This window comes from Lacinutrix himadriensis (assembly GCF_001418105.1).
Lineage (GTDB): Bacteria > Bacteroidota > Bacteroidia > Flavobacteriales > Flavobacteriaceae > Oceanihabitans > Oceanihabitans himadriense.
The window spans coordinates 749,727-807,397 of sequence record NZ_LIQI01000022.1 but is presented as its reverse complement, the minus strand read 5'-3'; the positions used below and the strand labels follow the sequence as shown (position 1 = coordinate 807,397).

Sequence of the window (57,671 nt, the reverse complement as noted above, 5' to 3'; positions counted from 1 at the left end):
TTTCAGAACCTATTTTATCTTTAACAGATACTGCTATTGTTGGTAATATACATATAAACGCTACCGAGTCTTTAGCTGCTGTTGGTATTGTTGGTGCTTTTATATCTATGCTTATTTGGGTTTTAGGACAAACAAGAAGTGCTATATCTTCCATCGTCTCACAATATGTTGGTGCAGATAATGTAGATGCGGTTAAAAACCTGCCTGCACAAGCGATCTTTATTATTACTTCCCTAAGTATTTTAATAATTATTAGCACCTATCCTTTTGCGCAAAGTATTTTTAAACTGTATAATGCTTCTGGATTAATTCTAGACTATAGCGTAGATTACTATAAAATTCGCGTTTTCGGATTCCCTTTTACGTTATTTACCATTGCGGTTTTCGGAACCTTTAGAGGTTTACAGAACACCTATCACCCAATGCTAATTGCTATTATTGGTGCCTCTGCAAACATTATTTTAGATTTCATTTTGGTGTACGGAATCGAAGGATATATTCCTGCTATGCACATTAAAGGTGCTGCCTATGCAAGTGTTATCGCGCAGTTTTTAATGGCTATTTTTTCTGCATATTATCTACTAACAAAAACCAATATTCCGCTGCGTTTTAGTTTTCCTTTTAATCCGGAAATTAAACGTTTTATTATAATGATTCTTAATTTGTTTGTCCGCACACTAGCCTTAAATGTCACCTTATATTTTGCAAGTGCTTTTTCTACAAGCTATGGAAAAAACTACATTGCAGCATACACTATTGCTATAAACCTATGGTTTCTTGGCGCATTTATAATTGATGGCTATGCTAGTGCTGGAAATATTTTATCGGGAAAATTAATAGGAGGAAAAGAATATAAAAACTTAATACTATTAAGTAATAAATTAATTAAATACGGCATTGTTCTAGGAATCACTATTGCAATATTAGGCGCGATTTTATATTATCCTTTAGGAACCATCTTCACTAAAGAGCCTCAAGTTTTAGAAGAATTTTACAACATATTCTGGATCGTATTACTCATGCAACCGCTTTGTGCTTTAGCTTTTATTTTTGATGGCATCTTTAAAGGTTTAGGCAAAATGAAAATCCTTAGAAACGTACTACTCTTTTCTACTTTTGTCGTTTTTGTTCCAATCCTGTTTTGGTTAGATGCTTTAGACTACAAATTATACGGTATTTTTATTGCTTTCACCCTTTGGATTATCGCTAGAGGATTACCATTAATAATAAAATTTAGAAAAGAATTTTTACCACTTTCACAAAAGGTGTAACTTTACCCAAAGTTAATACAATATAAAATGAAATTTTTAGCTGTTTTACAAGAAGTGGACATCAATGAAAAAATAAATAGTGCTCCAGATGCTAATTACGGCATTGGTGTATTTATTGGTTCTATGCTGCCTTTTGTTGTATTAGTAGCACTTGCTTATTTTATATATCGATACAATAAAAACAAAAAAGAATAATTCAACAATAAAATGGAAATATTAAATTTTTTAAGCGGAAACGGTTTTTTTTTAGTGCTAGGAATAGCCTTAGTTATCATCTATTTTTATAACAGAAATAAACGCAGATAATTATCTTGTTTTTAACCAACCTGTAATACTCAATCGCTCGGTATGTACAGGTTTTACTTCGTGTTCTATAATCTGACTTTCAAAGATCACCACACGTCCTGGAAACGGATAAATAACCTTTTCGGTTTCTACGCCGTTCTCATCTAAATACAATACCAATTCGCCACCATTTTCTGGCAACCAACCGTCTTCATTCAAATAACAAACAAAAGATAATTTTCGTCTATCATCGTTTTGAAAGGTGTCTATATGACGTTTATAAAACGTGTTTTTAGGATACAATGCGTAGTGAAACTCTTTATATAAAATCCCTAGAAAGCAAGTCTTGTTTAGGTAAGTAACTAAGCTGTTTATTTTATTAAAAAATAACTGCTCGTAAGTATCTGCTTTACTTTCGTCCATCCACAAAATAATATCTCCACGAATGGCTTTTTCAATGGTTTCGTTAATACGATTACCAATAGCAGCCTTTTTAAAAGCATCTAATTCGTGCTTTTCAATTAAAGATTTTCTTAAAACTAGAACTTCTTCCGCAGAAAAAAAATCTTCAACAATACTATATTTTTTCGCTAACAGATCATCAATAACTCTCTCGTATAAAGGGTTTTCTGTAAATGCAAGTCCTTCAAAAATTTGTTTCATAACTTTACTTGCATCAAGCTTAGTCTTAACAAAAGTGAGCAAATGTAATCTAAAAAGCATTTCCTTTTACAAAATGAATATCTTTGCAGTGAAATAAACAATACAATGAGTAATATTAGAATTACAAAACAGTTCTCTTTTGAGACTGGTCACGCACTTTACGGTTATGATGGTAAGTGTAAAAACGTTCATGGTCACAGTTACAGATTATTTGTAACCGTTATTGGAAAACCAATTACAGATGCAACCAACGTAAAGTTTGGGATGGTTATAGATTTTAGCGATCTAAAAAAAATAGTAAAAGAAGATATAGTTGAAATTTTTGATCACGCCACCGTTTTTAATAAAAACACACCACACCTGGAGCTTGCTAAAGAATTATCCGACAGAGATCACAATGTACTTTTGGTAGATTATCAACCAACCAGTGAAATGATGGTTATTGACTTTGCTTCCAAAATATCAAAACGTTTACCAGACAATATAAAGCTACATTCTCTTAAGTTACAAGAAACAACAAGCTCTTATGCCGAGTGGTATGCTAGTGATAACAAATAGTTTTTAAGAATAATTATGGAGTTACCCTTTTTCGTAAAAACGACAAAGGGTCAGGCTTTCGCAAGTCGCTCTTTGCAAGGAGCTCCAACAATTGCTCAATCCTTAACGCGGCATCCAGCTAACTAACAAACATTTTTTATATTTACAACATGCAAATTCCAGAAGGAAAAAAAATATATTTCGCCAGTGATAATCATTTAGGAGCTCCTACAAAAGAAGCTTCTCTTCCTCGTGAAAAAAAGTTTGTCGCTTGGTTAGATCACGTAAAAAAAGATGCTGCAGCCATTTTTCTTTTAGGCGATTTATTCGATTTCTGGGTAGAATATAAAAACGTGGTACCTAAAGGATTTACAAGAACCTTGGGGAAACTTGCCGAAATATCCGATTCCGGAATTCCGATTTACTACTTTGTTGGTAATCATGATTTATGGATGGATGGCTATTTTGAAGAGGAATTAAACATTCCTGTGTACCACAAACCAAAAGAATTTACCTTTAATAATAAAACGTTTTTTATTGGTCATGGTGACGGCTTAGGTCCAAAAGACAAAGGCTACAAACGCATGAAAAAAGTGTTTACCAACCCAATATGCCAATGGTTGTTTAAACGTGTTTTACATCCAGATTTCGCTATGCGCATCGGACAATACATGTCGGTAAAAAACAAACTTATTTCTGGTGATGATGATGCCAAGTTTTTAGGTAATGATGAAGAATGGTTGGTACAATATTGCAAACGTAAACTAGAAGACAAACACAGAGATTTTTTTGTGTTCGGACATAGACATCTTCCGTTAGACATAGACCTAGAAAACAACGCGAAATACGTGAATCTTGGCGATTGGATTCAGTATTACACCTATGGTGTTTTTGATGGAGAAAACATGATTTTAAAAACCTATAATCCGTAAACCATGCTGATAACTGCTATTATATTTATTCTTCTGGGTGCTTTAATAAAATATGGAAAATTCTATTTCCTAATTGCTGGTTACAATACCATGAGCAAGGAGGAAAAAGAAAACTACAATATCGAAGGTATTGCAAGCCTTTTTAGAAATGTGATGTTTGGTATGGCAGCGCTAATGATAATTGGTTATTTCGCTTCCAAATGGCTAGCAGATACTAACGTAGCGAATATCTTTTTTTATATTTCTATCGCTATCGGAATTCCGTATTTACTGATACAATCCAACTCAAAAAAATATAAAAAATAAGTAGTTAATCCTGTAGATTGGATTCTCTTTTTAGGCGTATTGCATTCCGCAGACTAAACTCTCTCTCGCTCAAGTTTCACCTTTACCGAGGCATAAGTAGAAACCATATAAGGCACAGAAAAAGTAATAAAAAACTTTAAAAGATTTAATTGCTTAAAATCTAATGCGATTAGCTTTTCGCCTTGATTTATCAAATTCAAAACACAACCAACAACTAGAGCTACTTTGATGGAGGAGATAACAATTTCTCTTTCGGAAGCAATTTTCACCGCTTTATTTACTTTACGTATCATACTGCAAAGATATATACTTTATATAAAAAAGCAACCCCGTTTTATATGCCATGAATAGCTCTAAAATTATTCTGCATTTTCATGTTCTTCAATATCCTTGGTTAGATCTAATTTTCTAAACGTTGGCGAAACAATTGCGGTAGTAATTACCGTGATTAAGGTCATGGTTCCTCCAAAAACAACCGCTGTTGCTGTTCCCATAAGTTTCGCAGTTACACCACTTTCAAAAGCACCAAGTTCGTTAGAAGAACCAACAAACATAGAGTTGACGGAAGACACGCGACCTCGCATATTATCTGGCGTTTTAATTTGTAAAATCGTCTGACGTATCACCATAGAAACACCATCGGTGACACCGCTAAAAAATAAAGCTGCAACCGACAACCAAAACGAAGTAGATAGCCCAAAAACAACAATACATATTCCGAAACCAAAAATGGCTACCAACAACTTCATTCCTGCATTTTTACTAATTGGAATATACGCGGTAATTAACATGGTTATAAAAGCACCAACAGATGGCGCTGCAACCAAAATACCAAAACCTTGCGGTCCCACTTTTAAAATATCTTGTGCAAAAATAGCCAACAAAGCAACTGCTCCACCAAAGAGCACCGAAACCATATCTAAAGTTAAAGCACCTAGAATCGCTTTTGTTTTAAAAACAAAATGCACACCTTCTTTTAAACTTTGCATCATAGGCTCGCCAATTTTATCGTTAAGAATGGGTTTCCTTTTTATTTGAAACAAGAATAATAAAGAAACTAAAACGAGCGCGAAAACAATACATAAAGAATAATGTACACCAAGCCAGCCAATGGAGAATCCGGCAAAAGCAACGCCTAAAACACGAGACATTTGCCAAGTAGAGCTATTCCATGTTGCGGCATTCGCATATATTTTTTTAGGTACGATTAAAGCAACTAATGAAAATATGGTTGGCCCGAAAAACGAACGTAAAAATCCGCCAAAAAACACCAATCCGTAAATCGTATAGAGCATACTTTTTTTAGACCAAGAGCTAATAACTTCTGGAGAGGTCAACCAGAAAAGACAAAAACTAATTAACGAAAAAGCAGCAATACAAATCGCTAGCAGGTTTCGTTTTTCTTTTTGGTCTACAATATGACCTGCAAATAACGCCATGGCTAATGCTGGAATAATTTCCATCAGGCCAATAATACCAAGAGACAAAGGGTCTTTTGTTAATGCATACACTTGCCATTCTATCACAATAAATTGCATAGACCAACCAAAAATCAAGGCAAACCGAACTAGTAAAAAAATATTAAACTCTTTAATTCGTAATGCTGCATAAGGATCTTTTTTCGCCATATTAATTTCCTGCGAAGGCAGGAATCTTTTAGTTTGATACCTACAAGGTTTTAAAACCTCGCAGGATAAAAATCTAACATTAAAACCAGAAAGGTCTATGTTAGTTTTCGGTACAAATGTAAAATAACCTAGTTTCTTATTTTAGTTTTTAAGATGTTATTGCTTAATGCCTCTCAACTTCAACTAAAAAACAGGAATATTTTAATTTAAAACCTTGTAGGATAAAGATAACATTTAACCATGTGAAAAGTTTATTTTAAATTTTGGCACAAATGTAAAATAAGTACCAAGGTAATTACATCTTTTTTTGCTATAAATTATGCTTTGATATCTCTCAGTTTTAATTGGAGAGACACATTTCCTTGCCAATGGTTTTCGTCTACAGAATAGACTGCTTTAAATGGTTGTTTATCTTCAATCAAGTGCAGCTTGTTTCCTAAACCAAAGCCAATACAAACCATTTTATTCGCTTTTGGTTGTGTTACGGTAATTCGTAAATGCTTATCGTCTTCGCCAACACATTTTCCGTAACCGGTATCTCTTAAATCTTCAGTTACAAAAATAGGCGTCATATTTCCTGGTCCGAAAGGTCCAAACTGGCGCATAATGCGCATTAATTTATCATTTACCTGATGCAAATCGATCTGTCTGTCGATTTTAATTTCAGGCGTTAATAAGGATTTGTCAATAGTTTTAGAAACCACATCTTCAAAAGCTTGTTTAAAAGCTTCGTAGTTTTCTTCTTTCAGCGTTAAACCTGCAGCATACTTATGTCCTCCAAATTGTTCAATGTGTTCTGCGCAAGCTTCCAAGGCATTGTACACATCAAAACCAGAAACCGAACGTGCCGAAGCCGCTAATTTATCGCCACTTTTGGTAAACACTAAAGTCGGTCTGTAATAGGTTTCAATTAATCGAGAAGCCACAATACCAATAACGCCTTTGTGCCAAGTTTCATGGTAAACAACAGAAGTAAAACCTTCCTGTTCTTTTTGTTCTTCAATTTGCTCCAGAGCTTCTTCTGTAATTCGTCGATCTGCATCTTTTCTATCGGTGTTAAATTCTTCTATTTCGGCAGCATATTTTTCCGCTAATGGAAAATCCATTTCGGTTAATAAGGTTACCGCATAATTACCATGCTTCATTCTTCCAGCGGCATTTATTCTTGGCGCAACGGTAAAAACCACATCGGTAATCGTGAGATTCGTTTTTTTAACTTGGTTGATAATGGCTTGAATTCCGGGTCTCGGATTGGCATTAATAACTTGCATTCCAAAATACGCAAGCACTCTATTTTCTCCGGTAATAGGAACAATATCTGCACCAATTGCGGTGGCTACCAAATCTAGATATTCGGTGAGATCTTCTACGGTTTTATTTTCTTTACTAGCTAAAGCCTGAATGAGTTTAAAGCCTACACCACAACCACAAAGTTCTTTATACGGATACTTACAATCGTCTCTTTTAGGATCTAAAACAGCAATAGCATCTGGTAAGTTTTCTCCAGGTCTATGGTGATCACAAATAATAAAATCGACACCTTTTTCTTTAGCATAAGCGACTTTATCAATGGCTTTTACACCGCAATCTAAAGCGATAATTAAGGAGAAATCGTTGTCGTTTGCAAAATCAATTCCTTGATACGAAACACCATAACCTTCTTCATAACGATCTGGAATATAGGTTGCAACGTTTGCAGTTCTAGTTTTTAAATAGGAAGACATTAATGCTACGGAAGACGTACCGTCCACATCATAATCACCAAAAACCAATATGTTTTCACCCTTTGCAAAAGCAGCTTCAATTCTTGCCACTGCCTTGTCCATATCTTGCATTAAGAACGGATCATGCAAATCACTTAAACTTGGTCTGAAAAAGGTTTTGGCTTCCTCATAGGTTTCAATGCCGCGTTGCAAAAGTAAGGTTGCAACAATTTCATCTACTTGTAGTGATTTTTGTAAAGCTTCTAGTTTTTTAGCTTCCGGTTTTGGTTTAAGTGTCCAACGCATATACTAATATAGAAAATTTTCGCTACTTATTGTGATAATGAATAGATGTTTTTACTTCTGCAAACTGACGAAACATTTCCATAACACCACAGTACTTATCTACAGACAAGTCCACTGCCTTTTTAATTTTAGATTCGTTTAAATCTTTCCCAGTAAAATGATATTCTACGGTTACGGTATGGTAGTATTTTGGATGTTCGTCTGTAAGTTCCCCTTCAACGGTCATATAAAAATCTTCAACAGGTGCTTTCATTTTATCTAAAACGGAAACCACATCTAAACCAGAACAACCCGCTAAAGAAGATAACATCATTGCTTTAGGAGCCATTCCAGAATTTGTACCTCCAAAATCTTCGGAAGCATCCATCATTATAGAATCCCATCTCGGATTATCAGATTCGAAAACCATATTCCCTTTCCATTTGGTTGTAATTTTATCAGACATATTATAAGATTTTTTGTTTCTTGTGTAAGATTATTTAAATAAATAAGACACAATGCACATCTATCTATTTATGCTAACAAAGTTAGATGGTAAAAGAAGATGTTTATTGTTCATTCAAAAATACTACTAAATAAAATATTATGCCATTAGTTACACCATTATCTGCAGACCACGATTTAGAAACCAAAAAGCTTGCAGAATTCTTTAATGAAACCCTTGGGTTTTGCCCAAACTCGGTACTTACCATGCAACGTCGTCCTGCGATTAGCAAGGCTTTTATAAATTTAAATAAAGCCGTTATGGCTAACGAAGGTCGCGTAACCTCAGCCTTAAAACGTATGATTGCTTGGGTTTCTAGTAATGCTACAGGTTGTAGATATTGCCAAGCACATGCTATTCGCGCTGCAGAACGTTATGGAGCAGAACAAGAACAACTAGATAATATTTGGGAGTACAGAACACATCCTGCTTTTTCAGAAGCAGAACGTGCGGCTTTAGATTTTAGCTTAGCTGCTAGTCAAGTGCCAAACGCTGTAGACGCAACGATACAAAAACGTTTACACGAACACTGGGACGAAGGTGAAATTGTTGAAATGCTTGGAGTAGTTTCCTTATTTGGTTATTTAAACCGTTGGAACGATTCTATGGGAACCACTTTAGAAGGTGATGCTATTGAAAGTGGAAACCAATTTTTAGGAAAACACGGATTTGAAGTTGGAAAACACGTTTAGATAGTATGCAGTAGGCAGTAACCGTTTTCCGTTTGCTTACTCTTAGTCTTCATAATAATAATAATAATAACATATAAACCTTGCTAGAAATAGTGAGGTTTTTTTGTGATATAAAAATATTTATTATTGGTTAAGACATGAGAAAAATGAATAAATAAATTTAGCCAAAATAATTTTTACACAATCATAATGCACTGATTACAAGATATTTGTGCTACGGTATTTCATGTCTTAATATTTTTCAGAAAGTCCTTATATTTTTGAAACAGAAAAACATACTAAAATAATTTACAGCAGAAGCTCTCGTGTCACACCTAGTTTAAAATGACTGGATTATTTTAGCTTAAGAATTCAATAATTATGGAATTATCAGTTAATCAAATAGTAGTTATCTTTCTAATTATCATATTAATTGCTGCTATATTTTTTATAAATAAAAATATAAATCAAAAACACGAACTTAAAGTATTGAAAAGGTTGAAAAAACGTAGTCCAAAAAAAATTAAAGCTCAAGCAAAATACATGAAAAATTCAATACATAAGAGGAGTGAAACTTCAAGTGTAATTGATTATTTTAAAATGCTCTTTACTCTTTTTTGAAGTTCCGGAACAACATTCACCTCAAACCAAGGGTTTTTACCTTTCCAGAATCTATTATTTGGCGAAGGATGCGGAATAGGGAAATACTTCGGTAAGTATTCTTTATAATTTGCAACCGTTTCGGTTAATGTTCTTTTAGCGTCTTCTTGCAAATAATATTTTTGAGCGTACAGCCCAATTAAAATAACCAGTTCTATGTTTGGCATTTCCTTTAAAAGCACTTCATGCCATTGTGGTGCACATTCTTTTCTTGGTGGTAAATCCCCTGTTTTTCCTTTTCCGGGATAGCAAAAACCCATTGGCATTAATGCAAATTTGGTTTCATCATAAAAATCTTCATCGGTAACGCCTAACCATTTACGGAGTTGTCTTCCGCTAGGATCATTCCACGGAATTCCCGTTTTATGCACACTCGTTCCTGGTGCTTGTCCGATAATTATTATTTTGGCTTTCGGATTTGCTGTTATTACTGGTCGTGGACCAAGTGGTAAATGCGCTTCGCAAATAGCACATTGTCTTATCTTGTACAGTAAATCTTCCATTGAATAAGAAATAACCCTTTTACTTTTTTGTTAAAGGAAAACCCTCAAAAACCAATCCTTCAAAACCGGTTTTCATAAAGTTTCTAATATTTTTATGTCCGTCACCTTCCGGATCTTTTAAAACTTCATCAAAATAAAATGCGCCAAAACAAGTCAAGGTTTCTGCTTTAGATAAACCTTCCACTTTTGCAAAAGCAAACAATTTACAGGAACCTGAATTTTGTCCTTCGGCATTTTCTAAAGGGCCATTTGTAAAAGCTTTTGGCGTGAATTCATAATTCGCATAAATAACATCCATGGTTTCAGAAAACGCAATAGTTTTTGGAGCTATTTTTAATTTATTTTTGAATGTTTTTATATCCATTTTAATATTTTCTGTTGCTATTCTGAAAAATAAAACTACTTTCTTATTTCTTAGAATTTCCAGCAACCACAACAACAATTTCTCCTTTTGGTGGTTTATTGGTATAATGTGCTAACACTTCTTTTGCGGTACCACGAATGGTTTCTTCGTATAGTTTTGTTAATTCTCTAGAAACCGAAACCTGTCGTTCTTCTCCAAAATACTCACAAAAATGCGCTAGTGTTTTTATTAGTTTGTGCGGACTTTCGTAAAAAATCATGGTTCTCGTTTCTTCGGCTAGAAGTAATAATCTGGTCTGACGTCCTTTTTTAACAGGAAGAAAACCTTCAAAAACAAACTTATCGTTTGGCAAACCACTATTTACTAATGCTGGTACAAACGCGGTTGCTCCAGGTAAACAATCTACCTCAATGCCATTTTCTACACAGGCTCTGGTTAACAAAAATCCCGGATCTGAAATCGCCGGCGTTCCCGCATCACTAATCAAAGCAATAGTTACACCTGATTTTAATTTTTGAATTAATGCTTCGACCGTTTTATGCTCATTATGCATGTGGTGGCTTTGCATATGCGTACCAATTTCAAAGTGTTTTAAAAGTTTTCCTGAAGTTCTAGTGTCTTCGGCTAAAATAAGATCTACATCCTTTAAAATTTCGACAGCTCTAAAGGTGATATCCTTAAGGTTTCCTATTGGTGTTGGGACAATATATAATTTACTCATTACTCAAACTTGCTTTCAATAAGTTCTAAAAGGCGCACTTCTACGTCTTCTTTACCAATCCAATTATTATAATCGGGTTTCACCATATTCTGAATAAAATTTTGCGCTTCTTCAAAAGATTGTGAGGTGTTTATTTGTGAAATCACACGTTCGTAATCTTCGTTTTTACCATCAAAAAGATGTTTTATAAAAGCTATTTTATCATTTAATCCAATGTGTAAAGCTCCTGTTTTTAATTTTTCGTATAGTGACTTTTTTTCGTTGGTTTTATTTACTTTTTCAAAAACAGGCATTTCTGTAAAGTCGGCTGTAATTTCTTCAAAGTCATTTTTATGAAACTGTGTTTTTGGTATTACGGTTTCTAAAAAGTCATCTACTTGATGTGTTTCCCCTGGCATTTGCGCTACCATGTCCTTAATTTTTTCAATGGCAGGTTCCATGATGGCTTCGTTTTCATTTTCATCCATGTTAATATAGGTTCTATCTTCCACCTCTATATTATCACTCACTTTATTATTAAAAGCAGTGTCTAGCATGCCAAAAAAAGAAGAATCATTGCCTATGGTTGGTATACTATCTTCAAAATTTTCTTGTGCAAATTTTAAAACCGTAAGTTTTTCATAAAGCGCAGCAACCTCTTCATGCATTTTATTAACATCTTCTTTCCCTTTTAGCTTTAAAATTCTATGAGCAATGCTCATTAATTCAGATTCCAACTTCTTCTTCATGACATATTAATTTTTATTTTTCGAATATAATGCAATTTAGCCTTTTGATTTTTAATAAATTTGCGTCACCTTTATGCAAAACGAAAAAAGGTTTTGTTTTAGTGTTAAAATTACAAAATGTTTCTTGAAAATACAGTAAATCAAAAAGAACAATTTGGTTGGATTGAAGTAATCTGCGGATCAATGTTCTCTGGGAAAACCGAAGAATTAATTCGAAGGCTTAAGCGTGCGCAATTTGCAAAGCAAAAAGTAGAGATTTTTAAACCTGCCATAGATGTGCGTTACGATGAAGAAATGGTTGTTTCTCATGATGCTAACGAAATTCGCTCGACGCCAGTGCCTGCTGCTGCTAATATTCCAATTTTAGCAGACGGCTGCGATGTGGTTGGTATTGATGAAGCACAATTTTTTGATGACGAAATTGTACGTGTTTGTAATGACTTAGCAAACAAAGGCATTCGTGTTATTGTTGCTGGTTTAGATATGGATTTTAAAGGAAACCCTTTTGGCCCTATGCCAAATCTAATGGCTACTGCAGAATACGTTACTAAAGTACATGCGGTTTGTACAAGAACTGGGAATTTAGCACAATACAGTTTTAGAAAATCACTGAATGACAATCTGGTATTACTTGGTGAAACCGACGAATATGAGCCTTTAAGTCGTGCTGCATACTACAAAGCTACCATGCGCGAAAAAATAAAGTCTATGAAAGTTGAAGACGTCGAAGAACTTTCTACCAAAGAAAATAAACCCAATGTCTAAGGTTCAAGAAACAACCCTTGAAATAGATTTAAAAGCGCTTTCGCATAACCACAAATACCTTAAATCTAAGCTACAACCTAAAACCAAATTTTTAGCAGTTGTTAAAGCTTTTGCTTATGGTAGCGATGCGGAAGAAATAGCAAAACATCTTCAAGATTTAGATGTCGATTATTTTGCTGTGGCTTATATTAATGAAGGTGTTGCGCTTCGTGATGCAGGAATTACTAAACCAATTTTAGTATTGCACCCTCTAGCTGTAAATTTTCAAACCCTTATAGAACGTTGTTTAGAACCAAGTATTTATAGTCTTAAAATTTTAAAAGAATTTATAGCTGTTGCTGCCAAAGAAAAACAACAAAATTATCCGATTCATATAAAGTTTAACACCGGATTGAATCGCTTGGGCTTTAATGCCGAAGAAATAGATACAATACTTCCGTTATTAAAAAATAATGCTTCGGTAAAAGTAACCTCTATATTTTCGCATTTAGCAGCTAGCGAAGATTTAAATGAAAAGGAATTTACTTTAAATCAGATAGCGAAGTTTAAAGATATTGCGGAAACATTCCTTAAAAAAACAGGGTTCCAACCAATACTTCATATGTGTAATACTTCAGGAATATTAAATTATCCCGAAGCACATTTTGATATGGTTAGAAGCGGAATTGGATTATATGGTTTTGGTAATTCGGAAAAAGAAAACCAAAATTTTACACCTATTTCTACTCTTAAATCTGTTATCTCCCAAATTCACACGATACAAAAAGGAGAATCTTTAGGTTATAACAGAGCATATACGGCAACGAATACTACAAAAACGGCAACCATACCCATTGGTCATGCAGATGGTATTGGTAGACAGTATGGAAATGGCATTGGTTTTGTGACTATAAACGAGCAAAAAGCACCTATTGTTGGTAATGTTTGTATGGACATGATTATGGTAGATGTAACCAACATAGACTGTAATGAAGGAGATGAAATTATTGTTTTTGGAAAGCACCCAACTGCCGAAACTTTAGCAAATAAAACAAACTCTATTTCTTATGAGTTGCTAACTTCTATATCTCAACGTGTAAAAAGAGCATTTCATCGTTAAAAACTCCTACTAGTGAATTAATTTCTTATATTTTGTTAAAATTTTAACTAATTTTGCATTAAATTAATTAACTAATAAAAAACATATATCATGTTAAAAGAATTTAAGAATTTTATTATGACTGGTAACGTGATTGATTTCGCTGTTGCTGTAATTATGGCCGGAGCTCTTGGAGCTGTTATAAACGGTTTCGTATCTAAAATCGCTATGCCTCTTATTGGTTTAGTAACTGGTGGAAAAAGTTTCTCAGACAACTTTTGGACTCCTGGAGACGAAGTATACAAAACTGTTGCTGCTGCTAAAGAAGCAGGAGTTGCTGCTGTAGAATACGGAGCGTGGGTAGACACTATTATTAGTTTACTTGTTGTTGGTTTTGTAATGTTCTTACTTGTAAAAGCATACAATAAAACAAAAACTCCTCCAGCACCTGCTGCACCTGCAGGACCATCTCAAGAAGATTTACTTGCAGAAATTAGAGATTTATTAAAAAAGTAATCTTCTTTAAGAAAAACTCTATAATTATATAATCATCATATAATTACTAAAAAAGCCTCATTTAATTTAAAATGAGGCTTTTTTTATACGCCATTTTTAACAAAAAAAACGTTGTATATTAAACGTTTGCATTAATAAATGCTATAGTTTTGTAGTCTAAATTTTATAAAATGAAAGTAGCTGTAGTTGGTGCAACTGGAATGGTTGGGGAAGTAATGAGACAAGTTCTTGTAGAGCGTAATTTTCCTGTAACAGAATTTATTCCTGTTGCTTCAGAAAGATCTGTTGGAAAAGATATTGCATATAATAACAAAAACTACAAAGTAGTTGGTTTACAAACCGCTGTAGATATGAAACCAGATATCGCTATTTTTTCTGCTGGAGGAGGTACTTCATTAGACTGGGCTCCAAAATTTGCAGCAGTAGGAACGGTAGTTATAGATAATTCTTCTGCATGGAGAATGGATCCAACAAAAAAATTAGTAGTTCCAGAAATTAATGCCAAAGAGCTTACTAAAGAAGATAAAATTATAGCAAACCCTAATTGTTCTACTATTCAATTAGTATTAGCATTAGCTCCATTGCATGAAAAGTACAAAATGAAACGCGTTGTTATTTCTACATATCAATCGGTTTCTGGTACAGGAGTTAAAGCGGTACAACAGTTAGAAAATGAAATAAATGGTATTGAAGGAGAAATGGCTTATCCATATCCTATTGGCAGAAATGCACTACCACATTGTGATGTTTTTGAAGAAAACGGGTACACGAAAGAGGAAATGAAACTCGCTAGAGAACCTCAAAAAATATTTAATGACAGAACTTTTTCTGTAACAGCAACTGCGGTTAGAATACCAACTTCTGGAGGACATTCGGAATCGGTAAATGTAGAATTTGAAAACGACTTCGATTTAAAAGACGTTAGACAATTACTAAGTGAAGCATCAGGGATTATTGTGCAAGACAACCCAGCAACCAACACCTACCCAATGCCTATTTTAGCACATGGAAAAGACGATGTTTTTGTTGGTAGACTTAGAAGAGACGAAACACAACCAAACACTTTAAATATGTGGATTGTTGCAGATAACCTAAGAAAAGGTGCCGCAACAAACGCTGTTCAAATTGCTGAATATTTAGTAGAAAACCATTTAGTGTAAACATATTAAACTACTTTAACATAAATATTGCTGTAGTTTAACCTGTTTAACATTAAGTTAATATAAAAAATTGTAACTTAATAGCCATTTTTAAAACTATGGTTAAAAAATTACTTTTTGTATTTTCTTGTTTTTTTATTAGCACACTTTTTTATTCTTGTGACTCTGATGATAATTATATATCCATCGAAGAACCAGAAATAATTGAAGAACCAGAAACGTCTCCTGTAGTTTTTGATATAACGCAAGTGCCTTATACTACACTTTCAGAATACAACTTTTTTGAAGGGGATCTTAAAAATCTAAATCCGGTATACGGTGTATTACCTTACGATTTAAGTTCTGCTCTTTTTTCAGATTATGCTAAAAAGAAACGCTTTATCTGGATGCCTTCCAATGTTAAAGCAAATTATAATGGAGATCACGAAATACTTAACTTCCCAGTTGGTACGATTTTAATCAAGAATTTCTATTACAATAACGTTTTACCAAACAATGAAACAAAAATAATTGAAACCAGATTATTGATTAATAAAGCAGACGGTTGGAGCTTTTTAAATTATATCTGGAATGATGCACAAACCGAAGCTACTTTTAATTTATCTGGAGGTGTAGTAAGCACAGACTGGAACGAAGGAATTGAAACAAAGCACGTAGAATATAGAATACCAAGTGCATCACAATGCCATACTTGCCACAAAACAGGAAACACTTCCATACCAATTGGTCCAAAGCCTAGAAATTTAAATATCGCTTATAATTATGGAAATGGGGATATTAATCAATTACAAAAATGGGCAGATTTTGGCTACTTAGCAGAAAACTATCCTTCTAATATAGAAACGCTTCCTAATTGGGAGGACGAGACATTATCTCTAAATTCAAGAGCAAGAGCTTATCTTGATATTAATTGTGCGCATTGTCATTCGGAAGAATCTCATTGTGCTTATAGACCTATTCGATTTAATTTTGATGCGACTTCAAATCCTACCAATTTTGGTGCTTGTGTTGAACCAGATGATAATTTTGATAGCGGATTAACACATATCGTAGAACCAAGAGACACAAGAAAATCTGTATTGTTCTACAGATTAAATGAAACGGAAGAATCTATTAGAATGCCATTATTAGGCAGAACACTTAGACATATTGAAGGACTTCAATTGGTCGAAGCGTGGATAAACTCACTAACCATACAATGCAACTAAAATCAATAAAAACATGAAAAAAATTACACTTGTACTTTCCCTAATGCTATGCTGCTATTTCGCTACAGGACAAGTACTAAACGAAAATGCAAACTGGCCAAATACGAATTGGGATTTAGACGGTACTTATGATGCAGCACCTCTAATATTTACTGGAAACCCAACAGTAGCTGGAGGATCTTCAAGTTTTTCTTTTGATGACGATGAAGGAGGTGGAAGTTCGGATAACAATATAGGAATCCAATCTCCTACCATTAATTTAACGAACGCATTTAATGCTGGAGAAACTATTTTAGCAGTTTCTTCTTCTTATGTATTTAATGTATATGCAAACGAAACTTTAAACCTTCAATATTGGAATGCAAATACGAATACTTGGGTGAATTGGGGACCAACATACGATAGTGACACTTCAAATCCGCCAAATGTAGATTATTGCAACGGTACACCTAACGATTTCCAAAGTGTTGAATTAGACGTTTCAGGATTTACAAGTAATCAGCTTCAAAACTTTAGATATCGTATTTATTATGATGATAATGATTCTTTTGGATATGGAATTTGTTTTAATTCGCCAAACCTATCTTCTTCAGCCCCTCCAAATTGTCCACAAATCACCGATTTAAGTATTTGTAATGTAACAGATAATTCGGTAGAGGTTTACTGGTCGCCAGGGAACAATGAAGTTACATGGCAAATTGCAATACAATCGCAAGGATCTGGAGCTCCTTCTTCTGGAACATCTACCAACATAAATGAGGCCTATATGATTTCCGGGTTATCCGCGAATTCCAACTATGAAATATATGTTAGATCGCAATGCCCTGATGGAAGTGGATTTAGTCCTTGGACTTCCTTATCTTTTTCCACAAACAACACGCCTCCAGCACCTAATACATTTGCTTTTACTCAAGACAATAGTATATCATCTATAAGTGCATCTAGTTATGCGGTTGTAGATATGAATAATGATGGATTAGACGATTTAATTGCCGCTAGCGCTTCTAGCCTTCAAATTACTTACCAATCTGAAAACGGTTGTTTTGATGAAACCCTTTATATTACGTCTGCAAATTATGGTCCGGGATGGAGTATTGCTGCTGGGGATTTAGATGGTAACGGATATAACGATTTATTATATGGTGCAGGAAATGGCGTATCTTTTATTATGGCTAATGCAGATGGTACAAGCTACTCCCAGTCTTTTAATACTACCGATTATGTTTTCTCACAACGTTCCAATTTTGTAGACATTAATAATGATGGTAATTTAGATGCTTTTGTTTGTCATGATGTAGAGCCAAACGTATATTTTATTAATGATGGAACTGGTAATTTAGCCTTTTTCCAAGGTCCTTCTTCTGGTGTTCCTAACGGAATAGGTATACATCCAGATGGTGGAAATTACGGAACCGTTTGGGTAGATTATGATAATGATGGGGATTCCGATATGTTTATTGCTAAATGTAGAGGTGGTGATGTAACACATAAAATAAATGAACTGTGGCGTAATGACGGTAATGGTGTATTTACAAATGTTGCTGCCGATCCTGGTGTAAACCTTGCCGACCCTGTGCAAACTTGGTCTTCTGCTTGGGCAGATTATGACAATGATGGCGATATGGATGCATACATTGGAGCAAGTTCAAGTTCTGATGGTGCCCACAAATACATGTTAAATAATGGAGATGGTACTTTTACATACGGAACTCCGCCTAGTGGCGCTCCTTACGGAATTGAAAATGCACCGGCAGATTTTAATAATGATGGTTATGTAGATATTCTATCTAACGGTAGAATGTTACTTAATAATGGGAATAACACGTTTACGGTTGTAAATACAGGAATGCCTCCTAGTGGAGCCATTGGAGATCTTAACAACGATGGTTTTTTAGATGTATTTGGAAGAACAAACAATACAGGTACCATGTATATAAACAATCCTAACGAAAATAATTGGATTAAAATAAGAACACAAGGAACCACAAGTAATTACAATGGTATTGGCGCTAGAGTTGAAATTGTTACGCCTTCTGGAACACAAATTAGAGATGTAAGAAGTGGCGAAGGGTTTGAATTTATGAGTAGTCTAAACACCCACTTTGGTATTGGTACAGATACCGAAATTACTAGTCTAACCATTAAATGGCCTTCTGGAACAGTAGATGTTATTTCAAATCCAAATATTAATGAAACCATCACAGCCATTGAAGGAGATAATCCACTGAGTATAAACAACAATGTACTTGAAGATGATCTTGTTATTTATCCAAACCCTGCAAAAGATATGGTTACTGTTAGATCTTCCATTCCATTAAACAATGCGGTGTATACTATATATGATATTACAGGGAAACAAATTCTAAATGCTAGCTTAAAAGCGAATACCATTAATGTTTCCAAATTAAGCACAGGAATATATGTATTGAAAATCACTATAGACGGAAAAAATAAAACACAAAAATTAATTAAAGAATAAAACGATAAATCTTTCTTAAAAGCTCTACTATTCATTTATTAGAGCTTTTTTTATGCTATTTTTATACCAATAAAATTTTCCTAAAATGAAAAAAATAACCCTTTGTTTAATTACACTAATTACTATAATGGCTTGTAAAGAAGAAAAGAAACAAGTAGAAAGAAACATTTCTGTAAACTACCCCGAAACGAAAAAAGTAGATACCGTTACAAACTATTTTGGTGTAGATGTAAAAGATCCTTATCGTTGGTTTGAAGACGACAAAAGTGCAGAAACAGAAAACTGGGTTAAATCTCAAAACCAAGCAACATACGGTTATTTAGACAATATTCCATATCGAAAAGAACTAAAAGAACGCCTTGAAAAACTTTGGAATTACGAAAAAGTAGGCGCTCCATTTAACGAAGGAGATTATACGTATTTTTATAAAAACGACGGTTTACAAAACCAACACGTAATTTACAGACACAAAAAAGGAAGTAGTCCAGATACCGCAGAAGTGTTTTTAAATCCTAATAATTTTTCGGAGGATGGAACCGTTTCTTTAGGAGGAACGAGTTTTTCAAAAGACGGAAAAACATTAGCCTATGCTATTTCGGAAGGTGGAAGTGATTGGAGGAAGATTTTAATCCTGAATACCGAAACAAAAGAGATTATGGAAGATACTTTAGTGGATATTAAATTTAGTGGTATGTCTTGGTTTAAAAACGAAGGTTTCTATTATTCCAGTTACGACAAACCTAAAGGAAGCGAGCTTTCTGCTAAAACAGATCAGCACAAAGTTTACTATCACAAACTTGGAACGCCTCAAAAAGAAGATGCGCTAATTTTTGGTGGTACGCCTTCCGAGAAACACAGATATATCTACGGAACCGTTACTGAAGATAATAAGTACTTGCTAATTTCTCCAAGAGTTTCGACTTCCGGAAACAAGCTTTACATCAAAGACTTATCGAATCCTAACAATCCGTTAGTAACCATTTTAGATCACACCGATAGTGATACTTATGTTATCGATAATATTGGCAGCAAGCTATTTTTAGTAACCAATCTAAATGCGCCTAATAAAAAAATTGTAACTGTAGATGCTGCAAATCCGACTCCTGAAAACTGGAAAGATTTTATTCCAGAAACAGAGTATGTTTTAGCCCTTCAAAAGGAGGCGGATATTTCTTTACAGAATATATGGTCGATGCTATTTCTAAAGTAAAACAATATGACTATGACGGAAAATTCATCAGAGACATCGAACTTCCAGGAGTAGGAAATGCTGGTGGATTCGGTGGAAAAAAAGAAGAAAAAACAGATTACTTTTCCTTTACCAATTACAATACACCATCTAGTATTTATAAATTAAATGTAGATACTGGTGCATCTGAATTGTACTGGAAACCGAGTATAGATTTCAATCCGGAAGACTATATCAGCAAACAAGTATTTTACAACTCTAAGGATGGTACCAAAGTACCGATGATAATTACCTACAAAAAAGGCGTAGAACTTAACGGAAAAAACCCGACCATTCTTTATGGTTATGGCGGATTCAATGTAAGTTTAAACCCGTCTTTTAGTATCACTAATGCCGTTTGGATGGAACAAGGCGGTATTTATGCAGTTCCTAATCTTCGTGGTGGTGGTGAATACGGAAAAGAATGGCATAAAGCAGGAACACAATTAAAAAAACAGAATGTATTTGACGATTTTATTGCTGCTGCAGAATACCTAATAGCAAACAATTATACTTCTAGCGATTATTTAGCAATTCGTGGTGGTTCTAATGGTGGTTTATTAGTTGGTGCAACCATGACGCAACGTCCAGATTTAATGAAAGTAGCATTACCAGCAGTTGGTGTTTTAGACATGTTACGTTACCACACGTTTACAGCTGGAGCAGGTTGGGCTTATGATTACGGAACCGCAGAAGACAACAAAGAAATGTTTGCATACCTGAAAGGTTATTCACCAGTACACAATGTAAAAGAAGGCGTACAATATCCTGCAACCCTAATAACCACAGGAGATCATGATGATCGCGTGGTACCAGCACATAGTTTTAAATTTGCTGCAGAATTACAAGACAAACAAACAGGAAATAATCCTACTTTAATTCGAATTGAAACCGATGCAGGACATGGCGCAGGAACTCCGGTTAGTAAAACCATTGAGCAATACGCAGATATTTTCGGATTTACGTTATATAATATGGGATTTGATGTGCTACCAAGCAAAATGAAAGAAAAAATAAAAGGATAATTATTTGTCACACGCAGCGCATTTAGCTTCGAAAGCTTTAGCAAATCTAGTGTCGAAATGTCTAATTAATAAAATTGTACTAAAACCGCTCTTCTTAAAAGTTGCGCGGTTTTTTTATGTTATTTTTGTAGTACCAATTATCATTTAAAACTATTGTAAAATAAAATGATGATTTATTGCTTTATACAAGTAATAAAAATAAAGCATAGCTTTTGTTACGGTTTCTTTTTCTTCTGAAGTAGAAATAATAAAGGGTGTTTTATTTCGGTAATTTTAAATGATAACTGGTATAAAATGCTGCAAGTAAAAGACATCACCTTTTCTTATAATAAAACACCCGTTTTAAAGGATATTTCCTTTTCGGTAAAACCCGGAGAACACCTTTCTATTATTGGTGAAAGTGGCTCTGGAAAAAGTACTTTATTAAAAGTGCTTTATGGCGAATATGACACAGAAAAAGGAAACATTTTTTGGAAAGACGAAGAAATTCTAGGACCAAAACACAATCTAGTTATTGGCTATGATTTCATGAAATACGTAGCGCAAGAATTTGATTTGATGCCTTATATTTCTGTCGAAGAAAACATCGGGAAGTTCCTATCTCGTTTTTATCCGGAAGAAAAACAGAAACGAGTAGCAGAATTAATTGAAGTGGTAGAACTTACTAATGTTGCAAAAACCAAAGTGAAATTATTAAGTGGCGGACAAAAACAACGTGTTGCGCTTGCCAGAGCTTTAGCAAAACAGCCAGAAATTATTTTATTAGATGAACCTTTTAGTCATATCGATAATTTTAAAAAACAATCCCTTCGTAGAAGTGTTTTTAAATATTTAAAAGAAAATAATATTGCATGTATTGTTGCCACACACGATAAAGAAGACGTTTTAGGCCATGCCGACAAAATGATTGTTTTAAACAACCATAATATAGCAGTTAACGATACACCTGAAAACTTATATAAAAACCCTAAGACTGGTTTAATTGCCTCTTCTTTGGGGAATTTAATGTGATAGATAACCAAATTATTTATGCACATCAGTTACACGTTGTGGAACAATCCGATTTAAAAGCAACAGTAAAACAATCGTATTTTAAAGGGAGTTGTTATTTGGTGGAAGCGGATTTGGAGGATCAAACACTTCTGCTGGAATCCAAAAAAGCACTTCCAATAGGTGCTAATATTTGTCTGAAAATCTCGAAATAATCATCGTAGAAAGGAAAACTAAAGATGTTTAACCATAGGTATTTAACAGACAACGAAATTGCTTTTATTTCAAGCCGAATAAATAGAACCAAAAATCTACTTTTAGGTTTATTTATCGTTATAGCTCTAGTAATTGCTACTGCCGCATTTTTTGTTTATAGCGAATTAGACACCACCAATTTCATTATTAATTTAATGTTTGGTGTATTAATCTTACTGCTGTATTTCTTGCATTGGTTTGCAAAGGGCTATAAAGAACATGTTATTGATGGAAAGGTTTACAAATCGCAAGGAGTATATAAACGCATCTACCAACAGCATGATAAAAACGGAAGATACTACGACACCTTAAATGGTGCTATTATAAAAATACCTTGGCATTGGAGAAACTATCTTAAATTACAAAAAGAACCCGTTGCGTTTGAATATATTGTTAGAGATGGCGCTGTTGCAGTAAACGAAGGGGCTTCCTTGTATCTCATTTCTGTAAACGATACATTATCCTTGGATTATGAATTGCAAAACGGACTTCAAAAAGCGAAGCCTTTTTCTTTTATTAACATGGTTAGTTTTGTTCTAATTATTCCTGCACTTTTGATTCTATTCTTGAATCCCGATGTAACCGATATTCAAAACTTTATACAACTAACAAAAACAGAGAAAGATTTCATAACGCTTAACTCTACCGAAGAATTACAACAAATTGAAACTCCTAATTATATTAAAATTAATAATGCTTGGGTGTATCAATATAAGCGACCTTATGATTCATTTGGCGATAATTATGTCATCTTCTAAAGCAGAAAGAGATCGCATTTACTACAACCCTTCTTCGCATCCTAATTATAGATTTTTCTTTCCACCAAGCATATTTAAAAAACCAGAAAGAGAAACCTATAAAAAGCAATTAGAAAAAAACATACAGAAGCTTGGTATTAAACAAAACACAGACTCTACCCTTTGGGAAAATGCGGTTAATCATTCTTTTAAAATACAGCTTTCAGAATATAACAACCGTCTTTTTAAAGCAAAAAGAATGGATTCTATTTTAAAGGAATTGAAACCAAAAACATCCTTTTTTAAGCTTTATGATAACTGTTTTAATGCACCAGAAAAAAGTAGTTATTCCATAAAAAGTAGTTTAGAAAAAACATTTATTGTTAGTGGTTTTTACACCCCAGAACAGCATAAAATTATAAGTTTTGAAGAACAAAAAGAGCAAAGAAAAGAGATTAAAAATGCCTGTATTCTGTTTTGTATTTGTGCGCTAATCGTAATCGTTTTTATGCTTTCTCTTTTTAAAATCATCTATAATACCATTATTAAAAAAAGACTGGTAGAAGCACAATGGAATATTAATCATGGGAATCCTAGAATAGGGAAATGATTGTTATAGTATTTAAACAACCTGGATTTAAAAGGAATTATTATTTAGTGAAAGTGGACTTGGATCGTGAGGTTGTATTTTTTTAAAAGATTTAAAAACTAGATAAAAATCAAATTGCTTCATCAACAATAAAGTACTGAAAACCAGAAAGATATTTGTATTTTATAGAAATTTTCTTAAATTAGAAATCTAAACATTTAAAAAAATAAACTATGAAAAAAATTCTACTAATAGTAACTGTACTATATTCAACTTTTTCTTTTTCGCAATTAGTAACTTATGAAGAATTTAAAGCTTCTAAAAACCAAAAAAAAGTAACACTAGATTCCTATCAAGCATCTAATGGTCAAGTTTTTAAAATTGGAGATAAAATTACTCTAGCGCAACCAAGTATGAGTGGAGATGAATATTTAAATGTTGTAGAAAATGATTTAGGAAGTCTTAAACGAATAAACATAGGTAAAAAAGGTTTTCAAGCAGAAGTAAAAAAGTTTAAAATTTATGGAAATAAGCGAACTGGTTTTTTTGTAATAGCTGTTACAAAAAGCCCCGTTGGTCTAACTAATCTTTGGGTAGAAATAGAGCCTGCTATTGAAAACGGTGAAATTGAAACTACTGGATTAAATCGTGAGCAAGCAATTGCTAAATTAAAAGAAACAAAAGATCTATTGGATTTAGAAATGATTACCAAAGAAGATTACGAAATAGTTAAAAAGGAATTAACTCCAATAATAATGCAAAACAATTAAGCTATTCTTGTTAGTAAATAAGCCTCCAATAAAAAACAATTGGAGGTTTTATTATATTACATCATTAATTGTAAACTTCAAATCCCTAAACGCAACCGCATCTCCAACACCTTTTCCAAACAACAATTTACCAATAGGTGTATTTGGGGAAATCGCATAAAACTTATCTTTATCCACCGTTAATTCGCCTGCACTAATCGCTATATAGTAATTGGATTTTGTTGTATACACCACACTTCCTAAGCCAATGGTTGGGCTCGTTTTTTCGACACTTATTTTAGAAAGTGCTTCTTTTACCTTTACAATTTCGGAAAGTTGATTTCCTGCTTTTTCACGTTCCAATTGTAACATGGCACGACCGGTTTCATGCTTATCGCCAGCACTACTTTTGGTTTCGCTGGTTAAAGATTCTTGGATCTCGTTGATGGTTTTTTGAACCGTTAACAACCTATTTTCTATAAACTGAAAACACGCATCATATAGGTTTTTCTTTATATGTAAAGTACTACTCATTGCTTTTAAAATCTAAGGATCCAAAATAAACCATTTGTTTTACAATCCAACTTTTTCTAGAGTTTATGTAGCTTGTTGGCGGATTTGCTTTATACCTTCTCGGATTTGGTAAAATAGCTGCAATGGCAGCTGCTTCTTGTTGTGATAATCTGGATGCCGATTTTTTAAACCAATATTGAGAAGCCGCTTCTACGCCATAAATACCATTCCCCATTTCTATGCTATTTAAATAGACTTCTAGAATGCGCTCCTTGCTCCAAATTTTTTCTATTAAAAAGGTAAAATAGGTTTCTAAACCTTTGCGTAACCAACTGCGTTGTGGCCATAAAAACACATTTTTTGCGGTTTGTTGACTAATGGTACTTCCGCCTTTTATTCGTTTTCCTTTTTTGTTGTATTCGTATGCTTTTTCAATGGCTTTTAAATCGAAACCATTATGATTTAAAAACTGCTGATCTTCACTACAAATCACCGCTACTTGTGCGTTTTTGGAAATATGATCCATAGCAACCCAATCGTGTTTCCAAATGATATCTTTTCCTTCTTGATATTGCTCGATGCTTCTAATAATCATCAATGGAGTAGCAGGAACAGGAACTTTTTTATACAAAAAAACGATCGCTACAGAAAGTACTACCAACCAAAAGATGCATTTTAAAACAAATCTAAAAAACCGTTGCAACAGATTTTCGCGCTGCTTCTTTTTTGGTTTAGCCATTATATTAGATCCGCTAATTCTTTACCCACCAAACTACCAATTGCGATGCCCATTCCGCCAAGTCTTACGCCACAAAACACGTTAGTACTTAGTTGTTTTACTATTGCTTTTTTCTGGTTACCAACTCCCATAATACCGCTCCATCGATGGTCTATTTCAAAAGGAGTTTCTGGTAAAATAGTGCTTTTTAAAAGTTCCTCTAGTTTGTTTTGAATGATTGCTGTTTGGTGTAATTTGGTGGTTTCTTCGGATTTAAAATCGAGATTTCTTCCGCCACCAAATAAAATTCTATCGTCAATATTTCTAAAATAGTAATAGCCTTTATCTAAATGAAAGGTGCCTTTTATGTGTAAATTTTTTATTGGTTTGGTAATTAAAACTTGTGCTCTTGCAGGTTTTACTTCTGGGATATCTAATTGCGAAGCAAAGCCATTAGTTGCTATTAATAATTTGGAAGAAGAAAAGGAAAACGAATTGGTTTCTATTTTTACAGCGTTAGCATCTTCTGAAAAACTAGTAACCGATACATTATTTAAAATTTTAATGCCTTTGGGAAGTACTTTTTGAAGCAATGCATCCATCATTTTACCAGTATCTATTTGTCCTTCAAACTGATTGAAAATGTAATTTTCTTGAATGTTTTTAAAACGGAAGCTATTGTCTTTTAAACTAAAAATATCTGCGTTAAAAACGGGTTTTAGTAGATTATTTATTGCCTCTTTTTGAGAAAGACATTCTTGAAACAAGCTAGTGTCTTGTTTGGTAAACAACTCATAACCTCCTAGCTGTTGGTAGTTCATTGTTTTGTCTCCTAAAGTGTTTCTTAGAAGCTGTAAGCCATTTACTCTTTTTTTAACTAGCTCTATGACTTCTTGTTTGGTATGTGTGTTTAAATCGTCTAGAATTTCACTTAGACTACCAAAACAGGAAAAGCCTGCGTTTTTGGTACTTGCTCCTTGTGGCAAGGTTCCCTTTTCTAGAATTAGAATTTTTGCTTTTGGAAATTTCTCTTTTAGGTGTAAAGCGCAATTCAATCCAACAATACCACTACCAACAATGGTGTAGTCTATGTTGGTAAGCCATGTTTTTATTTCCCAATAGGATAAGTTCATGTTGCTAATTTAGGGATTTAAATTGAAGTTCTAAACTGTGTTAAGGATTGAGCAATTGTTGGAGCTCCTTGCAAAGAGCGACTTGTGAAAGCCTGACTTTTGCTTTCTTAAAAAAGCAAAAGGAACACCATAAAAAAGACCTAACAAAGCTATGGTTTATAAATAAAAAAACTCCGAAATTGCTTTCGGAGTTTTTTTATACCTTAGTTTAAGGGAATACCAATATATTTTGAAACTTTTAGTCTAATGTCTAGAAGCAGCTTTTAAATTAGTCTTCTTCTGCTTGAGGTTTCATTACAAAATCTTCCATAAATTTAGTAGTATAATTTCCTGCTAAATAATCTGGATGATCCATTAATTGTCTATGAAAAGGAATGGTTGTTTTTATTCCTTCGATAACGAACTCGTCTAAAGCACGTTTCATTTTATTAATAGCTTCTTCTCTTGTTTGCGCCGTTGTAATTAACTTAGCAATCATAGAATCGTAGTTTGGCGGAATGCTATACCCAGCATACACGTGCGTATCTAAACGTACTCCATGTCCTCCCGGAGCATGTAATGTTGTTATTTTTCCTGGCGAAGGTCTAAAGTTGTTATATGGATCTTCGGCATTAATACGACATTCGATAGAGTGTAATTGTGGTAAATAGTTTTTACCAGAAATTGGCACTCCTGCAGCTACTAAAATTTGTTCACGTATCAGGTCAAAATCAATTACTTGTTCTGTAATTGGGTGTTCTACTTGAATACGAGTATTCATTTCCATGAAGTAGAAATTTCTGTGTTTATCTACTAGAAATTCTACCGTTCCTGCTCCTTCGTATTTTATGTATTCTGCTGCTTTTACTGCTGCTTCCCCCATTTTTTTACGTAAGGCGGTTGTCATAAACGGCGAAGGTACTTCTTCGGTTAGTTTTTGATGACGACGTTGAATAGAGCAATCTCTTTCGGATAAATGACAAGCACGGCCCGTAGAGTCTCCTACAATTTGAATTTCGATATGGCGAGGCTCTTCAATAAGCTTTTCCATATACATATCATCATTTCCAAAAGCTGCTTTAGATTCTTGTCTTGCAGAATCCCAAGCGTCTTTTAAATCTTCTGCTTTCCAAACGGCGCGCATTCCTTTTCCACCACCACCAGCAGATGCTTTAAGCATTACTGGGTAACCAGTTTCTAAGGCTACTTTTTCGCAGTCTGCAAAGTCTTTTATTACTCCTTCGCTTCCTGGAACACATGGTACTCCAGCTTCTATCATAGTAGATTTGGCGTTCGCCTTATCTCCCATTCTATTAATCATTTCTTCGGAAGCACCAATGAATTTTATTTGGTGTTCTTCACAAATTTTTGAAAATTTAGCGTTTTCAGATAAGAATCCGTATCCTGGATGTATTGCATCTGCATTGGTAATTTCTGCTGCTGCAATTACGTTAGATACTTTTAAGTAGGATTCGCTACTTGCTGCTGGACCAATACATACGGCTTCGTCTGCAAATTTAACATGAAGACTATCCGCATCTGCTGTAGAATATACAGCAACTGTTTTAATGCCCATTTCTTTACAGGTTCTAATTACACGTAATGCAATTTCCCCTCTATTGGCAATTAATATTTTTTTGAACATAACTTTTTGTATTAAAAATTTCAAATTCCAAGCTCCAAATTCCAAATATTGGATGTTTAGATTTGTGTATTGGAATTTTTAAAGGGTTATGATGGATCTACTAAAAATAATGGTTGATCAAATTCTACTGGAGAAGAATCATCTACTAAAACTTTTACGATTTTACCAGATACTTCTGATTCTATTTCGTTAAAAAGTTTCATTGCTTCGATGATACATAAAACATCTCCTTCATTAATAGTTTGTCCTACTTCCACAAAAACTGGTTTGTCTGGAGAAGGTTTTCTATATAAAGTTCCAATTATTGGAGACTTAATGGTGATGTATTTTGAGTTGTCTTCGTCTGCAACAGCTGCTTTTACAGGAGCTGCATCTGCAACAGGTTGTGCTGCAACAGCAACTGGTGCTTGTGCCATAGCGCCCATTGGTATTTGTTGTACAAATGTTTGGGTTTCTGCTTTATCGTCTCCACCAGTTTTTATGGTAATTTTAATATCGTCAGTTTCTAATTTAACCTCACTTGCACCAGATTTGGCTACAAATTTAATTAGGTTTTGAATGTCTTTAATATCCATAATATTCAAGTTTTAATTATGATTGTTAGTTAGTTTAAGAATTATAAGCCCATTTTATATAAATAGCGCCCCAAGTAAATCCACCTCCAAAAGCAGCAAGTATCACCTTGTCTCCTTTTTTAAGTTTAGATTCGTAATCGTTTAATAATAAAGGTATCGTTGCAGAAGTCGTATTTCCATATTTTTCAATATTCATCATCACCTTGCTAGAATCTAAATCCATTCTGCTTGCGGTAGCATCAATAATTCTTTTATTTGCTTGATGCGCTCCTAACCAATCGATATCATCATTAGTAAGGTTATTTCTTTCTAAGACTTTGACACAAGCGTCTGCCATATTAGAAACCGCCCATTTAAATACTGTTTTACCGTCTTGAAAAACAAAATGTTTTTTTGCTTTTACTGTTTCTAAGGTTGCTGGTTCTATAGATCCTCCTGCAGGAACTTGAAGAAATTCTCTTCCAGTTCCGTCACTTCTTAAGTATTCATCTTGAACCCCTAAATCTTCTGTAGTAGGTTCAAAAAGTACCGCTCCTGCTCCATCTCCAAAGATGATACACGTTGCTCTGTCTGTATAATCAATCATAGAAGAGTTCATGTCTGCTCCTATAACTAATATTTTTTTATACTTTCCAGATTCTATAAAGCTAGAAGCCGTAGAAACCGCATATAAGAAACCAGAACATGCTGCATCTAGATCATAAGCAAAAGCATTTGTTGCTCCAATTTGTGAAGCTACAAATACTGCTGTTGCAGATGCTTGCATATCTCTTGTAGCTGTTGCCACAATAACTAATTCTATTTCTTTGGGATCTAGATTTGATTTTTTTATCAAATCTTTGGCAGCTTCCGTTGCCAAGAAAGAGGTTCCTTTACCTTTTTCTTTTAATATTCTACGTTCCTTGATTCCTGTTCTAGAAGTTATCCATTCATCATTTGTATCTACCAAAGTTTCTAATATTTGGTTAGTCAATACATATTCTGGAACATATTTACCTACAGCTGTTATCGCTGCTGAGATTTTGCTCATAATTTTGGTGTTAATTCGACCTAAAATCGTTGAAGATTAGCAAAAACGAATACCATTTTAATTAAAGGGATAGGTTTCGGCTTAATCTGATGCAAATTAAGTTGTTTTTAACGTAAAGAAAAATATATAACAAAAAAAACGCTCACAGAGGAGCGTTTTATTGTATGCACGCATAGTAACTATGCTAAATTTTCTTCTACTTGTGAGTTGTCGATTAAAACTTGTCCTCTGTGGTATAATTTTCCTTCAAACCAGTGCGCTCTATGGTATAGGTGAGCCTCACCTGTTGTTGGGCATGTAGCAACTTGTGGCGCAACTGCTTTATAATGTGTTCTTCTTTTATCTCTTCTTGTTTTTGAGATTTTTCTTTTAGGATGTGCCATTTTTTATATTATTTATCCGTTAATAGTTTCTTAAGTGTATTCCAACGAGGATCTATATCCTCTTTGTTTTCTTTTTCTTCAGCCGATTTAGGGCTAAGTTCTTCTAATTTTTTAAGTATTTCTGAATCTAATGTACCATCTTCAACTCCTGGATGAATTCGTTTATTAGGAACTGCTAAAACAATAAGTTCATAAATATACTGCTGTATATTTATTTCATATTCACCATGTGAAATGATTAATATGTCCATGTCTTCGTCATTGTACTCCTCTCCAAACTGAACAACCAAGTCGAATTCACTTTCGATTTCTTGATCATACGGTTCATTGGTTACGTCACAATTAACGTTTAAAGTTCCCGAAATTTTAAAATTCAATTCTAGTAACGTTGATTTTTTATTTAAAATAACAGCTACTTTAATGTTCGAATCATTAAAATCTTCATACTCAAAATGTTCAAAGAACGATTGTTCAATATCATACTCAAAAAGGTGTTCTCCTGCTTTTAAACCTACAAATGGTATTGTAAATGCTTTCAAATGCTTCATTTTCACATCTATTTTGAGCCTGCAAATATACAAATTTTTATTTACCAAGCACAGTTATAAACATTTTTTTGTTTATATCTTTTTTTGATTGAATTTTAGAGGGTTTTCCGTTAATGCATCGTACTCTAATCTATTCTTATAAATTTCAATAGCTTTAAACACTGCTTCCTTAAAAGAACTGTTGTCTGCTATGTTTTTTCCTGCGATTTCAAAAGCCGTTCCATGATCTGGAGAAGTACGTATTTTATTTAACCCTGCCGTATAATTTACACCTTGTCCAAAAGAAAGTGTTTTGAAAGGAATTAATCCTTGATCGTGATAAGAAGCTATTATAGCATCAAAATTTGTGTAATTATTAGAACCAAAAAAGCTATCTGCGGCATAAGGACCATAAACAAGCTTCCCTGTTTTTTTAATTTCTTCTAATGTTGGTCTTAAAACAGTATCGTCTTCTGTGCCAATAACCCCATTATCTCCATTATGCGGATTAATACCTAATACTGCTATTTTAGGCTTTCTAATTTTAAAGTCTTTTTGTAGCGAAGTATAAATCGTTTCTATTTTCTCTTTTATACGTTTCGGTGTAATTTGTGTTGCAATATCTTTTACCGGCACATGATCTGTTAATAAACCAACACGTAATTTGCCGGCAACCATTAACATTAAACTGTTTCCTTCTAATTCTTGTTCTAAATAATTAGTGTGTCCAGGAAATTTAAAGGTATCCGACTGTATATTGTGTTTGTTTATAGGTGCAGTAACTAACACATCTATATTTCCATTTTTTAAAGCACTTGTTGCAGCTTCCAAAGATTTTATAGCAAACTCACCTATTTTAAAATCTTCTTTACCGAATTGAATTTTCACATGATCATTCCAAACGTTAAAGACATTTATTTTTTGTGGAAGTATTTGATCTAGGTTGTTTATTCCGTTTAAATTTACATCTACTTTAAAATGATTTTTTAAAAAAGTCATTGTTTTTACGGATGCAAAAATTACTGGAGTACAAAATTCTAGCGTTCTAGGATCTTCAAAAGTCTTTAGTACAATCTCTGCTCCTATACCATTTAAGTCTCCAATAGAGATACCTACAATTATATTTTCTTCTTTCTTCATTAATAATGCTAACTTTTGTTTGTAATTTTACTGTTACAAATTTAACTAAATAATCGACAATAATGTTTACTGGTATCATTGAGGAATTAGGAGAGGTAAAACAACTAGATCAAGAGCTTGATAATTTGCACATTACAGTGCAAAGTAATTTTACGCAAGAACTACAAATAGATCAAAGCGTAGCGCATAACGGCGTGTGTTTAACGGTTGTTGCTATTAACAATAACGAATATAAAGTAACTGCAATTAAAGAAACGCTAGAAAAAACAAATTTAAATACTATTAAGGTTGGCGATGTAGTAAATTTAGAAAGAGCAATGCAGCTAGGAGAACGATTAGATGGCCATATTGTACAAGGTCATGTAGATCAAACAGCTACTTGTATACATATTGAAAACACTTCGGGAAGTTGGTTGTTTACTTTTAAATATGATAGTGCGTTAAATAATATCACTATTGAAAAAGGTTCTATTACCATTAATGGTGTAAGCCTAACAGTTGTAAACTCTAAAAAAGACGAATTTAGCGTGGCTATAATTCCGTATACTTATGAACACACAAATTTTAAGCATTTTAAAATGGGTACAGAAGTAAATTTAGAATTTGATGTAATTGGAAAATATGTAGCTAGATTAGTAGACCTAAACAAACTTTAAGCTTTCGATCTAATTGTTTTTACAATACCATATATCAAACCAATAGCTAATAACAAGTAAATCCCAGCATCTATAGGAAGACCTGGAGGTGGAGGTGGCGCTGGTGGAGGTGGTCCACTCATCGTTTGCGCAACACTAACAAAACTTATTAATAAAAATAAGATTGAGGCAATTATTTTTTTGTTTTGTATCATTCAGTTGTAAATGTATAAAAAAAAGCGACTTAACAAAAAATTCTAAATCTTTTTAGTTAAAAAAAACCTTCTAATTGCAAAAAAACATCGGTAAACCGTTAAATCTTAACACTTTTTCTATACTTGTATAAAAAAAGTGGTCCCACTTGGGCTCGAACCAAGGACCACCTGATTATGAGTCAGGTGCTCTAACCAACTGAGCTATGGGACCATTGACAAATGTCAAACTCTCTATTGCTAAAGAGTGTGCAATATTACTACATATTTTAAAACTCTACAAGAATATTTTTTAAATAATTTCTTGACAAAGCTCTATTAAGACGCCATTCGTACTTTTTGGATGTAAAAAAACGACTAACTTGTTGTCTGCTCCTTGTTTAGGGATTTCGTTAATTATTTTAAAACCTTCCTTTTTTAATCTTAAAATTTCTTTTTCAATATTATCTACAGCAAAAGCAATGTGATGCATTCCTTCTCCTTTCTTTTCTATAAACTTAGCAATTGCGCTATTTTCGTTGGTAGCTTCTAATAATTCAATTTTATTTTCGCCGACTTTAAAAAACGAGGTCTTTACGCCTTCACTAGCGACTTCTTCTACTTTATAATGCGGTTCTCCAAAAAGTTGCGCATATAATTTATTCGCTTTTTCCAAGTCTTTTACAGCAATACCTATGTGTTCAATTTTATTCATGTTTACTTTCCGCGAAAGCGAAAATATTTTTTAGGTTAACTTCTATTTTTTTACTAAAATTTATTTTAATGCCTTAAAAATACAATAATCCTTAAATATCAACTATTTTTGCATTGTAGAAGATAAAGTTTATCTTTTATATTGAAATAAGATTTCAGATTACTCTGAATCTAAAATACATTTAAAGTGGAAGAAACGCAAAGACAAAAAAAAATAGGTTCTGTATTACAACGAGATATAGTGGATGTGCTACAAAAAGCAGCATCACAAGGTGGTATGAAAGGAATACTTATTTCTGTTAGTAAAGTAAAAGTAACTGTAGATCTTTCTGTTGCTAAAGTGTATTTAAGTATTTTTCCTAATAATAAAGGGAAAGAACTATTAGAAGGAATTAAATCAAATACCCCTTTAATTAGACATGAATTAGCGCAACGTACTAGACATCAATTAAGACGTATGCCAAATTTAGAGTTTTTTGTAGATGATTCTTTAGAGTATATTGACAAGATTGAACAGTCTTTAAAAGGAAAAGAAGACCCTATTAACGATCCTGAACTTTTAGGAAAACGTAAAAAACAATAATCGGTTTTATTAAACCTTTCCATTATATTTATTACTTAAAACTCATTTTTGTTATTGTAAAATAAACATGCATTTCCCTTTATACATAGCGAAACGTTATTTGCATTCTAAAAGCAGTAACAATGCTATTAATTTTATTACCATAATTGCAGCTATCGGCATTGTTCTTGGTGCCGCTTCTTTATTTATTGTACTATCTGGTTTTGCTGGTTTAAAAGACTTCACCTTACAATTTACGTCTATTGTCGATCCCGATTTAAAAGCCGAAACCGCCATAGGAAAATCTTTTTTTATTACAGATGACGAATTAGAAAAACTAGATGATCTAGAAGATATTGTTTCATATTCTAAAATTATTGAAGATCGTGTTTTTATCGCTTTTGATGAAAAAAACTACCCAAACGCATACATAAAAGGCGTAGATGAAAATTACGAAAAAGTAAACATCATCGATTCTGTAATCCCATTAGGAAGCTGGCTTACACAAAACACCAACCAAATTGTAGTCGGTTGGGGAATTTCGAGCAACCTCTCTTTTGGCGTATTAGATTATGGTAAACGTGTTAGTTTATATGTGATGAAACCTGGTAAGGGACAAATCACTTCCGAAAAACAAATTTACAACACCTTTCAAGCCATTAATGTCGGTATATTTGATATTAACGAAGAGCTAAACGACAAATACGTTTACGCACCTTTTAAATTTGCTAAAGAATTGTTAGGCTATAAAGACAATCAAATCTCTGCCATAGAATTTAAACTAAAAGAAGGTTTTAACGAAGAGCAAGCAAGAACAAACATTCAAAATATTTTAGGCGATAAAGTGATTTTAAAAAATAGAGCACAATTAAATGATGCGCTTTATAAAATGCTAAACACCGAATATTTAGCCGTTTACCTCATATTTACTTTGGTATTAATCATCGCATTATTTAACGTTATTGGTTCTATAATTATGATGATTCTAGACAAAAAGAAAAACATAAACACCTTATTTAATCTTGGCGCAACCCAAAAAAATATTCAAAACATCTTCTTTTATCAAGGAGTTTTAATGACACTTTTAGGCGGCATTATAGGTTTAATTATTGGAGTACTTCTTATTTTTCTACAGCAAACCTTCGCTTTCATAATGATAACACCTTCTTTACCTTATCCGGTTGCATTAAAAGCAATAAACGTAGGAATTGTGTTTTTAACCATTACTGTTTTGGGGGTTATTGCTTCTAAAATTGCATCTGCAAGAATTACTAAAAATTTAGTGTCTAATTAGTTTTTTGGCAAGTTGCCTGAAAAAGGCAAACAGGCTTTTACAACTCGCTCTTTTCAAGGAGCTCAAACAAATTGTGCAATCCTTCTTGCGTGTACTTGCTATGCTTAAGGTTTAATTAAAAGGAAAGTAATTACTTAAAAAAATCTATTTTGTTGCAGCTTCGCGCAATTTGCAAACTCTCCGCTTTTGACTAAAGTCAAAACCACCTCTCTTTAACTAAAGAGAGGAGCAAGTACAAATTATAATTTTGGCTGTAAGAAAGAGGTGTTTTGAATATATACAGCCTTGTTTTCTAACTAAATAAAAATATACTCGTAAAAGCTCTCCTCTTAAGTTTAAGAGGAGAATGAATTGCAGTTTTCCAAAAAGAAAACGGGAAGAAAGAGGAGTTTTGTTCCTAAAAAATAGCTTCGCTTTTTTCTTCAAACGCTCCGCTTTTAACTAAAGAGAGGAGCAAGTGATTATAATACTTTAGAATCTATAAATCTATTCTGTAAACTGAAAGTCTCCAAACTTCTCTAACACCTCATCAAACGCAGCAAACACATCTACAGATGCATCACTAGTAACCATTTTCATTCGGTATTCTTTAAAATGTGGAATCCCTTTAAAGTAATTGGTATAATGTCTTCTCGTTTCAAAAACACCAAGAATTTCCCCTTTCCAGTCAATAGACATTTGCAAATGTCTACGAGCCGCTTCTACACGTTCTTGCATATTAATTGGTCGGTAATGTTCTCCTGTTTCAAAAAAGTGTTTTACTTGTTTAAAAAACCAAGGATTACCAATGGATGCACGACCAATCATACAACCATCTAATCCGTATACATCACGCATTTCCATGGCGCGTTCTGGAGTAGTAACATCGCCATTTCCAAAAACAGGAATATGCATACGTGCATTATTTTTTACTTCTGCAATTGGCTTCCAATCGGCATCTCCTTTATACATTTGCGCTCTTGTACGTCCGTGAATTGCTATCGCTTTACAGCCAACATCTTGCAATCTTTCAGCAACCTCAACAATTCGAATAGAATCATGATCCCAACCCAAACGTGTTTTTACCGTGATTGGAATGTTGGTGCGTTTCACCATTTCGGCAGTTAATTGCTCCATCAAACAGACATCTTTTAAGATTCCTGCTCCTGCACCTTTACTAACTACTTTCTTTACCGGACAACCAAAATTAATATCAATAATGTCTGGTTTAGATTCTGCAACAATATCAATAGTTTGCAGCATACTATCTAAATTGGCTCCAAAAATTTGAATCCCAACAGGACGCTCTTTTTCATAAATGTCTAATTTCATAACACTTTTTGCTGCGTTACGAATTAAACCTTCACTACTAACAAATTCTGTGTATACCACATCTGCACCTTGTTCTTTGCATAATGCGCGAAAAGGTGGATCACTTACATCTTCCATTGGTGCTAACAATAAAGGAAAGTCAGGAAGTTCTATGTTGCCTATTTTTACCAAGTACTTAATATTTTCCGCAAAAATAAGTCTTTTATTTTTATAAAAAATAAACGTAAAAACCGCTTATCTCTAAATATGTACCTTTGCAGCAAAAACATAAAATGAAAAAGAACCTACTTTTACTTTTTGTCCCTGTTATACTCCTTTTAAATTGCAGTGCTATAGATGAGTTAACCAAATTCGATTTAGACTATCAAACCAATTATACCATACAACCTACCACTTTAATAAACACTCCTTTTGATATCCAGACGCCAGACATGACTACAGAGTCGGAGTCTACTTTTGAAAACAACGATACACGTAAAGATTTAATTGAAAGTATTAAACTAAAAACGATTAAGCTTACTATCGATACTCCGGAAGATGGAGATTTTAACTTTTTAAAAGAAATTCACGTTTATATTAATGCCGAAGGTGTTGAGGAATTAGAAATAGCAAACGCTTTTGATTTAGAAGACACTAATTCTAGCACTTTACAATTACAAGTTACCGATCAAGAATTAAAAGAGTTTATTAAAAAAGACACTTTTAGTTTACGTGTTAAAACAGTTACAGACGAAACAATTAGCGAAACACACGACATTACCATTGACACCAAATTTAGAGTAGATGCTAAAATTTTAGGGGTGTAATTCTGTGTTTATTGCTTCTATAAAGAAAAACAGCAGCAAAAATTTAATTATTCTTGTTGCTGTTTTTTATTTATAAAATGCGTTACAATTTGCGCTACTTTAATTGGGTTTTAAAAGCTAATTTCGGCTTCTACTGTTTTCCCATCTCTTTCTACAATCACTTTGGTAGTATCTCCTTCTTCAAATTTTGATAATCCTATCATGTATGTTGTCATATCTATCACCTCAATCTCGCCAAGTTTTACAACTACGTCTCCTCTTTGTAATCCTGCTTTTTGTGCTGGTTTGTCTTCACTAATTCCATCAATTCGCATCCCTTTTCCGTCGTATAAATAATCTGGAATGACACCTAATCCAACTTTAAAACGTGGTACATCTTCGCTTTCGTTTTTCGTTTTTCTAAAAGGAAGTTTTCCGTTATTATCTAAATCGCTAACAATCTCGAAAATGTAATTTGAAATTACTTGCATGCCGTTAAAATGCAAACGTTCTGTATCGTCTGAAGGTTTATGGTAATCTTCATGCTGACCAGTAAAAAAATGCAACACAGGAATATCTGCATTATAAAAAGAAGTATGATCACTTGGTCCTACTCCAGATTCTTTTTGCACTAATTTAAATCGGTTGTTATTCGCTTTTAAAGTTTGTTTAAATATTGGCGAAGTACCAACCCCATAAACAGCAAGTGTACTATCTTTTTTAAGCCTACCAACCATATCCATATTAATCATATAGTTTGCTTTCTTCGTATCTATCGTTGGATTTTTCACAAAATAGTTAGAACCTAATAATCCCATTTCTTCACCAGAAAAAGTAATGAATAAGTAATTGTTGTTAATATTCCCTTTCATTAATCGTTTTGCCAAATTTAGTAGCACTGCTACACCACTTGCATTGTCATCTGCTCCATTATGAATAGCTCTTTCCCCTCTATATAAAGAACCTTCAGCACCATAACCTAAATGGTCATAATGCGCACCAATAATCACAGTGTTTTCTGCTTGGTTATCTATATACGCTACTACGTTAGTTCCTGTAATGGTACTGTCTCCATCTTTTACGGTATAATTCACTTCTTGATGCGGATCTGTTTTTGGTTTAAAGGAAAAGGTTTGAAAAAAACCATCCGTTCCTTTGGCGTGTAAACCTAAATCTTGAAAGCGTTTTGCGATATATTCCGCAGCTTTTTGCTCTCCTACTGTTCCTGTTTGTCGGCCTTCTAAAGCATCATCTGCTAAAAATGCTACGTCTTCTTCAATAGATACTTCTGGTGTAACTATATCTTCTTTACAAGAACTCAATAGAATTAAAAAAATGACAAGAATGCTATATTTCATAATGATAAATATTAATTTTACACAAAATTAGGTATTAAATGCCATTTAAGTAAAAAATCATGACTAAAAACTACGTACTATACATATTACTTGCTTTTTCTTTTGTTTCCTGTAAACAGAATACTTCTAAAACAGGAGATGCTACAACGGGAGCTACAAAATGGGTGGATTCTTTAATTTATCCGGAAGAAACGCATTTTAAAAATATACGTCAAGTTACTTTTGGTGGTGATAATGCCGAAGCATATTGGAGTTTTGATGACAAGCAATTAGTTTTTCAGTCGAATAACAAAGACTGGAATGTAGATTGCGATCAGATGTTTTTAATGGATGCTGACGAAATATTTAAAGATAAAATTCCTCCAATGATTAGCACCGGAAAAGGAAGAACTACTTGTGCGTATTTTTTACCAGATAACGAACATATTATTTATGCTTCTACACATTTAGGAGATGATGCTTGCCCAGAAACTCCTTTACGTAAAAACGGAAAATACATCTGGCCAATTTATGATACCTATGATATTTTTGTAGCCGATTTAGAAGGAAATATAACCGCACAATTAACACATGAAGTTGGTTATGACGCAGAGCCGACGGTTTCTCCTAAAGGCGATAAAATTGTTTTCACCTCTACTAGAAATGGGGATATCGATTTATATACTATGAATTTAGACGGAAGTGATGTAAAGCAAATTACTTTCGAGTTGGGTTATGATGGAGGCGCTTTCTTTTCTCCAGATGGCACAAAAATTATCTTCCGTTCTTCTAGACCAAAAACCGAAGAAGAGATTAAAGAATATAAAGATTTATTAGCGGAAGGGTTAGTACAACCAACCGAAATGGAACTTTATATATGTAATGCTGATGGTAGTGATTTAAAGCAATTAACCGACTTAGGAAACGCGAATTGGAGTCCGTTTTTTCACCCAGATGGAAAGAAAATTTTATTCTCTTCTAACTTTGAATCCCCTCGCGGATTTCCATTTAATTTATACTTGATTGATATTGATGGTAAAAACTTAGAACGCGTTACGCATAGTACTACTTTTGATGCTTTCCCTGTGTTTTCTAATGATGGTAAATACTTAGTCTTCTCTTCGAATAGAAATAATGGTGGCGGACATGATACTAATTTATTTATTGCAGAATGGCAAGACTAAAAGGATGGCAATTCTGAAATATAATTAAAGAATGATACCGATATTGCAGAATGGAGCGATTAGCGATATTCTGAAATATATTAATTCTGATACTAATTTATTTATTGCAGAATGGCAAGACTAAAAGGATGGCAATTCTGAAATATAATTAAAGAATGATACCGATATTGCAGAATGGAGCGATTAGCGATATTCTGAAATATATTAATTCTGATACTAATTTATTTATTGCAGAATGGCAAGACTAAAAGGTTGGCAATTCTGAAATATATTAATTCTGATACGAACTTGTTTATTGCAGAATGGAGCGATTAGCGATATTCTGAAATATATTAATTCTGATACTAATTTATTTATTGCAGAATGGCAAGACTAAAAGGATGGCAATTCTGAAATATAATTAAAGAATGATACCGATATTGCAGAATGGAGCGATTAGCGATATTCTGAAATATATTAATTCTGATACTAATTTATTTATTGCAGAATGGCAAGACTAAAAGGATGGCAATTCTGAAATATAATTAAAGAATGATACCGATATTGCAGAATGGAGCGATTAGCGATATTCTGAAATATATTAATTCTGATACAAACTTGTTTATTGCAGAGTGGCAAGACTAACAAATTCCTACTTTCGTATGAATTTGTTACTTCTCTAAACGATCTCTTTCTTTACGGGATTTAGTACGCTCGTTTGTTTCTAAAATCGTGTTTCCAAATTTATAACTAAAGCCAAGTTTTATATACCTATTGTCTTGGTTGGAGTATCTGGAATTATTTTGATCTAGATATTTAGCGTTTACAGTAAAATCCTGGAGGTTAAACAAATCTGCTGCCGATAAAGATATAGTAGCTTTTTTCTTTAAAATCGTTTTTTTAATTGCTAAGTCGGTTGCAAGTCTACCATCTACTGTTTGAAAACCTTGTTGGTTTTTACCTACATATACAAATGTTAAGTTAGCGGTTAGACTTTTATCTTTTAATAAAGAAAAATCATTACTTAGAACAGAATAATTAGACCAAGAGTCTGTTTTTAAACGCTCGCCATTTAATGTTGCTAAATCTTGAATATTATAAAAGGAGGTTACAAAGTAAAGAAACCAATTTTTGGTAACATTAAAATAAGTAGTAAAATCAAAACCATACTCTACGGTATTACTTAAGTTTATTGGGGTGTAAATGATTTGATTTTCTATATTATCTTGAATAGGTAACTCTAAAAAACTAGCGTCCATATATTTATAATACGCTTCAAAAGTATACATGTCATTTATGGTTGTACCAAGCTTAATATAATCTACAAATGCTGGTTGTAAATTTGGGTTTCCAGTGACTATAGTATTATCGTTTAAATAATACGCAAAAGGGTTTAAATTTTGATAACTTGGTCTGTCTACACTGCGTTTATAATTAACAGTAGCACTTACTTTATCTGTAATTTGATATTGTAAATTAAAAACAGGAAATCCTTTTAAATAGTCTTGTTTGTTTTCTTCGTTTGTAATTGGAGATTCTCCTTTAATAGCTGTTTCTTCTATTCGGAAACCAGCAGATAAGCTCCATTTTTTCCACTTTTTATCATACCCAATATAAGCAGCAAGAATATCTTCGTTATAATTAAAAGCATCCGAATTATCGGTATTCAACGTTTGATTATTTCCCACTACATCAAACTGTGTGATGTCACTTTCAGCTGTAATAAAGGAGGTCTTAATTCCTAAAGAAAAAGAAGAAGTTTCATTTATTGTTGCACTATAATCTAATTGCGAAGTGTAAATATCTGTACCTTGATTTGCCTTTGTATTAAATGCGTTCGTTGTATTTGGTGTGTCTTGATAAAAATAATCACTAAAAACATCTTGTTTCCTGTTGTAGTTATAAACCGTATAATGCGTATTTAAAGATAGTTTTGCTTCGTTTTTAAAGGTATGCACATAATCTAAATCGAACCCTAAATTGTGTTTTCTATCTCTAGATAAGTTATCAGATTTAAAGCTAGTAAGTGGGTTGCTAGCGTTCTCACTAATTTCTGTATTACTTTTAATTTTATATTTATAATATGGCAGAAATAATAAATTGGAAGCAAAACTTAAGGTGTTATAATCATCAAAAAAATAATCTAAGTTTAGATTAAAATTATGTGTTTTAGACCAGGAGTTTCTATCAATATCCGTAGTCCATTTTTCAGAAACAGCATCGTTTTCTAAAAAATTAATCACCTCATCACTCTCTCTATTTATTTTGCTTTGTGTAAAACTATAGTTGGCAAATACATTAAATTTTTCGGTTTTATAAAAATTAGTTGTTCCTACATTACTCCTTGGAAAAACTCCTTGAGTATAATTTGTAAAAACAGAACCTCTATATCCTGTTATTAAATTTTTATCCATTACAATATTTAAAACAGCACCACTGGAAGCATCGTATTTTGCAGGAGGATTGGTGATAACCTCAATCGATTTTATATTATTAGCAGGAGAACCTTCTAATAGTTGTGCTAATTCCTCTCCAGAAAGGTGTACTTTTTTATCATTTATATACACCGTTGGTGCGCCACTTTTTATTTGAATATTATTGTCAATTACTAAAACACCAGGCGTACTTCGTAAAACTTCCATCATATTACCTTCACTTAATGCTGTATTTGCAACATTAAAAACTAAACGATCCACCTCTTTTTTAACGGTTGGTTTTTTTACAACAATGCTAACTTCTTCTATACTTTGCTTAGATTCGTTAAGTATTACATAAGGTAAGGTTATGTTTTTATCTACTTGAATTTCTTTGGAATAATCGTGAAAACCAACAAAAGAAATTTTTAAAATGTAACTGTTTGGTTGAATTTTATTTAGATAAAAGTCTCCTAGATCATTACTACTTGTTCCAGATACAATGGTAGAGTCTTGTTTACTTAGAAGAACAATATTAGCAAAAGAAATAGCATTTTTATTAGCGTCAAAAACTTTTCCGTTTAGGGAAAAATCTTGGCAAAGCATTCCTAAAGGAATAAATACAAATAATAATAAAAGCTTCTTTTTGATTTTCAAAATTTTAATAATATTAACTCGCAATATACCAATACTTTTACATTTTATTTTACGGTTTACCCATAAATAAATTAGTCTTTTTCCTACAAAATAAAAGTATGAAAAAGCATAATAAATGCGTTATATTTGCCAAATCTCTAAAGAGAAGAGAAAAGGATTATGAAGCACATTAGAAATTTTTGCATTATTGCACATATTGATCACGGAAAAAGTACCCTTGCCGATCGTTTACTCGATGCAACAGGTTCGGTAACTGCGCGCGAACAACAAGCACAACTTTTAGATAGTATGGATTTAGAGCGCGAACGTGGTATTACCATCAAGTCGCACGCCATACAAATGGAATATACTTACGAAGGACAAGAATACGTCTTGAACCTTATTGATACTCCTGGTCACGTAGATTTCTCTTATGAGGTTTCTCGATCTATTGCTGCCTGTGAAGGCGCTTTACTTATTGTAGATGCTGCTCAAAGTATACAAGCACAAACCATTTCGAATCTATATTTAGCCCTTGAGAATGATTTAGAAATTATTCCCGTATTAAATAAAGTTGATTTACCAAGTGCAAATCCTGAGGAAGTAACCGATGATATTGTAGACCTTTTAGGTTGTGATCCAGAAGAAGTTATTCACGCAAGTGGAAAAACTGGTTTTGGTGTCGAAAATATTTTAAAAGCAATTATAGAGCGTATTCCTGCTCCAAAAGGAGATCCGGATGCACCTTTACAAGCCTTAATTTTTGATTCTGTTTACAATACTTTTAGAGGTATTGAAACCTATTTTAGAGTTTTTAATGGGGAAATTAAAAAAGGACAAAAGATAAATTTGTCGCTACAGATAAAGAATATAATGCCGATGAAGTTGGTACCTTAAAGCTAACACAAGTTGCAAAACAAAGTGTAAAAACAGGGGATGTAGGATACCTAATTACAGGTATCAAAACGGCAAAAGAAGTAAAAGTTGGAGATACAATTACCGATTTTGCGAATCCGACAACCAATATTGTTGCAGGTTTTGAAGATGTAAAACCAATGGTATTTGCAGGAATATATCCGGTAGACACCGAAGACTACGAAGAGCTTAGAAACTCTATGGAAAAGCTCCAATTAAATGATGCTTCTTTAGTTTTTGCTCCAGAAAGTTCTGCCGCTTTAGGTTTTGGTTTTCGTTGTGGTTTCTTAGGAATGCTTCACATGGAAATTATTCAAGAACGTTTAGAACGTGAGTTTGATATGACGGTTATTACAACGGTTCCCAATGTATCTTATAACGCATTTACAAACAAACATCCAGACACACCATTTATAGTAAATAATCCATCAGATTTACCAGATCCTTCTACCGTAAATCGTGTGGAAGAACCATTTATTAAAGCTACGATAATTACAAAATCGGACTTTGTAGGTAACGTAATGTCGCTTTGTATTGAAAAGCGTGGTATGATTATTAATCAAACGTATTTAACGTCTGTTCGTGTAGAATTAACGTTTGAAATGCCTTTAGCAGAAATTGTTTTCGATTTTTACGATCGTTTAAAAACAGTATCTAAAGGATATGCTTCTTTTGATTACCATCCAATAGGAATGAAGGTATCTAAATTAGTACGTTTAGATGTATTATTAAATGGGCAACCAGTAGATGCGCTTTCTGCTTTAATACATGCTGATAATGCACATAATATTGGTAAAAAAATGTGTGAGAAGTTGAAAGAACTTATTCCGCGTCAACAGTTTGATATTCCAATTCAAGCAGCTATTGGAGCAAAAATTATTGCAAGAGAAACTGTAAAAGCATTACGTAAAGATGTAACTGCAAAATGTTATGGTGGAGATATTTCACGTAACGTAAACTTTTAGAGAAACAAAAGAAAGGTAAAAAACGTATGCGTCAAGTTGGTAATGTAGAAATACCACAGGAAGCATTTATGGCTGTTTTAAAGCTGAATGACTAAAATAGAACATCACTTTTATATATTAAAAAATCCCTTTTTAAAAAGGGATTTTTTTTGTCCTATTGGGAACAGTTAAATACCGTAACAAGTGGTTGTGATTATTCTGTATTTTGATAGATCCCTGCCTCCGCAGGAATTTAGTAACAAACGTTTAAATTAGCTTCGTGTTTAAGAAACGCCAATCTTTTCCGGAATTAATGCAACATTTTCCACATCAAAAGGTTTTCCTAAATACACCAATTGGCAATTTTCGCCAATATCTTCTATCTCTGTATTATAAGAAGATATAATATGCAATTCGCCATCATCATCTTTAAAGAATAAAGGAATGATATTTTTGTTACTATTTGTAATTTCTATTAAACTTTTATAGTGCTCTTTATTTTCAATATCGATTTCTTGAATAGAAGGAAAGTTCTTGGCAACGGTAACTAAATTGCTATAATCGTCTGTATGACTAAATAAGCCTTCTTTAGGGTTGTTATTTCCATCATTCATTTCCTCTTGCGTAACTAACCTAAACGAACCATTTTCTCCAAATTCTTTGCTGAATTTATCGATAGCATATTTGTTAATTTCTGTGTTTCCTGTTAATGCCATTAAGTATCCAACATCATTCAGTTCTATATTATCCATTAAAGAATCGGAATAAATATTAGTACTTATCGCTTCTAAACCGAGTTCTTTTGCTTTATTAATATTGTTTTGATTACTATCAATTAACACCACATGTCTTCCGTGAGATTCTAAATAATGACCTAATAATCTAGAAACTCTAGCAGCACCAACAATTAAAATTCCGTCGGATTTAGTTAAAAACACACCAACTAGTTTTGCAAACAAACGTGCTGTTGTTGCGTTTAGTAAAACGGTTCCGAGTACAATCATAAAAACCAAAGGCGTAATATATTCTGCTCCAGGAACTCCTTCTTTTGCTAGTTTTAATCCGAATAAAGACGCAATACCAGCAGCTACAATTCCGCGAGGTCCAACCCAACTAATAAAAAGTTTTTCATTCGTTTTTAACGTAGAACCTCTCGTACTTAAAAATACACCAATAGGTCTTATAATGAATACCACAACAGCAAATAGCACGGCAGTATTCCAATTATAAATTAAATATAAATCGGTCATATTAATATTTGCAGCTAGTAATATGAAAAGAATAGAAATTAGCAAAACGCTTAAAGACTCTTTAAAATAAAGAAGTTCTTTTAAGTATGGCGAATTAGAGTTTCCTAGAACCATTCCCATTACCACCACGGCTAATAAACCAGATTCATGCGCAAAAGTATCTGCTAAGACAAAAACGCCTAAAACAGCCGCTAATGCAAATACATTTAACAGGTAATGTGGTACCCATTTTTTATTGATGATAAAATTTAATGCGTGTGCAAGGTAAATCCGAAGGTAAATCCGAAAAGAACAATCTTCCCAAATTCGATAAATGCAGTCTTGGTAAATTCTCCTCCACCTTCTACGGTAATAAACTCAAAAACTAATACGGCAACCAAAGCGCCAATAGGATCGATAAGAATTCCCTCCCATTTTAAAACTGCGGAAACATCTTTTTTTAATGGTATGTTTCTTAAAATTGGTGTAATTACGGTTGGTCCAGTAACTATTATTAAACCGGAAAATAAGAAAGCCATTTCCCAACTTAGATAAAAAATATAATGTGCTGCAACTGCTGCGCCAAAGAAAGTAACCAAAGATCCTATGGTTATTAATTTTGTAATAACCGGTCCTACGTTTTTAATTTCGTTGGTTTTAAGGGTAAGGCCTCCTTCAAAAAGGATAATACTAATCGCTAAAGACACAAAGTAAAACAGGCTTTCTCCAGGAAATAAGCCTTCTTCTCCATTCCAAATAGGTTCAATCCATTTGGTGCCATCTTCAGATAAAAATTCTGCAGCAATTGGTCCTACCAATAAACCTATAAGTATTAAAGGCAAAATGGCTGGAATTTTAAATTTCCAAGCAACCCATTGTGCTAATATCCCTAAAATAATGATTCCTGCTAATTCTAACATTTAGTTGTTTTTGTGTGTGAAAATACTAAATAATTATAATTATAAAGGACATCTATTGGTAATATGACTTCAGAGTTTTAAAAAAATACTATCTTTCAAATCTTAATGGATAAAATAGCCTTGTTATTAAAACCTTTTCATACTATAGGAATTGGTGTCACCTTTTCTCCAAATTTAAAAGCGAATGTTTTTGAAGCATCTCGTTTAGCCTTACTGTTTCAAAGTAAGTTAACACTTATTCATGTTGGGGAAGAGTCTTCAGAAAAAACGGAAAAATTTAAAAGCCTATTAGCTCCTTTTATTTCTCAGTCTTTAGAATATGATATTGTTTTTAAAACAGGAGATCCAGTAGATGTTATTCTTTCTGTTTCTTTAGAAAAAAAGGTAGATCTATTAATTCTAGGCGCTTTAAAACAAGAGAATTTTTTAAAATACTACGTAGGATCTATTGCTCGAAAAATAACACGTCAGGCAAAATGTTCTGTTTTATTACTTATCAAACCTTCTGTAGAAAGGTTGCCTTGCAGTCACGTAGTGGTAAATGGTTTAAAAGATCCTAAAACAGAAAAAACAATTGCCTCTGCCTTTTATGTTGCAAATGCTTTAGGTTCTGAAAAGATTACTATAGTAGAAGAAATTACGCAAGACAAAATAACCACTAAGGTAGATGATGATAAATCTTTAAGAAAAGCGAATATTGTAAAAGAGCGTTTAAAACTTCGTGAAACCGCTAGAGTAAATAACATTATTAAAAATATACCAGAAGACCATACCAAAGACATTGTTATAAAATCGCAACCCATTTTTGGAACTAAAGGATATTCTATTGGTCATTATGCACAAATTGCTAGAGCCGATTTATTGATTATGAATGCGCCAAGTAAAATGACTTTTTGGGATCGTTTATTTCCGCATGATATAGAACATATTTTAACCGAATTACCAACTGACGTACTCATCATTCAATGATAAAAAAAGAAAAGAAAATAGTGTCTTTTTTTAAAACATTGCCAAAAAATATTTTTTCTGGTTTTGTAGTAAGCCTTATTGCTTTACCATTAGGTTTAGGTTTAGCAATGGCTAGTGATGCGCCTCCAATTTCTGGTATTATTGCTGCTGTTGTAGGTGGTTTACTGGTTTCTATATTGGGAGGATCTAATGTAACTATTACCGGTCCTGGAAATGGTTTGGTTGGTGTGCTTTTAGTCGCTATTACTACCTTAGGTTTAGAAAGTGCTTATGCTGCTATTATATGCTCTGGAGTACTTTTGCTGGTTCTAGGATTTTTGCGTTTGGGTAAATTGGCCGATTTCTTTCCTTCTTCTGCAATTCAAGGGATGCTAGCTGCTATCGGACTTATTATTCTTGGGAAGCAATTTCACATTATGCTTGCGCATAAAATTAAACGTGCAGATACCATCGATTACTTATTAGAAATACCGGTTACCATAAATGATGCTATTCACTATGATAAATCAGGGCTTATTTTTGCAGCTTTAGCAGGTGTTATAAGTTTTATTATTATGGCTTTTTACGGAAAAATAAGAAATAAGTATTTTCAGCTAATTCCTGCGCCAATGTGGATTGTTATTCTATCTATTGGTTTTAGTTATTATTTTGAATTGGTTGCCCATGAGGCAAACCCAATAGCCAAAGAATACATGATTTCTGGTATTCCAAATTTTCAAGAAATCATTTCACAAATACCAACCGTTAATTTTAGTAAAATTGGAAGTTTTCCGTTTTGGTCTAGTGTTTTAGCATTAACCCTTATTTCTAGTATCGAATCCCTTTTAAGTATTAAAGCGGTAGATAAATTAGATCCAGAAAAAAGACGTTCTAATGTAAATAGAGACTTAAAAGCCTTAGGATTAGCAACTATTGGTTCTGGTTTTCTTGGTGGTTTAAATGTGGTTACTGTAATTGCAAGAAGTTCGGTAAACGTTAATAACGGAGGAACAAATCGTTCGTCCAACTTTTTTCATGCCACTTTTTTGGTGATATTCATTCTCCTTTTTAGTACCCAATTAACCAGAATACCACTTCCTGCTTTAATGGCTATTTTGGTATATACCGGTTATAAATTAGCTTCGCCAGAAAACATTAAAAAAATATTTTCTATTGGTAGAGAGCAACTAATCATCTTTTTTGTAACGCTTATTTTAACACTAAAAGTTGGCTTGATAACGGGAATTCTTTCTGGTGTTTTAGTTACTTTTTTGATACATATCTTTATCAATAAAAGTTTTTCTCTATTCGCAAGAAACGTATTAAAACCAAATGTTTTAATGTATAAAGAGGAAGATAGCGCAGGTAATTACTACGTAAGTGTCAAGCATTTTTGCAGCTTCTTAAATTACTACCGATTAAAAGAAAAACTAAACGCTGTTCCAGAAAACCAAGATGTTATTGTAGATTTTTCACTTTGTGATTTTGTAGATCATACCGTTATGGAAAATTTGAATAACTATCAAGAACTCTTTTCTAAAAGAGGTGGTCATTTTGAAGTTGTAGGTTTAGATCTTCACGATACCGATTCTAAACACCCATTTGCATTACGACGTTTACTTCCTGTGCCAAACGTTATTAAAAATAGCTTAACAAAAAGACAAACGAGTATTGAAGTTTTAGCCGAAGATTATGGACTACGCTACGTGTCTAAAAAAGAAAAAAACGTTTCCTTTTTAGATCGTTTTTTGTTTTTTAAAACCAAGCATGTCAATCATATTAATAACCAGCTTTGTTCCGAAAACAAAGAACTAACCATGTTTGATATCGAATTTTCTGAAGGAGAATTGATAGCAAAAGAAGTGGTTCGTTCGACGATGCTTTATATACAATTAGATACTAACATTCCAGAGTTTACTTTAGACAGAGAAGGTTTTCTTGAAAAAGTATATGCTTTTGCTGGTTTTAAAGATATTCCTATTCAAAATCACGAAGACTTTTCAAAACGCTTTTATTTGCTTGGCGAAGATGAACAAGCAATAAAATACTTTTTTAATGATAACGTAACTCATTTTTTTGAAAGTAACCCGTATTATCACGTAGAATCTAACGGGAAAGCATTGTTAGTTTTCAGTAAAGAAAGACATGCAAGTATTAAAGAAATCAAAGCGCTTTACGATTTTGGTAAACGTTTAAAACAAGTTATTTCTTAATAAATTCTTAACGTTTTATAAATTACGATTCCTATTTAGTAATTTGCATACTTATGGAAACATCCATAACTAAAATTGGATATCCTAGAATAATGTTTAAATGGATGCTACATGTTACCATTACAAAACAATAAACATAAACACATGAAACTATATCCTATAAATGCCGGGAATTTTAAGCTGGATGGTGGCGCCATGTTTGGTGTTGTTCCAAAATCTTTATGGACCAGAACCAATCCTGCTGATGCCAACAACATGATTGATATTGCAGCGCGCTGCTTATTAATTGAAGACGGAAATCGCCTAATCCTCATTGATACAGGAATGGGGAACAAGCAAAGCGAAAAATTCTTTGGATACTACCATCTTTGGGGAGACGACTCTATTGACAAATCCCTAAAAGCACATGGTTTTCATCGTGATGATATTACAGATGTTTTTATGACGCATTTACACTTTGACCATTGTGGTGGAAGTGTACAATGGAATAAAGACAAAACGGGTTACGAACCTGCTTTTAAAAACGCACATTATTGGAGCAATAAAGACCATTGGCAATGGGCAACCAAGCCTAATAAACGTGAAGTAGCTTCCTTTTTAAAAGAAAACATACTTCCTATGGAAGAAAGTGGTCAGTTAAAATTTACCGGACTTCCTCAAAAAGAAATTCTGAAAAATTCTGCTTTAGGTTTTGATATCTTTTTCGCAAATGGGCATACCGACAAACAAATGATTCCTATGATTCAGTATAAAGGAAAAACCATTTGCTTTATGGCAGATTTATTGCCAACGGTTGGTCATTTACCAATTCCTTTTGTAATGGGCTATGACACAAGACCTTTATTAACTTTAGACGAAAAAGAAAATTTCCTCAATTTAGCGGCAGATAATAATTATTACCTATTTTTGGAACACGATGCAAACAACGAAATTATTACAGTAAAACACACGGAAAAAGGAGTCAGACTAGACGGCCTTTTTACTTGTAATGATATATTTTAAAAACTAAAACTTAATTATGAAACTTATTAAACCTTTTGTACTAGTAGGAAGCTTAGCGCTTGTTTTAACTAGTTGTGGTGGTGGAGCCGAAATTTTATCTACACCATTAGAAAACATTGATTCTATTGCTTTAAAAGAAGCAGATTTAACCGAAACCGAAAAACATAATTGGGGACATTTAGATCTTGTAAAAGATACTATTCCTGGAATGAGTGTAGATAAAGCTTACGCTGAAATTATTAAAGGAAAAAAAGGAAAGAAAATTATTGTAGCTGTTATTGATTCTGGTATTGATATCAACCATGAAGATTTAAATGGTGTAATATGGACCAATAAAAAAGAGGTTGCTGGAAACGGAATTGATGATGACAAAAACGGTTATGTAGATGATATCCATGGTTGGAATTTTCTTGGAGATGCTTACGATGAGCAATTAGAAATGACAAGAATTGTAGCAAACGGAAACACAAATGCACCTCGTTTTGCAGAAGCTAAAGCAGGTTTAGATGAGAATATTGCACAAATGGGTCCTACAAAAACGCGTTATGAGCAAATTTATGCTTCTTTAGTAGATGCAGATAATGCTTTCACTGCACATTTTAAAACAGCAGATTACACTAGCGAACAAGTTTCAAAATTAGAAACTACAGACGAAAAGCTAACACAATACAAAGGTGTTGCAGCGCAAATGGTAGGTTTTGGTTTACCTAGTATACAAGAAGCTAAAAAAGAATTAAAAGGAGCTTTAGATGGTTTAACAGGAAGATTAAACACAAACTATAACGTAGACTTTAAAGGAAGAACAACTGGCGATAATCCAGACGATTTTAACGATAAGCCTGGTTATGGAAATGCAAATGTATTACCAATAGCAGATGATGAAATTCATGGAACACACGTTACCGGAATTATTGCTGCTGTTCGTGATAATGGTTTAGGAGCTAATGGAGTTGCTAATAATGTAGAAATTATGAGTATTCGTGCAGTACCTAATGGTGATGAGTATGATAAAGATGTAGCAAAAGCGATTAGATATGCTGTAGATAATGGCGCAAAAGTTATTAATGGTAGTTTTGGTAAAAGTTTTTCTCCACATAGTGACTGGGTTAGAGAAGCTATAAAATATGCTAGTGATAACAATGTTGTTTTTGTACACGCTGCAGGAAACGATAGTAAAAATGTAGATACAGAAGCGAACTTTCCAGATGATAACGTAAACTATGTAGAGATTAGTAATAGCTACATTCGTGTTGGTTCATTAGCATCTAAATATGGTACTTCTATGGTTTCTGGTTTTTCTAACTACGGACAGAAAAACGTAGATGTTTTTGCTCCAGGATCTCAAATCTATTCTACATTCCCAAATAACGAATATAAAGCGATTAGCGGAACGTCTATGGCTTCTCCAGCTGTTGCTGGTGTTGCTGCTTTAGTTTGGTCTCAATATCCAAAATTAACTGCTGCACAAGTAAAACAAGTTATTATGGATTCTGGTTTACCAATCCATCAAAAAGTTGTTGTTGGTGGTGACGCTAATGATGTAAGAGATTTTGGTACTTTATCCAAATCGGGGAAAATGGTAAATGTTTATAATGCCTTAATAATGGCACAGCAATTATCTAAATAATACTAACAAACAAAAAGGCATCAAAAGTATTTGATGCCTTTTTTATTTAATAATTTTTTACAGATGAAAAAGTTTTTTCTTGTCGCTTTAGGTATCACCCTTGTTTCTTGTGGTTCCACAAAGAGTGTCTCTACTACACCACAAACACCTTCTACTCCAACAACTTCTATTACAAAATCTACTTATTGGCAACAACATGTAGATTATAAAATGGATATTGATATGGATGTAAACAACTTTCAATACCAAGGGAAACAAAATTTAGTATACACTAATAATTCTCCAGATGTATTAACAAGAGTATATTATCATTTATTCTTTAATGCATTTCAACCAGGAAGTGAAATGGATGTACGTTCTCGTACCATTACAGATCCAGATGGTCGTGTAGGAGACCGAATTAGTAAATTAAGTCCAGACGAAATTGGTTACATCAAAGTGTCTTCCTTAAAACAAAACGGAACCGCTTTAAGCTATGAAACCGTTGGTACTGTTTTAGAAGTAGATTTAGCAAAACCGATTCAACCAGGAGAAAAAGTAACTTTCGATATGGTTTTTAATGCGCAAGTACCTGCTCAAATTCGTCGTTCTGGAAGAAATAATAAAGAAGGAGTGGCATTATCTATGACGCAATGGTATCCTAAACTTGCAGAATATGATTTTGAAGGTTGGCATGCAGATCCTTACATTGGAAGAGAATTTCACGGTGTTTGGGGAGATTTTAATGTAAACCTTACTATCGATAAAAATTATGTAGTTGGAGGAACAGGTTACTTACAAGGAAATCCTGAAGTAAAAGGAAACAAAAAAACACTTCGTTTTAAAGCGCCTAATGTGCATGATTTTACTTGGGCTGCAGATCCAGATTATATTCATGATACGATGCAAGTTCCTAATGGACCAATGCTAAATTTCTATTACAAAAAAGATTTACCAGCAGAAAACCTTCAGTTTTGGAAAGACTTACAGCCAAAAACAGTGGAAATGATGCAGTATTTTTCAGAAAACATAGGGAAGTATCCTTATGAGCAATATTCTGTTATTCAAGGTGGAGATGGCGGAATGGAGTATGCTATGTGTACGCTTATTACAGGAAAACGTAGCTTTGGGAGTCTTGTTGGTGTTACAGCGCACGAATTAGCACATACTTGGTTTCAGTTTTTATTAGCAACAAACGAGTCTAAACACGAGTGGATGGACGAAGGTTTTACAAGCTATATAAGCGATCATGCTATGAATACTATTATGAATAGCAATAAAGAAAACCCTTCTTCTGGAGCATATAGAAGCTATATTGGTTTAGCATTGTCTGGTAAAGAACAACCGCAAAGCACACATGCCGATCGTTACAATTATAATAGAGCCTATGGAGCATCTGCTTATAGTAAAGGAGAAGTTTTTATGGCACAATTAGGGTACGTTATTGGTGAAGAAAATCTAAAGAAAACTATTAAAAAATACTTTAATGATTTTGCGTTTAAACACCCAAGACCAATAGATATTATTCGTTCTGCAGAAAAAGTTTCAGGATTAGAATTAGATTGGTATTTAATGGATTGGACGCAAACAACAAACACAATTGATTACGCTGTAAATACTATTGAAGGAAACAAAGTAACCTTAGAAAGAATTGGTTTAATGCCAATGCCTTTAGATGTTACGGTAACTTATGTAGATGGTACTACAGAAGAAATTTACATTCCGTTACAAATGATGCGTGGTGAAAAACCAACAACTGCTACTATTAAAGCAGATTGGGCTTGGGCATATCCAACCTATACTTTTGAAGGTTCTAAAGCTATTAGTAGCGTACAAATAGATGCTAAAGAAATGATGGCGGATATTAATAAAGAAAACAATAAGAAATAAAGCATACCTTTAATTCTTTTTAAAAAACCACTGGATAAATTATCTAGTGGTTTTTTTTATTGCGTGTATTTCTTCTTTTTAGTTTTAATCGAAAATGAGATGCATTCATTTTATTACCTTTGACCCATAAAATAGAATACTTGAAATTTACCTATAACAAATCCGAAAAACTGAAAAGCGAAAAGCTTATCACCAAACTTTTTACAGAAGGAGAATCGGTTTCGGCATATCCGTTACGTCTTGTATATTTAGAAACTACGCATACGGAAGCTGTTCCTCTTAAAACAGGTGTTTCGGTACCAAAACGTAATTTTAAAAAGGCCGTAGATAGAATTAGAATCAAACGTGTGATGCGTGAGGCCTACCGACTTAATAAATACATGGTTTTTAACAACATATCTACACAATTTGCGTTTATGATTTTGTATGTTGGCAAAGAAAAACCTTCCTATAGTGAATTAGAAAAGGCAACAAAAAAGATGTTCAACAAGTTTTTAATTAAAATCGCTGAAAATAAATAACAGCGAAAATAAAATTTTTAACTACCCTTTTGCCATTGCATTTTATAAACAAACCATTAAATGTGGTGTAACTATTTTTTTCGGAACAAAAATAAGCAACGCTATTAAATCCCGATTTAATGGTATATCTTTATTTTTTCTAGGCATATTAGACATGTGGCCTTTTATACTTATCTTAGTTTTCTCTATTTTTTTCTATCAAAAATAGCTTACTAAGAAAAACAAAAATAATGCAGATGAAAACAAGACTTACTAAGAGAATACTAATTCCAATATTTGCAGCAACGATACTTTTTACAGGGTCTGCCTTTAAAAATGACTTTTTTGAAATCGCTAAACAAATTGAAATTTTCACCACCTTGTTTAAAGAAATCAACATGAATTATGTGGATGAAACCAATCCTGGAGATTTAATGGATACAGCCATAAAAAGCATGCTTACTAGTTTAGACCCTTACACCCGTTTTTATAACGAGCAAGATGTAGAAGCAGAACGCATTAAACGTACTGGAGATTATACAGGAATTGGTGCTAACGTAAGAACTTTAAAAGATAAATTAATCCTTATAGAACCGTATAAAGATTATCCTGCAGACAAAGCTGGTTTAAAAGCTGGAGATGAAATAATTAAAATTAACAACGTATCTATTAGTGACTATAAAGAGGAAGCAGGAAACTTATTAAAAGGCGCTGCAAATTCTTCGGTATCTGTTACCTATGTTCGCCAAGGAATAGAAAATACAGCGTCTATTATGCGCTCTGAAATAGAAATCAATGCTGTGCCTCACTTTTCTATGATAGATGCTAAAACAGGCTATATTGTTTTAAGTAAGTTTAATACCAAAACAACCACACAAACCGCTTTCGCTTTAAAAGATTTAAAAACACAAGGAGCAGAACGCATCATTTTAGATTTAAGAAACAATCCAGGAGGATTACTTCGTGAAGCGATAAGTATTGTAAACCTTTTTGTTCCTAAAGGGCAATTGGTAGTTACCACAAAATCGAAAGTAAAAAAATACAATAAAACTTATTACACTAAAAATGATCCTTTAGATACCGAAATCCCATTAGTGGTTTTAATTAACGGTTCTAGTGCCTCTGCAAGTGAGATTGTTTCTGGTTCTTTACAAGATTTAGATAGAGCTGTAATTGTAGGTTCTAGAAGTTTTGGTAAAGGTTTGGTACAAAGACCAAAAAGCCTAACCTATGGTACACAATTAAAAGTTACTATTTCTAGATATTATACGCCTTCTGGACGTTGTATACAAGCATTAGATTATTGGAATCGCGATGACAAAGGAAACGCGGTACGTGTAAAGCAAGAAAATTATCATGCCTTTAAAACTAAAAATGGAAGAAAGGTTTTTGATGGAGGTGGCGTTTTTCCGGATGAAGATTTAGCAATCACTAAAAATTCACCAATTACCAAAGCAATTAATAGTAATTTTTTAATTTTTGATTACGCTACAGATTACTATTACAAAAATAACATAGAAGATATAAATAATTTTAAGCTAACAGATTCGGATTTTAAAGGCTTTAAAAACTTTTTAAGTTCTAATAATTTCACTTTTGAAACCAATACTGAAAAATCATTATCCAAGGTTTTAATTGAAGCGGAAAAAGAAGAATTAGATGGTGCTATTCAAAAAGATTACAATACGTTGTTAGCAAATTTAAATACTTCTAAAAGTAAAGCAATAGATCAAAATAAAGATCAAATTCTTGGGTTGTTAACCGATGAAATTGTAAAACGTCACGCATACCGAGAAGGTTTGTATGAGTACTATAAAACACATAATATAGAAATTAAAAAAGCTACTGAAATTTTAGCAAACCCTTCTAAATACGCGAGTTATTTAAAATAAAACTAAAAACCTGTATATTTAAGCCTATTTTTTTCTGAAAACGTTCAGAAACTTTAAACTATGATAAAAAAAACAATTCCATATCTCTTCCTTTTAATAAGTTCTTTTAGTGTTTTAGCACAAGAAAAATTGACACATGAAGTTTATTTTGAAACCGATGATTACCACGTTTTATCTACCGAAGAAAACAGGTTATTATTATTTATTTCTGGTTTAGATGGTATTGATATTGAAAAGATTTCCATCTATGGTTTTTGTGATGATAGAGGAAGTGAACACTACAATTTAGCATTATCACAAAATAGAGCAAACGCTATTAAAACTGTTTTTTCTAATAATGAAATAGACGAGTCTCTAATTAGTAATGTAGATGGAAAAGGAGAGGT

51 protein-coding genes, 1 tRNA gene and 4 pseudogenes (2 of these 56 cut by a window edge) are annotated in these 57,671 nt (G+C 33.2%); 31 read left to right on the top strand and 25 right to left on the bottom strand.

Annotated features, from left to right (window positions below; genetic code table 11):
* Together AMD28_RS11225 and AMD28_RS18715 are read left to right on the top strand one after the other, a co-directional pair.
* Positions 1 to 1,271, top strand: the 3' portion of a protein-coding gene (locus AMD28_RS11225) for an MATE family efflux transporter (protein ID WP_055444199.1). It extends 64 nt beyond the left edge of the window; 1,271 of the gene's 1,335 nt are visible here — the last part of the coding sequence; the start codon falls outside the window, past its left edge; it ends in the stop codon at positions 1,269 to 1,271.
* A 27-nt stretch (positions 1,272 to 1,298) separates the two neighbouring features.
* The gene (locus tag AMD28_RS18715; RefSeq protein ID WP_162838502.1) at positions 1,299 to 1,466 is read left to right on the top strand and encodes a hypothetical protein; all 168 of its coding nucleotides are present in this window, start codon (positions 1,299 to 1,301) and stop codon (positions 1,464 to 1,466) included.
* 111 nt (positions 1,467 to 1,577) lie between these two features.
* Here the strand turns inward: AMD28_RS18715 and AMD28_RS11220 are convergent, their stop codons facing one another.
* Positions 1,578 to 2,219, bottom strand: coding sequence for a 2OG-Fe(II) oxygenase (locus AMD28_RS11220; protein WP_055444373.1), 642 nt, complete (start codon positions 2,217 to 2,219; stop codon positions 1,578 to 1,580).
* A gap of 105 nt (positions 2,220 to 2,324) precedes the next feature.
* Here AMD28_RS11220 and AMD28_RS11215 point away from each other — a divergent pair, with 105 nt between their 5' ends.
* The 3 genes from AMD28_RS11215 (at position 2,325) to AMD28_RS11205 (ending at position 3,994) form a co-directional block, all read left to right on the top strand.
* On the top strand, positions 2,325 to 2,777 hold the full coding sequence (locus tag AMD28_RS11215; RefSeq protein ID WP_055444198.1) for a 6-pyruvoyl trahydropterin synthase family protein: 453 nt from the start codon (positions 2,325 to 2,327) through the stop codon (positions 2,775 to 2,777).
* A 149-nt stretch (positions 2,778 to 2,926) separates the two neighbouring features.
* A complete protein-coding gene (locus AMD28_RS11210) occupies positions 2,927 to 3,688 on the top strand; it encodes a UDP-2,3-diacylglucosamine diphosphatase (RefSeq protein ID WP_055444197.1) in 762 nt (253 codons plus the stop codon).
* A 3-nt stretch (positions 3,689 to 3,691) separates the two neighbouring features.
* Positions 3,692 to 3,994 carry a DUF3784 domain-containing protein gene (locus AMD28_RS11205; protein WP_055444196.1) on the top strand — a complete coding sequence of 101 codons (303 nt, stop codon included), beginning with the start codon at positions 3,692 to 3,694 and terminating at the stop codon, positions 3,992 to 3,994.
* Positions 3,995 to 4,047: 53 nt separating this feature from the next.
* Here AMD28_RS11205 and nrtS read toward each other — a convergent pair whose 3' ends face one another.
* The 4 genes from nrtS to AMD28_RS11185 form a co-directional block, all read right to left on the bottom strand.
* The gene (gene nrtS, locus AMD28_RS11200) at positions 4,048 to 4,287 is read right to left on the bottom strand and encodes a nitrate/nitrite transporter NrtS (RefSeq protein WP_055444195.1); all 240 of its coding nucleotides are present in this window, start codon (positions 4,285 to 4,287) and stop codon (positions 4,048 to 4,050) included.
* Positions 4,288 to 4,353: 66 nt separating this feature from the next.
* The gene (locus tag AMD28_RS11195) at positions 4,354 to 5,622 is read right to left on the bottom strand and encodes an MFS transporter (protein ID WP_055444194.1); all 1,269 of its coding nucleotides are present in this window, start codon (positions 5,620 to 5,622) and stop codon (positions 4,354 to 4,356) included.
* Between the two features lie 317 nt (positions 5,623 to 5,939).
* Positions 5,940 to 7,631, bottom strand: coding sequence for a single-stranded-DNA-specific exonuclease RecJ (gene recJ, locus AMD28_RS11190; RefSeq protein WP_055444193.1), 1,692 nt, complete (start codon positions 7,629 to 7,631; stop codon positions 5,940 to 5,942).
* Between the two features lie 22 nt (positions 7,632 to 7,653).
* The gene (locus AMD28_RS11185; protein ID WP_055444192.1) at positions 7,654 to 8,076 is read right to left on the bottom strand and encodes an OsmC family protein; all 423 of its coding nucleotides are present in this window, start codon (positions 8,074 to 8,076) and stop codon (positions 7,654 to 7,656) included.
* A 140-nt stretch (positions 8,077 to 8,216) separates the two neighbouring features.
* Here AMD28_RS11185 and AMD28_RS11180 point away from each other — a divergent pair, with 140 nt between their 5' ends.
* The gene (locus tag AMD28_RS11180; RefSeq protein ID WP_055444191.1) at positions 8,217 to 8,807 is read left to right on the top strand and encodes a carboxymuconolactone decarboxylase family protein; all 591 of its coding nucleotides are present in this window, start codon (positions 8,217 to 8,219) and stop codon (positions 8,805 to 8,807) included.
* A gap of 569 nt (positions 8,808 to 9,376) precedes the next feature.
* Here AMD28_RS11180 and AMD28_RS11170 read toward each other — a convergent pair.
* From AMD28_RS11170 to AMD28_RS11155, 4 genes are read right to left on the bottom strand one after another with little or no spacing between them, the layout of a single operon-like run.
* Positions 9,377 to 9,949 carry a uracil-DNA glycosylase family protein gene (locus AMD28_RS11170; RefSeq protein WP_055444189.1) on the bottom strand — a complete coding sequence of 191 codons (573 nt, stop codon included), beginning with the start codon at positions 9,947 to 9,949 and terminating at the stop codon, positions 9,377 to 9,379.
* 19 nt (positions 9,950 to 9,968) lie between these two features.
* The gene (locus tag AMD28_RS11165; RefSeq protein WP_055444372.1) at positions 9,969 to 10,313 is read right to left on the bottom strand and encodes a HopJ type III effector protein; all 345 of its coding nucleotides are present in this window, start codon (positions 10,311 to 10,313) and stop codon (positions 9,969 to 9,971) included.
* A gap of 43 nt (positions 10,314 to 10,356) precedes the next feature.
* Complete coding sequence (gene rsmI / locus AMD28_RS11160; RefSeq protein WP_055444188.1) at positions 10,357 to 11,034, bottom strand: 16S rRNA (cytidine(1402)-2'-O)-methyltransferase; 678 nt, start codon at positions 11,032 to 11,034, stop codon at positions 10,357 to 10,359.
* A complete protein-coding gene (locus AMD28_RS11155) occupies positions 11,034 to 11,762 on the bottom strand; it encodes a hypothetical protein (protein WP_055444187.1) in 729 nt (242 codons plus the stop codon). The genes rsmI and AMD28_RS11155 overlap by 1 nt, the downstream gene beginning before the upstream one ends.
* Before the next feature lie 117 nt (positions 11,763 to 11,879).
* On the opposite strand from AMD28_RS11155, the gene AMD28_RS11150 reads away from it, so the two are divergent.
* From AMD28_RS11150 to AMD28_RS11100, 11 genes and pseudogenes are all read left to right on the top strand, one after another.
* Positions 11,880 to 12,527, top strand: coding sequence for a thymidine kinase (locus AMD28_RS11150; RefSeq protein WP_055444186.1), 648 nt, complete (start codon positions 11,880 to 11,882; stop codon positions 12,525 to 12,527).
* On the top strand, positions 12,520 to 13,626 hold the full coding sequence (gene alr, locus AMD28_RS11145) for an alanine racemase (RefSeq protein ID WP_055444185.1): 1,107 nt from the start codon (positions 12,520 to 12,522) through the stop codon (positions 13,624 to 13,626). The genes AMD28_RS11150 and alr overlap by 8 nt, the downstream gene beginning before the upstream one ends.
* Before the next feature lie 90 nt (positions 13,627 to 13,716).
* Positions 13,717 to 14,121: a large conductance mechanosensitive channel protein MscL gene (gene mscL, locus AMD28_RS11140; protein WP_055444184.1), complete on the top strand. Its 405-nt coding sequence runs from the start codon at positions 13,717 to 13,719 to the stop codon at positions 14,119 to 14,121.
* A gap of 170 nt (positions 14,122 to 14,291) precedes the next feature.
* Positions 14,292 to 15,281 (top strand): aspartate-semialdehyde dehydrogenase, encoded by a 990-nt coding sequence (locus AMD28_RS11135; RefSeq protein ID WP_055444183.1) that lies wholly within the window; start codon positions 14,292 to 14,294, stop codon positions 15,279 to 15,281.
* Between the two features lie 98 nt (positions 15,282 to 15,379).
* The gene (locus tag AMD28_RS11130; protein WP_055444182.1) at positions 15,380 to 16,489 is read left to right on the top strand and encodes a hypothetical protein; all 1,110 of its coding nucleotides are present in this window, start codon (positions 15,380 to 15,382) and stop codon (positions 16,487 to 16,489) included.
* 13 nt (positions 16,490 to 16,502) lie between these two features.
* The gene (locus AMD28_RS11125) at positions 16,503 to 18,968 is read left to right on the top strand and encodes an FG-GAP-like repeat-containing protein (protein ID WP_055444181.1); all 2,466 of its coding nucleotides are present in this window, start codon (positions 16,503 to 16,505) and stop codon (positions 18,966 to 18,968) included.
* An 85-nt stretch (positions 18,969 to 19,053) separates the two neighbouring features.
* Positions 19,054 to 21,221 (top strand): annotated as a pseudogene (locus AMD28_RS11120) (prolyl oligopeptidase family serine peptidase).
* A gap of 294 nt (positions 21,222 to 21,515) precedes the next feature.
* Positions 21,516 to 22,426: pseudogene (locus AMD28_RS11115) on the top strand (ABC transporter ATP-binding protein).
* Between the two features lie 24 nt (positions 22,427 to 22,450).
* On the top strand, positions 22,451 to 23,224 hold the full coding sequence (locus tag AMD28_RS11110; protein ID WP_055444180.1) for a hypothetical protein: 774 nt from the start codon (positions 22,451 to 22,453) through the stop codon (positions 23,222 to 23,224).
* Entirely contained in the window at positions 23,211 to 23,813 is a 603-nt protein-coding gene (locus AMD28_RS11105) for a hypothetical protein (protein WP_055444179.1), read from the top strand. The genes AMD28_RS11110 and AMD28_RS11105 overlap by 14 nt, the downstream gene beginning before the upstream one ends.
* A gap of 212 nt (positions 23,814 to 24,025) precedes the next feature.
* Positions 24,026 to 24,562, top strand: a complete 537-nt coding sequence (locus AMD28_RS11100) for a hypothetical protein (RefSeq protein WP_055444178.1) — start codon at positions 24,026 to 24,028, stop codon at positions 24,560 to 24,562.
* Positions 24,563 to 24,613: 51 nt separating this feature from the next.
* Here AMD28_RS11100 and AMD28_RS11095 read toward each other — a convergent pair whose 3' ends face one another.
* The 9 genes from AMD28_RS11095 to pdxA all read right to left on the bottom strand — a co-directional run bounded on the left by AMD28_RS11095 (position 24,614) and on the right by pdxA (position 32,184).
* The gene (locus AMD28_RS11095; RefSeq protein ID WP_055444177.1) at positions 24,614 to 25,075 is read right to left on the bottom strand and encodes a hypothetical protein; all 462 of its coding nucleotides are present in this window, start codon (positions 25,073 to 25,075) and stop codon (positions 24,614 to 24,616) included.
* Entirely contained in the window at positions 25,068 to 25,793 is a 726-nt protein-coding gene (gene mtgA, locus AMD28_RS11090; RefSeq protein WP_083478286.1) for a monofunctional biosynthetic peptidoglycan transglycosylase, read from the bottom strand. Before mtgA ends, AMD28_RS11095 begins: the two co-directional genes overlap by 8 nt.
* Complete coding sequence (locus AMD28_RS11085) at positions 25,793 to 26,905, bottom strand: NAD(P)/FAD-dependent oxidoreductase (RefSeq protein ID WP_055444176.1); 1,113 nt, start codon at positions 26,903 to 26,905, stop codon at positions 25,793 to 25,795. The genes mtgA and AMD28_RS11085 overlap by 1 nt, the downstream gene beginning before the upstream one ends.
* A gap of 268 nt (positions 26,906 to 27,173) precedes the next feature.
* Positions 27,174 to 28,529 carry an acetyl-CoA carboxylase biotin carboxylase subunit gene (accC, locus tag AMD28_RS11080; protein ID WP_055444370.1) on the bottom strand — a complete coding sequence of 452 codons (1,356 nt, stop codon included), beginning with the start codon at positions 28,527 to 28,529 and terminating at the stop codon, positions 27,174 to 27,176.
* Between the two features lie 86 nt (positions 28,530 to 28,615).
* Positions 28,616 to 29,104: an acetyl-CoA carboxylase biotin carboxyl carrier protein gene (gene accB / locus AMD28_RS11075; RefSeq protein WP_055444175.1), complete on the bottom strand. Its 489-nt coding sequence runs from the start codon at positions 29,102 to 29,104 to the stop codon at positions 28,616 to 28,618.
* A gap of 34 nt (positions 29,105 to 29,138) precedes the next feature.
* On the bottom strand, positions 29,139 to 30,134 hold the full coding sequence (locus AMD28_RS11070) for a beta-ketoacyl-ACP synthase III (RefSeq protein ID WP_055444174.1): 996 nt from the start codon (positions 30,132 to 30,134) through the stop codon (positions 29,139 to 29,141).
* A gap of 179 nt (positions 30,135 to 30,313) precedes the next feature.
* Positions 30,314 to 30,517: a 50S ribosomal protein L32 gene (gene rpmF, locus AMD28_RS11065; protein WP_055444173.1), complete on the bottom strand. Its 204-nt coding sequence runs from the start codon at positions 30,515 to 30,517 to the stop codon at positions 30,314 to 30,316.
* An 8-nt stretch (positions 30,518 to 30,525) separates the two neighbouring features.
* On the bottom strand, positions 30,526 to 31,065 hold the full coding sequence (locus tag AMD28_RS11060) for a YceD family protein (protein WP_055444172.1): 540 nt from the start codon (positions 31,063 to 31,065) through the stop codon (positions 30,526 to 30,528).
* A 72-nt stretch (positions 31,066 to 31,137) separates the two neighbouring features.
* Positions 31,138 to 32,184, bottom strand: coding sequence for a 4-hydroxythreonine-4-phosphate dehydrogenase PdxA (gene pdxA / locus AMD28_RS11055; protein WP_055444171.1), 1,047 nt, complete (start codon positions 32,182 to 32,184; stop codon positions 31,138 to 31,140).
* Between the two features lie 62 nt (positions 32,185 to 32,246).
* Between pdxA and AMD28_RS11050 the strand changes: the two genes are divergently transcribed.
* Positions 32,247 to 32,840 (top strand): riboflavin synthase, encoded by a 594-nt coding sequence (locus tag AMD28_RS11050; protein WP_055444170.1) that lies wholly within the window; start codon positions 32,247 to 32,249, stop codon positions 32,838 to 32,840.
* Here the strand turns inward: AMD28_RS11050 and AMD28_RS19040 are convergent.
* The 3 genes from AMD28_RS19040 to mce form a co-directional block, all read right to left on the bottom strand.
* Positions 32,837 to 32,962: a PID-CTERM protein-sorting domain-containing protein gene (locus AMD28_RS19040; protein ID WP_275077406.1), complete on the bottom strand. Its 126-nt coding sequence runs from the start codon at positions 32,960 to 32,962 to the stop codon at positions 32,837 to 32,839. The two genes, AMD28_RS11050 and AMD28_RS19040, sit on opposite strands and share 4 nt — an antisense overlap.
* A gap of 209 nt (positions 32,963 to 33,171) precedes the next feature.
* Positions 33,172 to 33,245, bottom strand: a tRNA-Ile gene (locus AMD28_RS11040).
* Positions 33,246 to 33,323: 78 nt separating this feature from the next.
* Complete coding sequence (gene mce / locus AMD28_RS11035) at positions 33,324 to 33,725, bottom strand: methylmalonyl-CoA epimerase (RefSeq protein ID WP_055444168.1); 402 nt, start codon at positions 33,723 to 33,725, stop codon at positions 33,324 to 33,326.
* A gap of 186 nt (positions 33,726 to 33,911) precedes the next feature.
* Here mce and rbfA point away from each other — a divergent pair, with 186 nt between their 5' ends.
* Together rbfA and AMD28_RS11025 are read left to right on the top strand one after the other, a co-directional pair.
* Positions 33,912 to 34,307, top strand: a complete 396-nt coding sequence (gene rbfA / locus AMD28_RS11030; RefSeq protein WP_055444167.1) for a 30S ribosome-binding factor RbfA — start codon at positions 33,912 to 33,914, stop codon at positions 34,305 to 34,307.
* Between the two features lie 67 nt (positions 34,308 to 34,374).
* Positions 34,375 to 35,580 carry an ABC transporter permease gene (locus AMD28_RS11025; RefSeq protein ID WP_055444166.1) on the top strand — a complete coding sequence of 402 codons (1,206 nt, stop codon included), beginning with the start codon at positions 34,375 to 34,377 and terminating at the stop codon, positions 35,578 to 35,580.
* A 486-nt stretch (positions 35,581 to 36,066) separates the two neighbouring features.
* On the opposite strand, the gene dusB is transcribed toward AMD28_RS11025, so the two are convergent.
* Positions 36,067 to 37,062, bottom strand: coding sequence for a tRNA dihydrouridine synthase DusB (dusB, locus tag AMD28_RS11020; protein ID WP_055444165.1), 996 nt, complete (start codon positions 37,060 to 37,062; stop codon positions 36,067 to 36,069).
* Between the two features lie 101 nt (positions 37,063 to 37,163).
* On the opposite strand from dusB, the gene AMD28_RS11015 reads away from it, so the two are divergent.
* Positions 37,164 to 37,697 (top strand): hypothetical protein, encoded by a 534-nt coding sequence (locus tag AMD28_RS11015; protein WP_055444164.1) that lies wholly within the window; start codon positions 37,164 to 37,166, stop codon positions 37,695 to 37,697.
* Between the two features lie 110 nt (positions 37,698 to 37,807).
* Here AMD28_RS11015 and AMD28_RS11010 read toward each other — a convergent pair whose 3' ends face one another.
* Positions 37,808 to 39,034, bottom strand: a complete 1,227-nt coding sequence (locus AMD28_RS11010) for a M28 family peptidase (RefSeq protein ID WP_055444163.1) — start codon at positions 39,032 to 39,034, stop codon at positions 37,808 to 37,810.
* Positions 39,035 to 39,093: 59 nt separating this feature from the next.
* On the opposite strand from AMD28_RS11010, the gene AMD28_RS11005 reads away from it, so the two are divergent.
* Complete coding sequence (locus AMD28_RS11005) at positions 39,094 to 40,197, top strand: TolB family protein (RefSeq protein ID WP_055444162.1); 1,104 nt, start codon at positions 39,094 to 39,096, stop codon at positions 40,195 to 40,197.
* A gap of 650 nt (positions 40,198 to 40,847) precedes the next feature.
* Here AMD28_RS11005 and AMD28_RS11000 read toward each other — a convergent pair.
* The gene (locus tag AMD28_RS11000) at positions 40,848 to 43,247 is read right to left on the bottom strand and encodes an outer membrane beta-barrel family protein (protein WP_055444161.1); all 2,400 of its coding nucleotides are present in this window, start codon (positions 43,245 to 43,247) and stop codon (positions 40,848 to 40,850) included.
* 159 nt (positions 43,248 to 43,406) lie between these two features.
* On the opposite strand from AMD28_RS11000, the pseudogene lepA reads away from it, so the two are divergent.
* Positions 43,407 to 45,201: pseudogene (gene lepA / locus AMD28_RS10995) on the top strand (translation elongation factor 4).
* A 168-nt stretch (positions 45,202 to 45,369) separates the two neighbouring features.
* Here the strand turns inward: lepA and AMD28_RS10990 are convergent.
* Positions 45,370 to 47,234, bottom strand: a pseudogene (locus AMD28_RS10990) (cation:proton antiporter).
* A 105-nt stretch (positions 47,235 to 47,339) separates the two neighbouring features.
* On the opposite strand from AMD28_RS10990, the gene AMD28_RS10985 reads away from it, so the two are divergent.
* From AMD28_RS10985 to AMD28_RS18900, 8 genes are all read left to right on the top strand, one after another.
* A complete protein-coding gene (locus AMD28_RS10985) occupies positions 47,340 to 48,203 on the top strand; it encodes a universal stress protein (protein ID WP_055444160.1) in 864 nt (287 codons plus the stop codon).
* Entirely contained in the window at positions 48,200 to 50,395 is a 2,196-nt protein-coding gene (locus tag AMD28_RS10980; protein WP_055444159.1) for a SulP family inorganic anion transporter, read from the top strand. Before AMD28_RS10985 ends, AMD28_RS10980 begins: the two co-directional genes overlap by 4 nt.
* Positions 50,396 to 50,539: 144 nt before the next feature.
* Complete coding sequence (locus AMD28_RS10975; RefSeq protein ID WP_055444369.1) at positions 50,540 to 51,397, top strand: MBL fold metallo-hydrolase; 858 nt, start codon at positions 50,540 to 50,542, stop codon at positions 51,395 to 51,397.
* A 16-nt stretch (positions 51,398 to 51,413) separates the two neighbouring features.
* On the top strand, positions 51,414 to 53,024 hold the full coding sequence (locus tag AMD28_RS10970; protein ID WP_055444158.1) for a S8 family peptidase: 1,611 nt from the start codon (positions 51,414 to 51,416) through the stop codon (positions 53,022 to 53,024).
* A 63-nt stretch (positions 53,025 to 53,087) separates the two neighbouring features.
* Complete coding sequence (locus AMD28_RS10965; protein WP_055444157.1) at positions 53,088 to 54,893, top strand: M1 family metallopeptidase; 1,806 nt, start codon at positions 53,088 to 53,090, stop codon at positions 54,891 to 54,893.
* 140 nt (positions 54,894 to 55,033) lie between these two features.
* Entirely contained in the window at positions 55,034 to 55,414 is a 381-nt protein-coding gene (locus AMD28_RS10960) for a ribonuclease P protein component (RefSeq protein WP_055444156.1), read from the top strand.
* Between the two features lie 236 nt (positions 55,415 to 55,650).
* Entirely contained in the window at positions 55,651 to 57,285 is a 1,635-nt protein-coding gene (locus tag AMD28_RS10955) for a S41 family peptidase (protein ID WP_055444368.1), read from the top strand.
* Positions 57,286 to 57,345: 60 nt separating this feature from the next.
* Positions 57,346 to 57,671: the 5' portion of an OmpA family protein gene (locus AMD28_RS18900; protein ID WP_241492485.1), read on the top strand. It continues 109 nt past the right edge of the window; the window shows 326 of its 435 coding nt (coding positions 1-326); the start codon lies at positions 57,346 to 57,348; its stop codon lies off the right edge, out of view.

Coding starts and splice junctions, on each gene's coding strand:
- AMD28_RS18715 (WP_162838502.1), top strand. CDS start 1,299: ATGAAATTTTTAGCTGTTTTACAAGAAGTGGACATCAATGAAAAAATA.
- AMD28_RS11220 (WP_055444373.1), bottom strand. CDS start 2,219: ATGAAACAAATTTTTGAAGGACTTGCATTTACAGAAAACCCTTTATAC.
- AMD28_RS11215 (WP_055444198.1), top strand. CDS start 2,325: ATGAGTAATATTAGAATTACAAAACAGTTCTCTTTTGAGACTGGTCAC.
- AMD28_RS11210 (WP_055444197.1), top strand. CDS start 2,927: ATGCAAATTCCAGAAGGAAAAAAAATATATTTCGCCAGTGATAATCAT.
- AMD28_RS11205 (WP_055444196.1), top strand. CDS start 3,692: ATGCTGATAACTGCTATTATATTTATTCTTCTGGGTGCTTTAATAAAA.
- nrtS (WP_055444195.1), bottom strand. CDS start 4,287: ATGATACGTAAAGTAAATAAAGCGGTGAAAATTGCTTCCGAAAGAGAA.
- AMD28_RS11195 (WP_055444194.1), bottom strand. CDS start 5,622: ATGGCGAAAAAAGATCCTTATGCAGCATTACGAATTAAAGAGTTTAAT.
- recJ (WP_055444193.1), bottom strand. CDS start 7,631: ATGCGTTGGACACTTAAACCAAAACCGGAAGCTAAAAAACTAGAAGCT.
- AMD28_RS11185 (WP_055444192.1), bottom strand. CDS start 8,076: ATGTCTGATAAAATTACAACCAAATGGAAAGGGAATATGGTTTTCGAA.
- AMD28_RS11180 (WP_055444191.1), top strand. CDS start 8,217: ATGCCATTAGTTACACCATTATCTGCAGACCACGATTTAGAAACCAAA.
- AMD28_RS11170 (WP_055444189.1), bottom strand. CDS start 9,949: ATGGAAGATTTACTGTACAAGATAAGACAATGTGCTATTTGCGAAGCG.
- AMD28_RS11165 (WP_055444372.1), bottom strand. CDS start 10,313: ATGGATATAAAAACATTCAAAAATAAATTAAAAATAGCTCCAAAAACT.
- rsmI (WP_055444188.1), bottom strand. CDS start 11,034: ATGAGTAAATTATATATTGTCCCAACACCAATAGGAAACCTTAAGGAT.
- AMD28_RS11155 (WP_055444187.1), bottom strand. CDS start 11,762: ATGAAGAAGAAGTTGGAATCTGAATTAATGAGCATTGCTCATAGAATT.
- AMD28_RS11150 (WP_055444186.1), top strand. CDS start 11,880: ATGTTTCTTGAAAATACAGTAAATCAAAAAGAACAATTTGGTTGGATT.
- alr (WP_055444185.1), top strand. CDS start 12,520: ATGTCTAAGGTTCAAGAAACAACCCTTGAAATAGATTTAAAAGCGCTT.
- mscL (WP_055444184.1), top strand. CDS start 13,717: ATGTTAAAAGAATTTAAGAATTTTATTATGACTGGTAACGTGATTGAT.
- AMD28_RS11135 (WP_055444183.1), top strand. CDS start 14,292: ATGAAAGTAGCTGTAGTTGGTGCAACTGGAATGGTTGGGGAAGTAATG.
- AMD28_RS11130 (WP_055444182.1), top strand. CDS start 15,380: ATGGTTAAAAAATTACTTTTTGTATTTTCTTGTTTTTTTATTAGCACA.
- AMD28_RS11125 (WP_055444181.1), top strand. CDS start 16,503: ATGAAAAAAATTACACTTGTACTTTCCCTAATGCTATGCTGCTATTTC.
- AMD28_RS11110 (WP_055444180.1), top strand. CDS start 22,451: ATGTTTAACCATAGGTATTTAACAGACAACGAAATTGCTTTTATTTCA.
- AMD28_RS11105 (WP_055444179.1), top strand. CDS start 23,211: ATGTCATCTTCTAAAGCAGAAAGAGATCGCATTTACTACAACCCTTCT.
- AMD28_RS11100 (WP_055444178.1), top strand. CDS start 24,026: ATGAAAAAAATTCTACTAATAGTAACTGTACTATATTCAACTTTTTCT.
- AMD28_RS11095 (WP_055444177.1), bottom strand. CDS start 25,075: ATGAGTAGTACTTTACATATAAAGAAAAACCTATATGATGCGTGTTTT.
- mtgA (WP_083478286.1), bottom strand. CDS start 25,793: ATGGCTAAACCAAAAAAGAAGCAGCGCGAAAATCTGTTGCAACGGTTT.
- AMD28_RS11085 (WP_055444176.1), bottom strand. CDS start 26,905: ATGAACTTATCCTATTGGGAAATAAAAACATGGCTTACCAACATAGAC.
- accC (WP_055444370.1), bottom strand. CDS start 28,529: ATGTTCAAAAAAATATTAATTGCCAATAGAGGGGAAATTGCATTACGT.
- accB (WP_055444175.1), bottom strand. CDS start 29,104: ATGGATATTAAAGACATTCAAAACCTAATTAAATTTGTAGCCAAATCT.
- AMD28_RS11070 (WP_055444174.1), bottom strand. CDS start 30,134: ATGAGCAAAATCTCAGCAGCGATAACAGCTGTAGGTAAATATGTTCCA.
- rpmF (WP_055444173.1), bottom strand. CDS start 30,517: ATGGCACATCCTAAAAGAAAAATCTCAAAAACAAGAAGAGATAAAAGA.
- AMD28_RS11060 (WP_055444172.1), bottom strand. CDS start 31,065: ATGAAGCATTTGAAAGCATTTACAATACCATTTGTAGGTTTAAAAGCA.
- pdxA (WP_055444171.1), bottom strand. CDS start 32,184: ATGAAGAAAGAAGAAAATATAATTGTAGGTATCTCTATTGGAGACTTA.
- AMD28_RS11050 (WP_055444170.1), top strand. CDS start 32,247: ATGTTTACTGGTATCATTGAGGAATTAGGAGAGGTAAAACAACTAGAT.
- AMD28_RS19040 (WP_275077406.1), bottom strand. CDS start 32,962: ATGAGTGGACCACCTCCACCAGCGCCACCTCCACCTCCAGGTCTTCCT.
- mce (WP_055444168.1), bottom strand. CDS start 33,725: ATGAATAAAATTGAACACATAGGTATTGCTGTAAAAGACTTGGAAAAA.
- AMD28_RS11025 (WP_055444166.1), top strand. CDS start 34,375: ATGCATTTCCCTTTATACATAGCGAAACGTTATTTGCATTCTAAAAGC.
- AMD28_RS11015 (WP_055444164.1), top strand. CDS start 37,164: ATGAAAAAGAACCTACTTTTACTTTTTGTCCCTGTTATACTCCTTTTA.
- AMD28_RS11010 (WP_055444163.1), bottom strand. CDS start 39,034: ATGAAATATAGCATTCTTGTCATTTTTTTAATTCTATTGAGTTCTTGT.
- AMD28_RS11005 (WP_055444162.1), top strand. CDS start 39,094: ATGACTAAAAACTACGTACTATACATATTACTTGCTTTTTCTTTTGTT.
- AMD28_RS10985 (WP_055444160.1), top strand. CDS start 47,340: ATGGATAAAATAGCCTTGTTATTAAAACCTTTTCATACTATAGGAATT.
- AMD28_RS10980 (WP_055444159.1), top strand. CDS start 48,200: ATGATAAAAAAAGAAAAGAAAATAGTGTCTTTTTTTAAAACATTGCCA.
- AMD28_RS10975 (WP_055444369.1), top strand. CDS start 50,540: ATGAAACTATATCCTATAAATGCCGGGAATTTTAAGCTGGATGGTGGC.
- AMD28_RS10970 (WP_055444158.1), top strand. CDS start 51,414: ATGAAACTTATTAAACCTTTTGTACTAGTAGGAAGCTTAGCGCTTGTT.
- AMD28_RS10965 (WP_055444157.1), top strand. CDS start 53,088: ATGAAAAAGTTTTTTCTTGTCGCTTTAGGTATCACCCTTGTTTCTTGT.
- AMD28_RS10955 (WP_055444368.1), top strand. CDS start 55,651: ATGAAAACAAGACTTACTAAGAGAATACTAATTCCAATATTTGCAGCA.